The organism is Clostridium aquiflavi, assembly GCF_031344075.1.
Classification (GTDB): domain Bacteria; phylum Bacillota; class Clostridia; order Clostridiales; family Clostridiaceae; genus Clostridium; species Clostridium aquiflavi.
On the sequence record NZ_JAVJAN010000007.1, the window covers coordinates 57,672 to 98,056 of the forward strand.

General features: G+C 27.3%; 33 protein-coding genes and 2 pseudogenes (1 of these 35 only partly in view). 11 read left to right on the forward strand and 24 right to left on the reverse strand.

Going from position 1 to position 40,385, the window contains the following annotated elements; all coding sequences use genetic code 11:
- The 8 genes from RGC78_RS03645 to murG all read right to left on the reverse strand — a co-directional run.
- On the reverse strand, window positions 1-533 hold the 5' end (the start) of the coding sequence (locus RGC78_RS03645; protein ID WP_252212688.1) for a flagellar assembly protein A. It extends 1,432 nt beyond the left edge of the window; only the first 533 of its 1,965 coding nucleotides appear in the window; the start codon lies at window positions 531-533; the stop codon falls past the left edge of the window.
- Between the two features lie 79 nt (window positions 534-612).
- A complete protein-coding gene (locus tag RGC78_RS03650; RefSeq protein WP_252212689.1) occupies window positions 613-1,416 on the reverse strand; it encodes an aminotransferase class IV in 804 nt (267 codons plus the stop codon).
- 26 nt (window positions 1,417-1,442) lie between these two features.
- On the reverse strand, window positions 1,443-2,081 hold the full coding sequence (locus RGC78_RS03655; RefSeq protein WP_252212738.1) for an HAD-IB family hydrolase: 639 nt from the start codon (window positions 2,079-2,081) through the stop codon (window positions 1,443-1,445).
- 223 nt (window positions 2,082-2,304) lie between these two features.
- Entirely contained in the window at window positions 2,305-3,498 is a 1,194-nt protein-coding gene (locus RGC78_RS03660) for a pyridoxal phosphate-dependent aminotransferase (protein ID WP_252212690.1), read from the reverse strand.
- Window positions 3,499-3,792: 294 nt separating this feature from the next.
- Window positions 3,793-4,152 (reverse strand): DUF1292 domain-containing protein, encoded by a 360-nt coding sequence (locus RGC78_RS03665; RefSeq protein WP_252212691.1) that lies wholly within the window; start codon window positions 4,150-4,152, stop codon window positions 3,793-3,795.
- A 232-nt stretch (window positions 4,153-4,384) separates the two neighbouring features.
- Window positions 4,385-7,888: a pyruvate:ferredoxin (flavodoxin) oxidoreductase gene (gene nifJ / locus RGC78_RS03670; RefSeq protein ID WP_252212692.1), complete on the reverse strand. Its 3,504-nt coding sequence runs from the start codon at window positions 7,886-7,888 to the stop codon at window positions 4,385-4,387.
- 103 nt (window positions 7,889-7,991) lie between these two features.
- A complete protein-coding gene (locus RGC78_RS03675; RefSeq protein ID WP_252212693.1) occupies window positions 7,992-8,417 on the reverse strand; it encodes a flavodoxin domain-containing protein in 426 nt (141 codons plus the stop codon).
- 181 nt (window positions 8,418-8,598) lie between these two features.
- The gene (murG, locus tag RGC78_RS03680; protein WP_252212694.1) at window positions 8,599-9,672 is read right to left on the reverse strand and encodes an undecaprenyldiphospho-muramoylpentapeptide beta-N-acetylglucosaminyltransferase; all 1,074 of its coding nucleotides are present in this window, start codon (window positions 9,670-9,672) and stop codon (window positions 8,599-8,601) included.
- Window positions 9,673-10,084: 412 nt separating this feature from the next.
- On the opposite strand from murG, the gene RGC78_RS03685 reads away from it, so the two are divergent.
- The 3 genes from RGC78_RS03685 to RGC78_RS03695 all read left to right on the forward strand — a co-directional run bounded on the left by RGC78_RS03685 (window position 10,085) and on the right by RGC78_RS03695 (window position 12,467).
- Window positions 10,085-10,282 carry an alpha/beta-type small acid-soluble spore protein gene (locus RGC78_RS03685; RefSeq protein WP_252212695.1) on the forward strand — a complete coding sequence of 66 codons (198 nt, stop codon included), beginning with the start codon at window positions 10,085-10,087 and terminating at the stop codon, window positions 10,280-10,282.
- Between the two features lie 671 nt (window positions 10,283-10,953).
- A complete protein-coding gene (locus RGC78_RS03690; RefSeq protein ID WP_252212696.1) occupies window positions 10,954-12,249 on the forward strand; it encodes an acetyl-CoA hydrolase/transferase family protein in 1,296 nt (431 codons plus the stop codon).
- Window positions 12,250-12,278: 29 nt separating this feature from the next.
- A complete protein-coding gene (locus RGC78_RS03695; RefSeq protein WP_252212697.1) occupies window positions 12,279-12,467 on the forward strand; it encodes a hypothetical protein in 189 nt (62 codons plus the stop codon).
- A 124-nt stretch (window positions 12,468-12,591) separates the two neighbouring features.
- On the opposite strand, the gene recJ is transcribed toward RGC78_RS03695, so the two are convergent.
- The 10 genes from recJ to RGC78_RS03745 all read right to left on the reverse strand — a co-directional run bounded on the left by recJ (window position 12,592) and on the right by RGC78_RS03745 (window position 27,968).
- Window positions 12,592-14,358: a single-stranded-DNA-specific exonuclease RecJ gene (recJ, locus tag RGC78_RS03700; RefSeq protein ID WP_252212698.1), complete on the reverse strand. Its 1,767-nt coding sequence runs from the start codon at window positions 14,356-14,358 to the stop codon at window positions 12,592-12,594.
- 125 nt (window positions 14,359-14,483) lie between these two features.
- The gene (locus RGC78_RS03705; protein ID WP_252212699.1) at window positions 14,484-15,020 is read right to left on the reverse strand and encodes a DJ-1 family glyoxalase III; all 537 of its coding nucleotides are present in this window, start codon (window positions 15,018-15,020) and stop codon (window positions 14,484-14,486) included.
- Window positions 15,021-15,038: 18 nt separating this feature from the next.
- Window positions 15,039-17,948 (reverse strand): DNA topoisomerase IV subunit A, encoded by a 2,910-nt coding sequence (locus RGC78_RS03710; RefSeq protein WP_252212700.1) that lies wholly within the window; start codon window positions 17,946-17,948, stop codon window positions 15,039-15,041.
- Window positions 17,949-17,968: 20 nt separating this feature from the next.
- Window positions 17,969-19,918, reverse strand: coding sequence for a DNA gyrase/topoisomerase IV subunit B (locus tag RGC78_RS03715; RefSeq protein WP_252212701.1), 1,950 nt, complete (start codon window positions 19,916-19,918; stop codon window positions 17,969-17,971).
- A 338-nt stretch (window positions 19,919-20,256) separates the two neighbouring features.
- Window positions 20,257-21,687 (reverse strand): glycosyltransferase family 2 protein, encoded by a 1,431-nt coding sequence (locus RGC78_RS03720; RefSeq protein ID WP_252212702.1) that lies wholly within the window; start codon window positions 21,685-21,687, stop codon window positions 20,257-20,259.
- A gap of 579 nt (window positions 21,688-22,266) precedes the next feature.
- Entirely contained in the window at window positions 22,267-23,619 is a 1,353-nt protein-coding gene (gdhA, locus tag RGC78_RS03725) for an NADP-specific glutamate dehydrogenase (protein ID WP_252212703.1), read from the reverse strand.
- A gap of 173 nt (window positions 23,620-23,792) precedes the next feature.
- Window positions 23,793-24,404 carry a DUF2238 domain-containing protein gene (locus RGC78_RS03730; RefSeq protein WP_252212704.1) on the reverse strand — a complete coding sequence of 204 codons (612 nt, stop codon included), beginning with the start codon at window positions 24,402-24,404 and terminating at the stop codon, window positions 23,793-23,795.
- An 86-nt stretch (window positions 24,405-24,490) separates the two neighbouring features.
- The gene (locus RGC78_RS03735; protein WP_252212705.1) at window positions 24,491-25,456 is read right to left on the reverse strand and encodes a rhomboid family intramembrane serine protease; all 966 of its coding nucleotides are present in this window, start codon (window positions 25,454-25,456) and stop codon (window positions 24,491-24,493) included.
- 283 nt (window positions 25,457-25,739) lie between these two features.
- Window positions 25,740-27,524: an oligoendopeptidase F gene (gene pepF / locus RGC78_RS03740; protein ID WP_309556069.1), complete on the reverse strand. Its 1,785-nt coding sequence runs from the start codon at window positions 27,522-27,524 to the stop codon at window positions 25,740-25,742.
- Between the two features lie 45 nt (window positions 27,525-27,569).
- Complete coding sequence (locus RGC78_RS03745; RefSeq protein ID WP_252212707.1) at window positions 27,570-27,968, reverse strand: DUF6762 family protein; 399 nt, start codon at window positions 27,966-27,968, stop codon at window positions 27,570-27,572.
- A 414-nt stretch (window positions 27,969-28,382) separates the two neighbouring features.
- Between RGC78_RS03745 and RGC78_RS03750 the strand changes: the two genes are divergently transcribed.
- From RGC78_RS03750 to RGC78_RS03760, 3 genes are all read left to right on the forward strand, one after another.
- Window positions 28,383-28,805 carry a hypothetical protein gene (locus RGC78_RS03750; RefSeq protein ID WP_252212708.1) on the forward strand — a complete coding sequence of 141 codons (423 nt, stop codon included), beginning with the start codon at window positions 28,383-28,385 and terminating at the stop codon, window positions 28,803-28,805.
- 97 nt (window positions 28,806-28,902) lie between these two features.
- Complete coding sequence (locus tag RGC78_RS03755; RefSeq protein WP_252212709.1) at window positions 28,903-29,577, forward strand: metal ABC transporter ATP-binding protein; 675 nt, start codon at window positions 28,903-28,905, stop codon at window positions 29,575-29,577.
- A gap of 32 nt (window positions 29,578-29,609) precedes the next feature.
- Entirely contained in the window at window positions 29,610-30,404 is a 795-nt protein-coding gene (locus RGC78_RS03760; protein ID WP_309556070.1) for a metal ABC transporter permease, read from the forward strand.
- Window positions 30,405-30,652: 248 nt separating this feature from the next.
- Here RGC78_RS03760 and RGC78_RS03765 read toward each other — a convergent pair whose 3' ends face one another.
- On the reverse strand, window positions 30,653-31,066 hold the full coding sequence (locus RGC78_RS03765; RefSeq protein WP_252212711.1) for a Fur family transcriptional regulator: 414 nt from the start codon (window positions 31,064-31,066) through the stop codon (window positions 30,653-30,655).
- 62 nt (window positions 31,067-31,128) lie between these two features.
- On the reverse strand, window positions 31,129-31,680 hold the full coding sequence (locus RGC78_RS03770; protein ID WP_252224721.1) for a manganese efflux pump MntP: 552 nt from the start codon (window positions 31,678-31,680) through the stop codon (window positions 31,129-31,131).
- 218 nt (window positions 31,681-31,898) lie between these two features.
- Between RGC78_RS03770 and RGC78_RS03775 the strand changes: the two genes are divergently transcribed.
- Window positions 31,899-33,116, forward strand: coding sequence for a 6-phosphofructokinase (locus RGC78_RS03775; RefSeq protein WP_252224718.1), 1,218 nt, complete (start codon window positions 31,899-31,901; stop codon window positions 33,114-33,116).
- Window positions 33,117-33,245: 129 nt separating this feature from the next.
- Here RGC78_RS03775 and RGC78_RS03780 read toward each other — a convergent pair whose 3' ends face one another.
- Window positions 33,246-34,553: an aminotransferase class V-fold PLP-dependent enzyme gene (locus RGC78_RS03780; protein WP_309556072.1), complete on the reverse strand. Its 1,308-nt coding sequence runs from the start codon at window positions 34,551-34,553 to the stop codon at window positions 33,246-33,248.
- 169 nt (window positions 34,554-34,722) lie between these two features.
- Here RGC78_RS03780 and RGC78_RS03785 point away from each other — a divergent pair, with 169 nt between their 5' ends.
- Both RGC78_RS03785 and RGC78_RS03790 read left to right on the forward strand, forming a co-directional pair.
- Entirely contained in the window at window positions 34,723-35,247 is a 525-nt protein-coding gene (locus RGC78_RS03785) for a hypothetical protein (RefSeq protein ID WP_252212715.1), read from the forward strand.
- Window positions 35,248-35,257: 10 nt separating this feature from the next.
- Window positions 35,258-35,878 carry a DUF4397 domain-containing protein gene (locus RGC78_RS03790; RefSeq protein WP_252212716.1) on the forward strand — a complete coding sequence of 207 codons (621 nt, stop codon included), beginning with the start codon at window positions 35,258-35,260 and terminating at the stop codon, window positions 35,876-35,878.
- Window positions 35,879-36,001: 123 nt separating this feature from the next.
- Here RGC78_RS03790 and RGC78_RS03795 read toward each other — a convergent pair whose 3' ends face one another.
- The gene (locus tag RGC78_RS03795) at window positions 36,002-36,616 is read right to left on the reverse strand and encodes a TetR/AcrR family transcriptional regulator (protein WP_012423768.1); all 615 of its coding nucleotides are present in this window, start codon (window positions 36,614-36,616) and stop codon (window positions 36,002-36,004) included.
- A gap of 107 nt (window positions 36,617-36,723) precedes the next feature.
- Here RGC78_RS03795 and abc-f point away from each other — a divergent pair, with 107 nt between their 5' ends.
- Entirely contained in the window at window positions 36,724-38,649 is a 1,926-nt protein-coding gene (gene abc-f, locus RGC78_RS03800; RefSeq protein WP_012422994.1) for a ribosomal protection-like ABC-F family protein, read from the forward strand.
- A 239-nt stretch (window positions 38,650-38,888) separates the two neighbouring features.
- Here abc-f and dut read toward each other — a convergent pair whose 3' ends face one another.
- The gene (gene dut / locus RGC78_RS03805) at window positions 38,889-39,329 is read right to left on the reverse strand and encodes a dUTP diphosphatase (RefSeq protein WP_012425169.1); all 441 of its coding nucleotides are present in this window, start codon (window positions 39,327-39,329) and stop codon (window positions 38,889-38,891) included.
- Window positions 39,330-39,557: 228 nt separating this feature from the next.
- Between dut and RGC78_RS16185 the strand changes: the two are divergent.
- Window positions 39,558-39,779 (forward strand): annotated as a pseudogene (locus RGC78_RS16185) (transposase); the annotation flags it as partial.
- Window positions 39,780-39,851: 72 nt separating this feature from the next.
- Here RGC78_RS16185 and RGC78_RS03815 read toward each other — a convergent pair.
- A pseudogene (locus RGC78_RS03815) lies at window positions 39,852-40,300 on the reverse strand (IS3 family transposase); the annotation flags it as partial.
- Window positions 40,301-40,385 lie beyond the last annotated feature (85 nt).

Genomic DNA, 40,385 nt, shown 5'->3' on the forward strand with positions numbered 1-40,385 from the left:
AATTTAAGATCTCTACAACATGATTTATCGACTAACTCAAAGGAATATTCAGGAAAATAATTTATTGTTATATATGCTTCCATTTTCTCTTCTGAAGTAGTTATATCTATTTTTCTACTACTTTCTTTTGTCACATATTTAACTTCTATATTATCTAAAGCAGTAACTGCTGTTTTTGATGTACATTCTTCTCCATTTATTAAAAGTTTAATTCCATTACATGGATGTATCATTACAGTTTCATTAGATTCATAGTCTAAGTTTTCAATTATTATTTCCCCATTTTCTACTTTTATCCCTTTATGAGTTTCATTTTCTTTATTACTCAATTTTTCATCTACTGTTAAGTCATTAATTTTATTAATTTTATTAATTTCATTAACTTTAGAAACTTCTATTTTTACTTTTTTCTTAAAAAAAATATTTTTTTGAGCAATAATAGTATATTCTAAGCACTCTTTTGGTACTTTTAATTCATTTGATGCTTTTTCAAGACATCCTTCTAATGTTGTAGCTGAAAATATTAAACTCATAAAATTCAACCCCTATAAAAAATAATCTTTTTTTTAGTATATCATATAGGAAAATAATTTTATATATAATACACTGTAATTAATTACTTTTAATGTAACTAATAATCTTATTATTATAATATTTAATCAGCTTGTTAATAATTTCATTATTTTTTATCTTTATTGAATCAACTTGATTTATTGGCAATATTTTTGGAGATGTTCCTGATATAAACATACCATCTAACTTTTTTATATCAGAGTATTTATAACTCACCTCTTCTACCTTTATGCCATTTTCAATAGCTATATCTATTATTTCTCCTCTAGTTACTCCAGGTAACACTGCTTTAACTGGTGATGTTAATAAAACATCATCCTTTATCATAAATATATTTGATTTACTGCCTTCAGTTATATATCCATTTCTGTCGACTAATATAGCCTCATACGCATTACTTTCTTTTATTTTAATATTTACTTTTTCTCTAAAGCTTAAATTAACTATTTTTGCATTTGGATTATCTCTTTCACCAAAATATAAAATAGTTTTTACTCCATTTTGATACATTTTTTCATTTGGATATGAATGATTAATAAAGAATATTCTCATTACTTTTTCATTTACATTATAGGTGATTTTTACATTCCCCTCTAATTTCTCATTTTCTCTAACTAAATTTTCTATATCTTTTCTTATTTTAAAATTTTCTAAACAACAATCAACATTTATAAGTTTAAATGAGTTCTCCATTCTCAATAAATGATTTTCTAAAAATAATGGCTTTCCATGGATTATTCTTAGAACTTCATATATCACTTTTCCTGATGTTTCAATATCTTTTAAACTATTTATTCCTTTTATCTTAGAGTTTTCAACAAAAAATTTATTAATTGCTTCCATACTACATGCCCCTTCTATACCGGAAATTATTTCCACCTTAATATTTCTATATCATGATTTTTCTTATAATTAATCAGATATGGCTTTCCAACCAAATCTAAAAGTGGTTTATCTGATAATGAATCTGAAAACATATATGACTCTTTAAAATCCACATCTATTTTTTCTTCTTTAAGTACCTCTTTTAATCTTCTTACCTTTTCTTCACCTTTACAGTTAAATCCATCCATTTGCCTTAAGAACTTTCCATCACTAAATTTAAATTTAGTTCCTATTACTCTATCCACTTCTTTAACACTATAAAATTTATTTATATAAAATTCAGGTGATGCTGATATTAAATATATATCATACCCTTCAGATTTAAGTTTTTTCATCATATCCATAGCATCACTATATAAAAGATTGCTTAGTTTTTCTGTATAAAAACTTTCAACAACTTTATCTAATTCATCTTCACTTATTCCATCTATAAACTTTAAGAACTTCTCTTTCACCATTTTTTCATCATAAAATTTCAATAAATACATTATTCCACAGTATAGTGCTCTTGGTAAAAATCTAATAGCCTTTATATCTTTCTTTATATAATACTTAAAAAACTCCATAAGTGTTTCTTTTTTTGTAATTGTATAATCTATATCAAAAATTGCAATTTTTTTCATATCCAAATTCTTTCTCCTTAATTATAATTGCTATAAAACACGCTTTGTTAGTTTAAAGTTAAGAGCTAAGAGTTGATAGTTCTCACCTCTTAATTCCACCCCTCTATAATCTTAGATTTTATCACCCCTTTAGCCTAGAAAGATTCTATATAATAATTTTCTTCAAAAAAACCCCATGTTTTCAACAAGAGGTTTTTTTAAATATTACTATATTAAAATCTATCTACTTTATTTTACTTAAGAATATAGATAATCTATCTATCCCCTTTTCTATTATATCCATTGATGTTGCATATGATAGTCTTATATAATTTTCTAATCCAAATCCACTACCTGGTATAACAGCCACTTTTTCTTCTTCTAAAAGTACCTTTGAAAATTCAACTGAATTAATTATATTATGCCCTTTAAAAGTGGTATTTAAATATTTTTCTATATTAACCATTATATAAAATGCACCATTCGGTCTTAAAATTGAAAGCTCATCTATTTTGCTTAATTTATCTAGCATAAAGTTTCTTCTACTCTCAAACTCCTTCACCATCTTATCTACTTCTTCTTCAGAACCAGTAAGAGCTTCTATTGAAGCATATTGAGTTATAGAGTTAACATTTGATGTCATATGACTTTGAATACTAGTCATAAGTTTAGTTATTTTTTCATCAGCAGCAACATATCCTAGTCTCCAACCTGTCATAGCATATGTTTTTGATACTCCATTTATAACTATTGTTCTTTTATATGAATCTTCATTTAAACTTGCTATACTTATATGTTCTTCATTATCATATATTAATTTTTCATATATTTCATCTGAAATTATAAATAAATCATGTCTTTTAGCAAAATCCGCAATTTCTTTAAGTTCTTCTTCATGATAAATAGTTCCTGTTGGATTATTAGGACTATTTAATAATATTGCTTTTGTCTTACTAGTAACACATTTTTCTAAATCTTCTATTGTATATTTATAATTGTTTTCTTTTATAGTCTCTACAAAAACGGGGACTCCATCTGCTAATTTAACAAGTTCAGGATAGCTTACCCAATAAGGTACAGGAATAAGCACTTCGTCTCCAGGATTTAAAATTGCCATAAATACATTAGCTAAACATTGTTTTGCACCTGTAGATATAGTTATTTGACTTGGTTTATATTCTAAATTATTATCTTTCTTAAACTTTTCACAAATAACTTCTTTTAATTCTAATATTCCACCTGCTGGAGTATACTTTGTTTTACCTTCCTCCATAGCTTTTATAGCAGCATTGATAATATTTTGTGGTGTATTGAAATCAGGTTCTCCTGCTCCAAAACTAACCACATCTACGCCCTCATTTTTTAATGCCTTTGCTTTTGCTGTAATTTCCAAAGTAATTGATGGACTAATATTTTCTGCTTTTTTAGATAGTTCCATTTTTCTTTCCCCCATTTATTACATATTATGCATTAGTATTAATATTATATACAATAAAATATAACATTAATACTTTGAGTTGTAAATTAAAAAAATCGTCAAAGCGACTTTAGATTCGTCGGTTCTTTTAGCCATACACCCTTTCTAAACGCAGTGCATGTAATATTAATTCTCTAAATAATAAAATAGACTTTAGTAATGTTACTAAAGTCTATAAAAATATTATAGGAACATATAAGAAAATAATAGATCAAATATACACGTATACTGAGGTATTATTTTTTTAAATGTGACTTATTCTTCTGATCCTACTGATTCTTGATAATAAGCTGATACTCTGTCGAATTCTTCTTCGTCAGGAACTACAAGTTCTTCTCCATCAACTCTAAAAAGATACATTGAACCATCTTCAGCATTTTCAGCTAATACGTATTCTTTTCCTTCAACTTCGAATGCATCAACGATTGGACATGAAACTACATTTCCGTTATCGTCTTCTAAATCTACAACGAAAGATTCTTCTTCTCCACATCCGCATCCACAGCCTTCATGATCATGGTCTCCACATCCACAACCTTCATGATCATGATCGTGTCCACCGCATCCACAAGTGTCGTGTTCTCCACATCCACATTTTTCTAAATCTTTATCCATAATTTAATTATCCTCCTTGCTAACAACTGTTGCTTTCTTCCATACTAATTCTACCCTTAAATGACTAAAATTAAAACCCCAAATAAAAATTATTTATTTTTTAGCTATTTTTTATTATTAAGCACAATTTAAACTTGTACCTGTAAAATTTTACACCCCAGGGGTAAACACAAAAAAAGGATGACCACTTCTTATGGTCACCCTTTTTTATTAAAACTTACTAAACATAATTCTATTGTTCAGCTAATTTCTTGTATCCTTCTAATCTTTCCATTGCATCAGTGTAAGTCTTTTCAAATAATGCTTCTGCAGCTTCTGGGAATGCTTTAGCAAGTGAAGCGTATCTTACTTCACCCATTAAGAATTCTTTAAAGTCAGCAGTTGGAGCTTTAGAATCTAATGTGAATGGGTTCTTAGTTCCCTTTAATTCTGGGTTGAATCTGTACATTGCCCAGTATCCACATTCAGTTGCTCTCTTAGCTTCTAATTGGCTGTTACTCATACCAAGCTTAATTCCATGGTTTATACATGGAGCGTAAGCTATGATTAATGATGGTCCCTTGTAAGCTTCTGCTTCTGCAATAGCTTTAAGAACTTGATTTCTATCAGCTCCCATATTGATTTGAGCTACATATACGTAACCGTAAGTCATAGCCATCATTCCAAGGTCTTTCTTCTTAGTTCTCTTACCTGCAGCAGCAAATTTAGCTATTGCAGCTGTTGGTGTAGATTTAGAAGATTGTCCACCTGTGTTTGAGTAAACTTCTGTATCAAATACAAATACATTTACATCTTCTCCTGAAGCAAGTACGTGGTCAACTCCACCGTATCCGATGTCGTAAGCCCAACCGTCTCCTCCGAAGATCCATTGAGATCTCTTAACGAAGTAGTCTTTTTCAGCTAAAATTTCTTTAGCAGCTTCTGTACCAGATTTTTCTAAAGCAGCAACTAATTTAGTAGCTCTATCTCTAGTTCCAGCACCTTCGTTCATGTTATCTAACCAATCTTGTAATTCAGCTTTAGCTGGATCATTGGCAGCTATAGCAGCTTCTGCTCTTTCTTGGATTCTTTCTCTTATAGCTCTAACTCCTAAGAACATACCTAATCCATATTCAGCATTATCTTCGAATAATGAGTTAGCCCAAGCTGGACCATGTCCTTCTTTATTCTTAGTATATGGAGTTGAAGGTGCAGATCCACCCCAGATTGATGAACATCCAGTTGCATTAGCGATCATCATTCTATCTCCAAATAATTGAGTTATAAGCTTAGCGTATGGAGTTTCTCCACAACCAGCACAAGCTCCTGAGAATTCAAGTAATGGTTGCTCAAATTGGCTACCCTTTACTGTATTTTTGTTCATTGGGTTCTTTTTAGCTGATACTTCATCTACTAAGTAATCCCAAACTTCGATTTGATTGTGTTGGCTTTCTTGTGGTTTCATAACTAATGCTTTTCCTGGAGCAGGACAAATTTGAGCACAGTTTCCACAACCAGAACAATCTAGTGGTGCAACACCCATAGTGTAGAATAATTTTTCTTCACTCTTAAGAGCTTTAGCATCAACTATTGTTGCATCAGCAGGTGCAGCATTCTTTTCTGCTTCATTTAATAATATTGGTCTTATAGAAGCATGTGGACATACTAATGAACATTGGTTACATTGAATACATTTTTCAGCATCCCATACAGGAACATTAACTGCAATTCCTCTCTTTTCGAATGCTGCAGTACCAGCTTCAAATGTACCATCTTCCATTCCAACGAAAGCAGAAACTGGAAGAGAATCTCCTTCTTGTCTGTTCATTGGAACAACTATATTCTTAACGAATTCTGAAGCATTCTTAAGTGGAGCTACTTCTTCGTCTTTAACAGTCTTCCAAGCTTCTGGAATCTTGATTTCAACGATAGATTCAACACCCTTATCGATTGCTGCGTTGTTCATATTAACAACTTTTTCACCCTTCTTACCATAAGAAGTTACAACTGAGTCTTTTAAGTATTTAACAGCATCTTCAACTGGGATAATGTTAGCTAACTTGAAGAAAGCTGATTGCATTATCATGTTGATTCTTCCGCCAAGACCTATTTCTTGAGCTATAGCAACAGCATTTAAAGTATAGAACTTAATATTGTTGTTTGCCATAAATCTCTTATATGCAGCAGGTAACTTTTCTTCTAATTCTTCTGGAGTCCAGATAGTATTTAATAAGAAAGTTGCTCCTGGTTTTAATCCTTCTAATACGTTATATTTATGAACGTATGATTGATTAGAACAAGATACAAAATCTGCTTTGTTGATTAAGTATGGAGACTTAATTGCCTTCTTACCAAATCTTAAGTGAGATACTGTAATTCCGCCTGATTTCTTTGAATCATAGAAGAAGTATCCTTGAGCATACATGTCTGTATGGTCTCCAATGATCTTTATAGCACTCTTGTTTGCTCCAACAGTACCATCTGATCCTAATCCCCAGAACTTACAAGCTGTAGTTCCTTCTGGAGTAGCATCTATATCTTCAGTTACTTCTAATGAAGTATTTGTAATATCATCAACGATTCCTATAGTGAATCCATTCTTTGGTTCAGCTTTTGCTAAGTTATCATAAACAGCAGCAATATGAGCTGGATTTGGATCTTTTGATCCTAAACCAAATCTTCCGCCAATTATAACAGGAGCATTTTCTTTTCCGTAGAATGCATTTCTAATGTCTAAGTATAATGGTTCTCCATCAGCACCTGGTTCTTTAGTCTTATCTAAAACAGCGATTTTCTTAACAGTGCTTGGAATAGCAGCTATTAATTTTTCAACTGAGAATGGTCTGTAAAGTCTTACTTTAACAAGACCAACTTTTTGTCCATGTGCATTTAAGTAATCTACAGTTTCTTCAGCTACATCTGTTACTGAACCCATTGCTATAACTACTCTGTCTGCATCTTTAGCACCATAGTAGTCGAAACAATGATATTCTCTACCAGTTATTTTAGTGATTTCAGCCATATAGCTTTCAACCATATCTGGTAACTCATTGTAGAATTTATTTACTGATTCTCTTTCTTGGAAGTAAATATCAGCATTTTGAGCTGTACCTCTAGTTACAGGATGATCTGGATTTAAAGCTCTTGCTCTGAAAGCTTTAACAGAATCCATGTCAACTAATTTAGCTAACTCATCATATTCTAATACTTCGATTTTTTGAATTTCGTGAGAAGTTCTAAAACCATCAAAGAAGTTTAAGAATGGAATTCTAGATTTTATAGCAGTTAAATGTGCTACTGCTGATAAATCCATAACTTCTTGAACTGATCCTTCAGCAAGCATTGCAAATCCAGTTTGTCTTGCTGCCATAACGTCTTGGTGATCTCCAAATATGTTTAATGAAGATGTAGCTAGAGCTCTAGCTGAAACGTGGAATACTCCTGGTAACATTTCACCTGATATCTTGTACATATTTGGTATCATTAATAATAAACCTTGTGAAGCTGTGTAAGTAGTTGTTAATGCTCCAGCTTGTAAAGAACCGTGAACTGCTCCAGCAGCACCTGCTTCTGATTGCATTTCCATTACTTTAACAGTTTGTCCAAATATATTCTTTCTTCCTTGTGCAACCCATTCATCAACATGTTCTGCCATTGGTGATGATGGTGTTATTGGATATATTGCAGTTACTTCTGTGAACGCATAAGATACGTGAGCTGCTGCAGTATTACCATCCATAGTTTTCATTTTTCTCATCGCGTGACCCCTTCTTTCTATTATTAAAAAAATGTTAAATTAAAAATTTAACAATGTATTATATTATAAAAGTAAGTCTTGATGACTTACTTAATAAACACTATTATTTAGCAAGTTTTTTACCTAGCAATTGTGCATTTTCTAAATTTTCTTTTGTTGGGAATTCTTTTACAACCAATTCTCCAATGCAATTAAATCCATATGATTTCATTGTATTAGACCATAATTTAATAAACATATCATTTGTCCATCCATGACTCCCAAACAAAATACATTTTTTATTATCAATAGATAAACCCTTTAAACTATCAATAAATGGTTGCATTTCCTGTTCTTCTATATTATCTTGGTCCATTGCAGGACTTCCAAATGCTACAGAATCTGCTTCTAAAACATCATTAATAGTCGCATCAGCAACATGTTTTAAAGTTACCTTTGCTCCAGATTCCTCAGCGCTATCCGCAATCATATTCGCAAGTATTTCTACACTACCACCACAACTCCAGTAAATGATTGACACTTTTTTCATAAATAGCACCATTCCTTCCAACACACAATAAATAGTCATTATTATAGTACATTATAATTGTACTATAAATTAACTTACACACTTTATTATATATCACATAATTTTTTTTGCAAGTTTTGATTATCTAAAGTTGATTAATTATCCAATTTATTCATTAAAATATTTACATCTATGAATATTTTTATCCTTTAATACTTTTTAATATCACTTCTATAATTAAATCAATACTATTTTTTCCATTCATATTATTCATTGCATTAATTATAGTTTTTTTATTAGATTTTAATTCTAGAATCTTATTACATAATGTATCATTTATAAGTTCTTCTTCATTTAACACTAAAGCATATCCCTCTTTTTTAAATGAATTTGCATTTAAGATTTGATCACCTCTGCTAGCTTTTTTAGAAAGCGGTACTAAAAGCATTGGTTTTCTTAACGCTAAAAATTCAAATATTGAATTTGCTCCAGCTCTAGATATTATATAATCAGCTGTATTCATTAAATGTGGTAATTCTTCTGATACGTATTCAAATTGTTTATAACCAGATTTATTTAGAAAATTATTATCTAAATTCCCATTTCCACAAATATGAATAATATTAAAATCCCTCAACAATAAATCTAAATTGCCTCTTATTTGATCATTGATTATTTTAGATCCTAAACTTCCACCCATTATTAAAAGCACTTCTTTTTCTTGTTTAAATCCACAAATCTTTAGACCTTCTTCTCTACTTCCATGTAAGATTTCATTTCTTATAGGACTTCCTGTAAGTACTCCTTTATTATCTTTTATAAATTTAAGACTTTCTCTAAAAGTTACACATAGTTTGCTGCAAAAAGGTGCACTTAATTTATTAGCAAGACCTGGAGTCATGTCAGATTCATGTGCTACAACTGGTATTTTTCTTAAATGTGCAGCTATAACAACTGGAACAGCTACAAAGCCACCTTTTGAAAATACTACATCTGGCTTTTCCTTCTTTAATATTTTGTTTGCATCTTTAATTCCTTTTAACACTTTAAAAGGATCAGTAAAGTTTTTTAAATCAAAATATCGTCTTAACTTTCCTGATGATATCTGAAAATATGGAATATTATTATTTTTAATTATTTCTTTTTCTATCCCATTTTTACTTCCAATATATTTAACTTCAAATCCATTTTCTTTAAGTGCTGGTACTAAAGCTAAATTAGGTGTTACATGCCCCGCAGTACCTCCACCTGTCATTATTACTTTATATTTATACACCAAAACTCATCCTTTCATTATTACTAAGAACAAAAGTAGCTAAGCCACAATTTGTTTGTTGAAGTTCTTTCTAATCTATATTACATGATCTTTTTAAAATCACATTATTCTATATAATACTTTTTAATTATAATAATTCTACTTATACATTATAACTATTAATTCCTATTAGTCACCATAAAAATACACTTATTGTTTATAATTCATCAGAAATATTTTAAATTAATTCTTTTAAATAGCCTATGTTTTAGCAGAGTGCTGATATATTCATTTAAAATAGAGCCTTTAAATAAAATATTTCATCTTCTATCTTTTTATTTATATGTACTAATCAAATCCTTATTTACCGTAATTTATATATTATAAAATCGGATTTTTTACACAAGCTATAGACATAAAGGAGGTGATAAATATGAATAATAACAGCGGATATAATAATCCTATAGTTCCAGAAGCTAAAGGGAAGTTAGCACAATTCAAAAATGAAGTTGCTAATGAAATGGGTGTACCATTTAAAGAATATAATGGAGACCTAAGTTCAAAACAATGCGGAAGCGTTGGTGGAGAAATGGTTAAAAGAATGGTAAAACAATATGAAAATAATCTATAACTATTTAACACTCCTATAAAAAAGTGTCTAGACCACATTTGTTAGTTGAAAATTGAAAGTTGAGAGTTCAGAGTTTCGTTTGAAATCTAAAAATTTTCTAAAAATATATATTTTAGAATTTTATCAAAGATTTTTTCTTTTACTCTCTACTCCTAGCTTTCAATTATCAACTAATTTCTATGTCATTTTTATTTATCTCAATTTTTTAAAGTTTAAAAATTATATATTTTCTTTTGTGCCTTTCATTATGGAGTTTTATAAAGATTAGTATTCCTATTAGAAACCATAAAATTTCATAAACATATCTAAATATTAAATAAATTCTGAAAATATTCTGAAAATAGTATTGTTTTTTATTTAACAATGTAGTATATTATACCTATAAAGTTAAATAAAAACTTTAATTGCTGTTTATAGGTTTATATTTTTATATTATCAATATAAAAACTGTATTATTTATGACAATATAAGCATATAAATAACACATATTAATCAATATCATATATTTACTAGAAAATTAGTTATTATTAAATTTATATTATATAGTATTCAACAATATAATATAAGAATATTATATAAGATATTGATAACTTTTACACTACAAAAGCAAACGTTTTTTTATAAATTTATTTGTTAATAAAATAACATTCATTAGCTAGGAGGATACTTTTATGAATTATTCAGAACAATTAAAAAACAAAACTATAACTGTAGAAAAAGCTTTATCACTTGTAAAATCAAACGATGAAATAGTTACTTCATTAGGACCTTGTGAAGCAACATTGTTCATGTCAAAGCTTCATGAAATAAGAGACAGAGTAGAAAATGTAAGTGTAGTTAGTATGCTTAGTGCTTTAGATTATAAATATCATACAGACCCAAGTATGGCTGGACACTTTGTAAATGAATCTACATTTTTTGCTGGACCAGCTAGAAAAGCTCATTCAACAGGTTTAGTTTCATATATACCAACTCATCTTAGATATGCTGGTATCAATAGACTTGATTATAAAACACCTAATATATTCGTTGGTGCTGTTACACCAATGGACAAGCATGGTTTCTTCTCATTATCACTTTCTACTGTATATGAAAGAGATTCTTTAGAAAAAGCAGATGTAGTTATATTCGAAGTAAACAAAAATTTACCTAGAATATTTGGAGATACTTCAGTTCATATAAGCCAAGTAGATTACTTATATGAAAGTAATGAAAAAATACCAGAATTATCTCCTAAGGAACCTTCTGAAAAGGATTTTATAATAGGTCAATATATCGCAGACTTAGTAGATGACGGTGCTACTATTCAACTTGGAATTGGCGGAATTCCAAATGCTGTTGCTAAATCATTAATGACAAAGAAAGACTTAGGAATACACACTGAAATGATTACTGAAGGTGTAGTTGATTTATTTGAAGCTGGAGTTGTTAATAATAGTAAGAAAACTCTTCATAAAAATAAAATCATAGGTGCTTTCGCATTCGGTTCTCAAAGATTATATGACTTTTTAGATGATAATCCTTGTATTGAAATGAAGAGATGCTCTTATGTAAATAATCCTTATACTTTAGCTAAAAACAATAAGATGACATCTATAAACACATCTCTTTCTGTAGATTTAACTGGTCAATGTGCTTCTGAAAGCTTAGGCTTTAAACAATACAGTGGAACTGGTGGACAAACTGACACAGGAATTGGTGCACAAATGAGTCCTGGTGGAAAATCTATAATCGCTCTATACTCTACTGCTAAGAATGGTACTATTTCTAGTATTGTACCTAGTCATTATATGGGTGCAGCTATTACATATTCTAGAAATGATGTTCAATATGTTGTTACTGAATATGGAGTTGCTAACCTTCGTGGAAAAAGCATTAGAGAAAGAGTTGATAGCTTAATCGCTATAGCTCACCCTGACTTTAGACAAGAACTTAAGAAGGAAGCTGTTAAGAATAGAATTTGGTAGAATAAAATTTGGTAAAGGAAGTGCTAATTATGGATGATAAAAGTAAATTAAAGGAAATCCTAAGCAAATTGGATTCTATTAACGACAAAGTTAATAATATTCAATATCAAATTTTCCAAACAAGTGAATATTCTGATAATGGTAGCTATATAGATTTTTTATATGACACTTATACAGAGTCACTTATAGAAAATGTTTGTCAGGTAATAGGTGATTAGTTTTATTATAAAGATGGATAAGTAGGAATGTATTTTTCTACTTATCCATTTTCAATTGTAAAATAGCTGTGTTTTAAATATTGCTAATCTTAAAACTACTCACTTATATTTTTATAATAAAAATTTATCTATAATTTTGTATAACTATTTGAATGTTTATATTTCCATTGTATTCATTTATGCTTGGATAAAATATTAGATCTAAATTTATTGAATTAAATTCCCCATCATATAATTTTTGCAGTTCTTCATAATTATATTTCTTAGTTATATATTCTTCAAACTCTTCAATATCCCCAAAGTAAATTGATTCTATTGCTCTTCCATTGGAAGTTTTCAATTTTATTTTTAATACGTTTTTATTTTGTCCAAGTACCATAGCTTTTACCGCATTGATATTTTTTGCTCCAAACAATGGTTTAGAATTTCCCTTTCCAAAAGGCTCTAAAATCTCCAAATCATTTATCATATCATAATTAATATTTTCTAATCTCAAAGGTACATCAATTGTTACTTTAGGAATAAGTTCTTCTTCTGTTAATTTAGTATTTCTATTAAGTCCTTTTCTAAGTAAGTCTATATTACTTTCTTCTAAAGACAGCCCAGCAGCCATTGGATGCCCCCCAAACTTATTTAATAAGTCCTTACATTTTAACAATTCTTCAAACATATTATATTCTTCTATTGATCTTCCAGAACCTTTTACATCATCTTCCGCTTTTGTAAGAATTATTGTAGGAACATTATATCTTTCTCTTATTCTTCCTGCTATTATTCCTGCTAAACTTTCATGAACTTCAGGAATATATATAACAAATACCTTATCATCTTTCATAGTACTGCCTTCTATAATTTCTACAGCCCTTTCCACACCATCGCTAGTCATGCTTTTTCTTTCATCATTTAATTCAACTAACTCTTTTGCTAAACTCAAAGCTTCCTCTTCATTTTCACATAATAATAATCGTAATCCCTTTTTAGCTGAATCTAATCTTCCTGATGCATTTATACATGGTCCTATAACAAAACCCAAATGATAAGTTGAAATTTCCTTACCATCCATCTTAGTTTCTTTCATTAAATATTTTAATCCTAAATTGGTAGTATTGTTTATCATCTTTAATCCATTTTTAACAAATATCCTATTTTCATCAATTAAATCTACAACATCACACACAGTTGCTATGGCAACAAATTCTATTAGCTTATAAAGTTCTTCCTTAGAAATATTAATTTTTTCATATAAAACTTCAATTAGTTTAAATGCCACACCAGCACCACATATTTTATCAAATTTATATCCACACTCAATTTGTTTAGGATTAATTATTGAATCTGCTTCTGATGATATAAAAGTTCTATCTCCTTTTTCATCTTCAACGAAAGGAATGTCATGATGATCTGTTACTATCACTGTCATACCTAACTTTTTAGCATATTTTATCTGTTCTATTGCAGAAATCCCATTATCGCATGTTAATAAAGTATCTACTTCATCATTCTTAGCTTCAAGTATTATTTTTTTATTTATACCATAACCATCTTTTATTCTGTCAGGTATTTCATAATCAACATTGGCACCACATTTTTTAAGCGCTGTATATAATATATAAACACTTATTACTCCATCAACATCATAATCACCAATTATTCTAATTTTCTCTTTAGAATCTATTTTTTCTTTTAATATTTTAGTAGCCTTTTCTATATCCTTCATCTTATATGGATCGTGAAAGTTACTATAAATAGGATTTATATAATTTTTTATCGTATCCTCTTCTACAATATTTCTATTTATCATTAATCGAGTTATTAATTCACTAATACCATATTTTTTAGATATATTCTTATAATCGGCTTTAATATTTTTTACAAACCATCTTTCTTTCATTTTATCCCCTCACCTTTTACAAATAATAACAAACAATCCACAACTTCACTTAAACTTCATGTTAAAAAGTGGATAAAATCGTGGATTGTTTATATTTTGCTATATTTTAGTAGAGTGTTGATATATTATTTATATAACATAGACTTAGCTAATTCTTCTACTTTATCGTATCCCAGCTTTTCTATTAACTTATAAGCAAATTCTATAGCTGTTGCTGGACCTCTACTCGTTATTATATTACCATCAACAACAACATTATCTTCTTTGTAGTTGCAATTTATAAGTTCATCTTCAAATCCAGGATATGAAGTTATATTTCTTTCATTTGTTAATCCTGCTTTTCCAAGTACTATAGGAGCTGCACAGATAGCACCTATTATTTTACCTTGTTTATCATGCTTGTTAACAAACTCTATAACTCTTTCATCATCTTTTAAGTTTTTTGCTCCAGGCATCCCACCCGGAAGTGCTACTAGATCATATTCCATATCAGACTTAAAGATCTTATCTGCTTTTATTGTAACTCCATGAGAAGAAGTTACACATTCTTTATTCATCGAAACTAAATCACAAACTATATCCGCTCTTCTTATAATATCAGATATAGTTAATGCCTCAACCTCTTCGAAACCTTCTGCTAATAATACACATGCCTTTTTCATAAAATTCTCCTCCTACTATTATACAATCATAATATCTTTCAATTCATCATCAATCATTAACATAACATTCGTTCCTCTTCCAGCACGATTTTGAAGCTTTATATCTTCAACAGTTATATTTAATTTCTCATTTGCCTTTGAAGTAAGTGAAATTTCTTGTGATCTAGGTGATATTATAACCATATTTCCATTAACCTCTAAGTATTTAGAAACATATGCTCCAAATATAACCTCATCTTCTTCTCTTAAACTAATGCCAGTAACTCCAGATGCAACCTTTCCCATAGAATTAACATTCTCAACTGGGAATCTTATTGCCATACCCTTCTTAGTTATCATTATTAAATTTCCTAAAGTTATATTATTTATATCTACAGATATAACCTCATCATCTTCTGTCTTAAGTTTATAGAAAAACTGCTTTTGAGTATTTACTTTAAACTCATTTAATAAAGTTTTCTTTACTAATCCCTTTTTACTAAAAGAATAAAGTGCTAAATTATTATCGTAAGAAGAAATTGAACTTATTCTTATTATCTTTTCTTTCTTTTCTAATTCTCCAGTAAATACTTCTAATTTAATATCTTCATTCATTATATTTTTCAATAAGAATCCAGGTATTTTATACATATACCCCTTATTACTAAATAGCAATAAGGTTTTTAATGAATTTATTTTTGCTCTATTCGAATCTACTTTTGATGTCTTATAAGACTTAAGTATATTTTTATCGTTAATCCCTATGTTAAATTCAAAATATTCTTCTTCTTTACTTTCATTCACTTCAATAATTTCATCATCTACAGATAAATTAAATAATTGAATAGGTAAAATATTTCTTGGTACATTTTCAAGTTCTGGTACTTCTATTGTAAACTCTAAATCTAATTTAGTTTTTATATTTAAATAATCATTATTTTCTTCTCTATCTCTTAATTTAACATTCAGTAATGCATCCTGATCTCTTAATTTTAATGCTTGAAGCTTTCCATAAGATGTTTCAAATTTATCTAGTGAACTTTCTTTTATTCCACCACTTTTAGTTATAAATCTAAAAATTTTATTTGGATTAAAGTTATCTACTGATATAACTTCAACTATTTTTTCATTTTCTAAATTTAGAGATTTTATTATAGTATCAAGTCTTTCACCTTTTTCTTTCCATTTTAATTCTGGAATATTTATTCCTTTAGCTTGATACATAAACCCCTTATCCGTAAAGATAAGAAGACTATCTCTAGTATTTGAACTTATTAGATATTCTAACTTATCCCCTTCTCTATATTCTATATCCTCAGGATTAGAATTGGATCTAATATAATTTTTAACTGGTATTCTTTTTATAAATCCATCTTTAGATAAAGTTATCATAACCTCTTCAACTATTATAAGTTCTTCAATATCTATTTTACTCTTGGCATCATCTTCTATAATTTGAGTTTTTCTTTCGTCCCCATATTTATCACTTATTTCTTTTAATTCAAATTTTATAACTTTTAATAATTCTTTTTCATTTGATAATATCTTTTCAAGTCTTTTTATTATTTTTTCAAGTTCTTTGTATTCTTTTTCAAAAACTTTTATTTCAAGACCTGTTAATCTATATAGCATTAATTCTAATATAGCTTGAGCTTGTTCTGCTGTAAAAGCAAATTTTTCAATTAAATTATTAGATGCATCTTTTTTAGATTTTGAGCTTCTTATAGTTGCAATAACTTCATCTAGTACATCTATAGCTTTAATAAATCCTTCCACTATATGGAATCTCTTTTGTGCTACCTCAAGCTCTTTTTCACTTCTTCTTGTTACTATTTCTTTTTGATGATTTACATAATGCCTTATCATATCTTTAAGGCTCATGGTTTCAGGCTTTCCATCAGCTAAAGCAACCATATTAAAACTTATATTACATTGAAGTTCTGTCTTTTTAAATAAGTATTTTAATATCTTATTTGCACTATCCTCATCAGCAGATTTCTTTAATTCTATTACTGCTCGTATACCATTTCTATCAGACTCATCTCTAATGTCAGATATAAGCTCTAATGCCTTTGAGTGCCTTCTATCTCCTGTCATCTCAGAAATAGTTTGAAGTAATTTTGCTTTATTCCTTCTATAAGGGAACTCTGTAATAGCTATTCCAATTCTACCACTGTCTAGCTTTTCGATATTAGTTTTCGCTCTATACGCTACTTTACCAACACCACTTTCATAGGCTGATCTAAGTGAATTTTTTCCTATTAATATTCCACCGGTTGGCAAATCTGGTCCTTTAATATGTTCCATTAATTCTTTAATATCTATTTCATTATTATCTATATATGCTAATACTCCATCTGTTACTTCTTTTAAGTTATGTGGAGGAATGTTAGTTGCAAGACCTACTGCAATTCCAAATGATCCATTAACTAAAAGGTTAGGATATCTACTTGGTAATACCTTAGGTTCAAATTCACTATCTGAATAGTTTGGAACCATGTCAACAGTATCCTTATCTATATCTCTCAACATTTCCATGGAAATAGGTGCAAGTCTAGCTTCTGTATAACGCATGGCTGCCGCACTATCTCCATCAATTGATCCCCAGTTTCCATGACCATCTATTAGTGGAGCTCTTGTTGAAAAATTCTGTGCCAAAATAGTCATAGCATCATACACTGATGAATCTCCATGTGGATGAAATTTACCTAATATATCTCCTACTATTCTTGCCGACTTATAATAAGGTCTATCTGGAAAAGCCTTTAGAAGATATGCTCCATAAAGTATTCTTCTGTGCACTGGTTTTAGTCCATCTCTTACATCTGGAAGTGCTCTTTCTTTGGCTACTTCAATAGCATAAGGCAAATAATTTTCAGGCATAGCTTCCTCTAATGGTACTTTAATTATATTATTATCTCTTGGTATACTTTGAACTTTTTTTGCCATAATATTTCTCCATTCTTAACTTAATTGAATTCTCCGTATTTATACATATAATTTTTTCTCGGCTCTACTACATCGCCCATAAGTAGAGATATCATTTTTTCTGCTTTTGCTGCATCCTCTATTGTAACTTGTATAAGAGTTCTTGTTTCTGGATTTAAAGTAGTTTCCCATAATTGTTCTGGATTCATTTCTCCAAGTCCTTTATATCTTTGAATCAATGCACCTTTCCCAATTTCTTTTTTAGCCTTTTCTAGCTCTTCATCACTATATGCATACTTTACAGTCTCAGAACCTTTATTAACCTTGTATACTTTGTATAAAGGTGGTTGTGCTAAATATAGATGCCCATTTGCAATTAACGATCTCATATATCTATAAATATAAGTCATCCATAATGTTCTTATGTGATATCCGTCTACATCAGCATCACTCATTATTATAACTTTATCATATTTCATATCATCTTGTTTATAATTTTCTAATGTCCCTGTTCCAATTGCCGCATTAAATATTCTTAACTCTTCTGAAGCTAAAACATTCTCAAGCTTTTGTTTTTCAGTGTTCATTATTTTACCTTTAGATGGCATTATAGTTTGGAATCTTCTATCTCTTGCTTGTTTTGCAGAACCTCCTGCTGAGTCTCCCTCAACAACTATAAATTCATTAACACTTTTATCTTTTAATGTACACACTGCAATTTTACCTGCTAAAGGTGCTGTTCCAACTCCAACCTTTTTCTTTTCAGCATCATTTATCTTTTTAATTTTTTCTCTTCTCTTTGCAGATTCTAATGCATTACTAATTAAAGTTGTTGCTAACTCCTTATTATCTTCTATCCATTCTAATAATTTAGTATATACTAAATCATTCATCATAGTATACGCTTCATTATTTCCTAGTTTAGTTTTGGTTTGTCCTTCAAAAATCGGATTGGTAATTTTAATTCTAAGTATTGCAGTCATACCTTCTCTTAAATCATTACCTTCAAACTCTTTATCCTTTTCTTTTATTAAGTTAAGCCTCTTAGCACCCTCTTTAAAAGCTCTCGTCATACCAGTCTTAAATCCAGTTTCATGAGTTCCAGCTTCAGTAGTTGGTATATTATTCACATAACTTGCTATATACTCTGTTGATGAATCTGTGAATTGTATACAGATTTCACCTTGCACTTGAAGATTATTTACTGTTCTTTCTCCCTCGAAAATAATAGGATTGTCATGAATAACTGTTTTGCTTTCATTTAAGTAATTAATAAAATCTAAAAGACCATTTTCTGAGTAATATTCTTTTTGAATCTCCTCATCTTTTCTTCTATCTATAAGTTCTAATCTTATTCCTTTGTTTTGGAATGCTAGCTCTTGCAATCTACTATCTATAACATCAAATTTAAAATCTGTAGAAGAAAATACCTCTGAATCAGGTTTAAAAGTGACTTTCGTTCCTGTTTTATCAGTCTTTCCAATTACCTGTAACTTACTCACAGGTGTACCTGGCATAGATCTTTTTAACTCCTTATCAAAAGCATATTCAAATCTTTGTCTATAAATATTACTGTTTTGATACACTTCTACTTCAACCCATTTTGATAAAGCATTCACTACAGCTGCTCCAACTCCATGAAGTCCTCCAGAAGTTTTATAATTTTTATTATCAAACTTACCTCCAGTATGAAGTTCTGTAAATACCATTTCAACACCTGATTTTTTCTTTAAAGGATGTATTCCTGTTGGTATTCCTCTACCATTATCATAAATTGTAGCACTTTTATCTTCATTTAAAATAATAGTTACCTTATCTCCATATCCATTTGTAATCTCATCTATAGCATTGTCTAATATTTCCCATATACAATGATGTAATCCCTTAGTTCCTGTAGACCCTATATACATACCAGGTCTAATTCTTACTGGTTCCAACTTCTCTAAAGATGTTAAATCAGTAACATCATAATTATTATTTTTTAATTCCATAAGGCCCTCCTAAAACTATACTTAAATCTATTATATTTTTAAGTAAGTACTAATATTTTAACTCTCACTATTCTATATTATATTTCCACTGTTTACTATAGCTATTATTTATAGTAAATTTACTTTTAGTACAGACATGCGAACTTATGTACTATTATACTATAAAAATATACTTTATTTTACATCTCATGTCAAAAAATAAAATATTTAATTTTAATTTACCATATTCCATATATCCCATACGCGAAAGAAGAGTGCTTTATTTAGTTATGTAATAAAAATTTTAAGCTTTATTACACCTTTTAAGCACTCTTTAAATCTAATTCTATATAACAAATTTAAACATCACATATTTCAATATTTCTAATGTGTTTAGTATGATTCCACTCTTTATTATTTTTATTCCATATTCCTTGAATAGTAATAGGAACCCAAGTTATAGTATATAATCCATATAATAAGAATCTGAAAAATAATACTAAATTACTCTTTCCTAATAATAAGAAGACTGCTAATAAGAATAATACATTAAATCCCAAAGTAATTCCTAATGCTACACCATAATTTTTTGTTGCATCTAATCCATAATTTTTTACTATATCTAAAATGTAAGGAATAAAAAATATGTTAGTTGAATACAACGCTGTCATTACAAAGAAACCCCTAGATATCTTTCTTTCAACTGCCAATATTAATGGAGTAATTATAAATTGTATTAAAGCAAATACCTTAATTCCTATACCAACCCACACATTTCCTTGGAATACTTGACTCAAAACAAATATATCATGTCCTGATGTATCTAATTGTATTATTGTTAAAATTGCTGATGCAGCTAGCATCAAAGTAATGAATGGTTGTAATACATATAATGCACAATCAAATATATACCATTTTCTTTCTTTAATTGACTTTTTAGTTAACTTCCAAAAATATCTTGATGCTACATCTGTAAATCCCTGCATCCATCTTTTTCTTTGAGTCCATGATTGAGATAATTTTAGTGGTTTCTCATCATAAATTATAGCATCATGAGCCCATCCTACTTTTTCTCCATTTAGCACAAGCTTACATGTAAATTCTAAGTCCTCAGTCAAGCAAGTTGCTCCCCAACCTAATTCTTTTAAAGTTTCAGTTTCTATTGCAAAACCTGTTCCACCTATTTGATTAGAAAATCCTACATTTTCTCTAGCTAATTGGAACATCCTATTTTGAGTCCAAAAAGCTATTGAATATGAAGTTGCTATCCATGAATCTTCAGGATTTTTACTATCAATATAGCCTTGTACAACTTTATATCCATCATTCATTTTAGAATTAATTTCTTGTAAAAAATCCTTATGAACTAGATTGTCAGCATCAAATATAGCTACTGCATCATATTGTTTTTTCATTTTAGATAAATTATCAAACATCCATTCTAAAGCATAACCTTTGCCACGTTTATCTTTATTAAATCTTTCACAGACATTAACACCATATTTTTTTGATATTTTAGCAGTATTGTCAGTACAATTATCTGCTATAACAAAAACATCATACATATCTTTGGGATAATTAAGATTTAACATACTTTCAATTAATTTACCAATAACTACTTCTTCATTATGTGCTGCAATTAATAACGCAAATTTCTTATTAGGAGTATAATTTTTCTTTTCCTTTTTCCTAATAAGACCAAAAAAACCTAACACCATATAATATAAAGTTAATATAATTACAAATATTTGAAATATCGTTGTTGTTATGGTAAAAATATTTTTTCCCATTACATTCACTCCTAATGTTAAATGAAGCTAATTCTTCACTTATTATTTTATCTACACATTTTAATTACACCTTTATTTAATATATTTCAATATAAATAAAAAATCAAGTATGTTTTTCTTAAGATAAAATTAAGATTGTTTTATTTGCGTTTTTTGTAATCATTTACCATGAGTTTTCTTAGTTTCTTTATCATTTATTTAATAATGCTTATTTCTTTTTGGTAAATTAATAAATATTATAAATCATACTTTAATTCTATATCTTTATAATTTGCATATATTCGAATATTTATTAATGTAATTTTTGTAATTAAAAAATCCTTTTTATCTTAATTTTATTTTTTCAAAAACCTAAAATTAAAATAAATTTTTTCTATAAAAATAACAAGTCCATTTACCAGTCTATTTTTCATCATGCTACGTCGTCAGATTGACCTAATAGGAACGCTATGAGTTCAATTCATCTTCTTGCCTGATGAAAAATATCAATTGCAACTTTGGACTTGTTACTTATTTCCATTTACCTAAAGTTAATTTTTATAAATTTATAAATGTTTTATTGATATAAAAGTAAAAAAATTATATAATTCCCTGACTTATCATAGCTTCTGCTACTTTCATAAATCCAGCTATGTTAGCTCCAGCTACAATATTTCCTGAATTACCATATTCTCCTGCTGCATTTTTAGAGTTGTTATATATATTTTTCATTATATCTTTAAGTTTTTCATCTACTTCTTCAAATGTCCATGATAATCTCAAACTATTTTGTGACATTTCAAGAGCCGAACAAGCAACGCCTCCAGCATTAGCCGCTTTTGCTGGTCCAAATAACACATTATTATTTTGGAATATATCTATTGCATCTAAAGTTGATGGCATATTAGCACCCTCTGCTACTGCTTGAACTCCATTATTCACTAATATTTTTGCACTTTCCGAGTCAATTTCTCCTTGAGTTGCACAAGGTAATGCTATATCACATTTAATTTTCCAAATACCATTGCATCCATCTTCATACTTAGCACTTGGTACATAAATTAAATAATCCTTTATTCTGCCTCTCTTTACTTCTTTAATTTCTTTTATAACTTTTAAATCTATTCCATTTTCATCATATATATATCCATTAGAATCACTTAAAGCTACAACTGTTGCACCTAATTCTTGTGCCTTTTGAGTAGCATAAATAGCTACATTTCCGGATCCAGAAATAACTACTCTTTTACCTTCAAATGTCATATTATTATCTTTTAACATTTCATTTGTAAAGTATACTAAACCATATCCAGTAGCTTCTGTTCTAGCTAAGCTACCTCCAAAAGTTAATCCTTTTCCAGTTAAAACCCCTTGTTCACTAGCATTTCTTAATTTTTTATAGTAACCATAAAGATATCCAATTTCTCTTCCACCTACACCAATGTCTCCTGCTGGAACATCTATATTAGGTCCAATGTGTTTGTATAATTCAGCCATAAAACTTTGACAGAACCTCATTATTTCATTATTTGATTTTCCTTTTGGATCAAAATCTGAACCACCTTTTCCCCCACCAATTGGTAATCCAGTTAAAGAATTTTTAAATATTTGTTCAAAACCCAAGAATTTTATTATACTTAAATTTACTGATGGATGAAATCTTAATCCACCCTTATATGGTCCTATGGCATTATTAAATTGTACCCTAAATCCTCTATTTACCTTTACTTCCCCATTATCATTTACCCAAGGTACTCTAAAGATGATTTGTCTATCTGGCTCAACTATTCTCTCAAGTAAAGCTGCATCTATAAATTCTGGATGCTTTGCAAATACTGGTACTAAAGAATTTAATACTTCAGTAACCGCATCTATAAATTCTGTTTCTTCCTTATTAACCTCTTTAACCCTTTTTAATACCCCATCAACATATTCCATTGCTTTTGCTTCCATTAAACTCATCTCCTTAAAATTTTACAATCAATTATTTTAGTTTAAATGATTTTGTTTATATAATACACCTTGAGGTATTATTTTGCTATAATATTATTAAAATAATATAAAAATTCACATTATATCATATAAAGTCGCTATTTATTATTAATTTACCAATTATAATTTCAGGATTATTTTATAATTTCACTAATTAATCTTTTAAAAAATCGTATATTTTTGCCTTTAATGCAACTATATTCCATAGGTGACATTGTTAGAGATCCCAATGTTCCTATTATTATATCTAGCATAGTATCAATCAAACTATTATTTTGAGAATTTAAACCAAATAATCTATCCGTAGAAAACTCCCATATCTCCCAAACGCCAGCCATTGCTATTGAAAAACTTAATATAAAAATTAGTGAAAATAGTGGATTTAATTTATCACTAACTTTATGTGTATAATTCACATATATAGAAAATCCTATAACACTAATTATGATTCCAGATACAAAATGAAGTATTTTATCATAACAATATATATATGTATATATATCAAATACATTGCCTACATACATTGCCATAATTATGAAAGTTAAAATTAACAAGTAAATCATTTTACAATGTTTAATAAAAGTAACAGAAAAAACAAACTTTGCAATAAAAATAGTAATAATAAGTAATACAATTCTAAAGACATTATCACCTGACTGAAATAATATATTAAATAGTAAGTGAATTACTAATATTGCACTCACTATTATTGTTATTATTTCATCATATGTTAATTTTCTTCTCAAAATTTATTCCTCCTCAATTTATATATCTTCTTAAACTATACTTTTTAAAACAATATTAACTGTAATTTGTTTTAAAATTAAAGCCTCTATATTTTTCTAATCATTAAAATGCGAGTAATAATTGCACCACCAATAAAACCTCCTATATGCCCTAAATTATCTATACCCTTAATGGTGAATCCAGACATTAAAGTTAAAATTATTATTCCTACTAAATTTAATATATACCCCTTTTTTAATCTATGTCTTTCTTTTATACTAAATACTAGTATTGCTCCAAGTAAGCCAAATATAGCTCCAGATGCTCCTACCGATACTGAATTTTCATTCAATAATATGCTTAATAAACTTGAAGTTATAGCTGATGTAAAATATATACATAAATATTTGTTAACACCAAAAATTCTTTCTACTTGTGGTCCTAAAATATATAATGCATACATATTAGATAACAGATGAGTTATACCTCCATGTAAAAATGCACAAGTTATTAATCTCCAAATCTCACCTTGATATATTAAATAATTATATTTAGCTCCAAAATCTATTAATACATTTATATCTATGTATAATATGCTTTTAGATTCAAATACTGTTAATAAGAATATAATCACATTTATTGCAATTAAAATTAAAGTGCTCTTCTTATTTCTTGAAAATTTATTTAACTTAAATTCAGAGCTTTTATTTATATTAATAATTATATTTTTCAAAGGTTCACATGATTTATCACATAAAACTATGTTATTATTTTTTTTATTTATAACTAATTTATTTATATTTTCCTGTTTACTTCCTAAATATTCTCCATTTGAAAATACCACTATATTTAAAGCAAAATTTTTTCCTAATGTTTTTAAATATGTTACAGCTTCATCTACGTTTATGTCTTCATGTTCTTCACTTGTAACTAGTACACAATAGCTACCATATGGTAATTCCTTTATTGCAATATAATTTAATTTATCATAAAACTTACTATAATATTCTTTAATATAAAAATTATCATTTTTTATTAAGAAATTAAATAATTTTTGTTCTAAATATTTCATTCTTAAGTCCATCCCTTTTTATTATCTATTTATATTTTTCAGGCTATATTTTATAAAAGTGTTGATATATACATAAGTAAATTGGACAGAGTAATTAGACTTTACCTATTGTATATATCAACACATATTAAAATAACCATCTTTTAAAACATATATTCCTATGATTTTTTATCACATAAGTAATACAAATGCTGCCTTAAAAATTAAGACAGCATTATATAATATATTTTTATTAGCTATGTTTTAGATATATCAACACATTGCTTAAACATATCCTTATTCTTTAAAAATCAATCATATCTAATAATTCATTAAATCTTTTTATCGTTGCTTCTAAAGGTTCATCAGTAGTCATATCAACACCTGCATTTCTTAGTATATCTATTGGATAATCACTTCCTCCAGATTTTAAGAAGCCTTTATATTTTTCAACCGCATTTTCCTTTTTCTCTAAAATAGCTTTAGAAAATGCTGAAGCTGCTGCATAACCTGTAGCATATTGATAAACATAAAAATCTGAATAGAAATGAGGTATTCTTGACCATTCAATATCTATTTCTTTATCTACAACCATATCTGGTCCAAAATATTTTACATTTAATTCATGCCATTTAGTATTGTAATCTTCAGAAGTTAAAGGTATTCCTTTTTCTAAAGTCTCATGGGTATATAATTCAAACTCTGCAAACATTAACTGTCTAAATACTGTAGTTCTTATTTGCTCTAATTCTTGATTTATCAAATAAAGCTTTTTATTTTCATCTTTTTCTTTATCTATTAAATAATGAATAAGTATTGATTCATTTGTAGTAGATGCAACTTCTGCACAGAATAAAGTATATCCTGCATAATAGTATGGTTGTTCTTTTCTTGAATAATATGAATGAATTGAATGGCCCATTTCATGTGCTAATGTAGATACATCACCAAGTTCATTATTATAATTTAATAATACATAAGGCATTGTATCATATCCACCCCATGAATATGCTCCACCTTTTTTACCTTTATTTTCATATATATCTATCCAACCATCCTCTATACCACTCTTAAATATACTTAAATATTCATCACCTAATGGCTTTAGTGCATCCAATACTATATCTACACCATCATTAAACTCTATCTTTTCTTTTGGAGTTTCAATAACTGGAACATATAAGTCATACATATGAATTTCATCTAAGCCTAAAAGTTTCTTTTTCACTTTTACATATCTGTGAAGAGAATCTAAATTATCATTTATAACTTTTACAGCATTTTTATATACTTCTAAAGGTATATTGTTAGGTTTAAGTGACGCTTCTAAGGCACAATTATATTTTCTTATTTTGCTGCTAAAATTAAAGTTTTTAATTGAGCAAGTTAAAGAAGTGGCTAATGTATTTTGAAGTTTCTCATATTCACCAAATAACTGTTCAAATGCTCTTTTTCTAAGTTCCCTATTTTTACTTCTTATAAAAGAAGAATAATTGCCCTCTGTTAATTCTATATCTTTTCCATCTTCATTTTTTATTTTTCCAAATGTCATATCTGCATTAGTTAAAATATTATGGATAGCTGATGGTGCATCTAAGCAATCAGAAGCTTGTGCTAAAAGCTCCTCCATTTCTTTTGACAATACATGTGGTTTTTCTTTTAATATGTCTTCAAATAAAAATTTATATGGTTTTAATTCATCTAATCTTTCTATTTCTTTTTCTATAAAACCATCTTCTAAACTCAATATTTCTGGAACAAAATAAGCTGTATAACTTGCAAACTCAGCCATATATATATCAATTTTGCTCATTAAACTTTGATATGTTGCATTTGAAGTATCTTCATCAGACTTTAAATGAGCATATATATATAACTTTTCTGCTTTTCTTGATATTTTTTCACTTAACTTTAAATACTCTAATATACTTTCTCCACAATTTAATTTACCTGAAAAATCCTTTAAGCTATGAGCTTCATTTTTTAAATCATTAAATTCTTTTTCCCACTCATCAATATTTTCATATATTTTTTCTACTTTCCATTTAAATTTGGATTCAATTTCTTCTCTCTTTTTCAATTCTTCCATTAATTTACCTCCTATTTAAATTACAATAGTAAATACTTTGAGATTTTAAATATATTCTTCTTTCTTATCTTTGATATTTTCCCATACATTATTCATTTCTTCTTGTATTAATGTTATGCATTCGTGTATTTTTTCTTTAATAAAATCAAAATCATCTTCATATTTAAATTTTATAACATATGTTGGATCATATTCATCTAAATCCTCTTCTATTTCATATCCTTTTTCAGTGAATCTTTCTGTATTAAATAAATCATATATAGCTGAATATTCCCATTCTTCTACATTTTTATTAGTATCAAAATACATATGTACGATTCCATCTAATACATAAAACTTTTTAACAAATAATCCACCTTCACTTACTTCAAAACTTCCTAACTCTTTCTTTATAAATCCTGTTTCACTATCTTTCTCTATTAAAACTAAACTTGAAAATTCCATAATTCAGCACCATCCTTTTAAATATTTATTCATTTATAATAAGGCACATGAAAATAAATAATAAGTTCAAAGTTGCAATGAATATTTTTCATCAAGCAAGAAGATGAATTGACCTCCTAGCGTGCCTATTAGGTCAATTTGACGACGCAGCACGATGAAAAATAGGCTGGCAAATGGACTTGTTATTTTTTTGATTGTGCCTAAATACATTATAAGTATATTTTATCTTAATAAGCAATAGAATTGCTTTTATTTATTATATTTTTCCATTTTATGTATAAAAAACATTTAAATATTTGTAAATATATGGTAATATTTTCTTACAACATTTTATATTATGTTAACCTTTAGTTTTGTATTATTAGAATTTTTTTTAATTTCCAAAACATATTAAAAACATTACAGGAGGTGTTTATGGAGAGGCAGGAGTTTTATAGTAGAAATATAAAAAAAAATAATACAATTGATTTAAATCGATATAAGAAACAAAAGGTAAAGAAAAAACAAAAAAGAACTATTTTAAAACGTTATATCTGCACATTTTTAATTTTAATTACTTTAGTTCTTTCTTCTTTTATTATTACAAAAGAAATATATATTCAAAAAAGATGTGCTGATTTAGCTTATTCTGTTGAACATTATTTTACTAACGGCTTTGATAAAAAGGATAAGCTTCTTAGAGTTCAAGAAATGTCATTAATTTATTCTGATGGAGAAAATGCTCTTGTAGAAGCTTCCGGATTATCAAAAGAAGAACCTCATAAAAAAACAATTTTAAAAGGAAATTTTAAAAAAGATAAAAGTAATTTTTGGGTACTTGATGAAGTATATAATTAGTAATAGTTGCAAACAATTTGCAACTAAGTATATAATATATTTAGGCGTTATATAATATAATGTCTAAATATATTATTTTTAAGGAGTTGATTACTTTTTGATAAAAATAAAAGATTTATCATTTTCATATACAAACAAATCTGAACTTTTATTAGAGAATATTACACTTGATATACCTGGTGGTGTTTACTTATCAATACTAGGTGAAAATGGTAGTTGTAAAAGTACATTTATAAAATTGGTACTTGGATTATTAAAACCAACATCAGGTTCAATAACTTTAGATTTTAATAAAATTTCTTATGTACCTCAAAGATTAGATAATTTTAATTCTCAATTTCCTATAACAGTAAAAGAACTGTTAACAATGCATGCAAAAACCATGGGAATTAAAAAAACTACTGAAATAGATGACGTATTAAATAAAGTTAATATGAAAAACTTCAAAAATTCATTAATTGGAAATTTATCTGGAGGGCAACAACAAAGAATATTTATTGCAAAAGCCCTTATAGGGAATCCTGATTTAATAATATTAGATGAACCATCAACTGGAGTTGATGAAAAAAGTCAGAATGAAATCTATCCTTTATTAAAAAGTTTAAATGAAGATTTAAACAAAACAATTATATCTGTTGAACATAATACAGATGTTGCACTTAAGTATTCTACTCATATTTTAAAAGTTAATAGTGGTATTCTTACTTTATATACTAAAAAAGAATTTATTAATTATCTTGAATGTGAACATCATAAGTCTTGCGCAATGTAAATATTTTATTAATTTTAGAAAGGTAATTATATATGTTTGAATTAAGTTTTATGCAAAATGCCTTTATGGCTGGAATTATAGTAGCAATACTTTGTCCATTTATTGGTCTATTTATTGTTCTTAGAAGAAATTCTATGATCGGAGATACATTATCACACTCATCCTTTGCTGGAGTAGCTATTGGCCTCGTAATAGGAACAAATCCAATAATTACTGCTTTTTTATTTACATCACTTTGTGCAATAATAATAGAATTTCTAAGAGATTATTATAAAAAATATTCTGAATTAGTTATGTCTATTGTATTGACCTTAAGTTTAGGTATTGCAATTATATTAGTAAGTAGCGGTAAAGCTGTTGCTAAAGTAGATTCTTTTTTATTTGGTAGTATATTAACTGTAACAAGAGCAGATATTTTGTTAATTGCATTAATTGGTACTGTTTGTATAATACTTTTACTTATAATTTATAATAAATTAATATATGTAACATTTGATGAAAGCGGTGCTAAAACTGTTGGAATAAATGTTAAACTTATAAATTACATATTTACATTATTAGTTGGTGCAACTATATCTCTTTCTATTCAAATAATGGGAATTTTAGTTGTTTCATCAATAATGGTAGTTCCTGTAGCAACTGCTATGCAATTAAAAAAGGGGTTTAATAAAACACTAATTTTTTCTATAATCTTTGGGTTAATAGATGTTATATTAGGTCTAGTTTTATCATATTATCTTAATAGCGCTCCTGGAGGAACAATTGCTTTAACTTCAGTAATAATGCTAATATTAACTTTAATTTTTACTTCTAACAAAAATCATTAAAACATAGGTAATAAAAAATGCTACATAAACATTTATTTTAAAAATAAATTCTTATGTAGCATTTTTTATTTAGTTCTGTTTTATTAGTATTATCAATAATTTAATATTCTTAAAGCAAAATCCTATCCTTTATCCCACATAGATATCATCTATAATTTTAATAATGGAAAAACGCTTTTAAAATAACGATTTTTTTAATTCTCAATACTTTATAAACTCAATTTGAAGTTAAGAACTCTATCTATACTTTACTTATTTTTTTTGCACTCTTGACATACACCTTTAAGAATAAGGTTATGTTCTGTTAATGTAAAACCAGTTTTGTTTTCTACAAGTTCTTGTATTTGAATCATAGGACATGGAATCTCAACTTCTTTATGACAAATATCACATTTTAAAAAATGCATATGAGTCTTTTTCTTTAATTTATAAGAAAATACTCCATCTTCAAGAACAATTTTATCAATTATATCTTTTTCTTCAAATAACTCTAATGTTCTATAAATAGTACTTAAATTAATATTTATATTATCACATCTACATATTTGATATATTTTTTCTGCACTCAAACTATTATTAGAAATTCTTAATATTTCTAATATCTCAATTCTTCCTTTGGTTACTTTTATATTCTTATTTTTTAAAAACTCTTTTAAATCCATTAGTCTATCCCCTAATAAACATTCTTAAGTTTATTATAACACATGATTATTAAAGAACTATACTAAAAGAATACCATTTTTAATCCAAATAATATTAATATAACTCCTGCTAAAAAATCAGCATATTTACTTATAAAACTAATCTTTCTTATATATTTACATAAAAACAATCCACTTAAACATATTATCAATGTTATAAGCCCTATAAGCAAAGAATCTAATATAAGAAGTAAACTATTGTTTAAATTATGAAGAGTAGTAAATCCAACAACTAACGCATCTATGCTTACAGATACTCCTAGTATTATACAAGTACTACTCTTCTCTAATACATCATTTTTCTCATTATTCAATCCATCAAACATCATAAGTATACCTATAATAAAAAGTATTATACCACCTGCCAAAGAAGATATATTTACAATATAGAGATCAAATAAATATCCTATAGTACCTCCAACATAAGTAAACAAAAACTGAAAAAAAGCAAATGACAGTATAAATTTTATTTTATTTCTGTAAGTAAGTATAGAATTTAATCCTATACTCAGTGTTACGCCAAACGCATCCATAGCTAATATAATTCCTATTAATATAACTTCGCTTAAACCCATAATAATCACTTTCCTTATATCTATTAAAATTACTATCTATAATAATAATTATTATTATGAAACTGAAAATATATGCAAAAATAATTAATTAATTTAATATTTATCAAAAAAACTATTTATTTAATGTACTTTTTGTTGTATATTATTAAATAGAGTATTACTAATAAGTAAATAGTATATCACATTTATACTATTATGTTTTAAAAAGGAGCGTTTTTATGTCTAATTGTATTATTGCACAATCTGGTGGTCCAACTTCTGTTATTAATTCTAGTGTAGTAGGATTAATACACGCTAACAAGTCACTTAAAGTTTTTGATAAGGTCTATGGTGGCTTAAATGGTATTGAAGGAATTTTAAATAAAAATATAATTGATCTTACCTTAATTAATGAAGATGAATTACAAACTTTTAGATATACACCATCTTCTGGGTTAGGATCTTGTAGATATAAATTACAAAATCCCGATAATTCTTGTGATGAATATGAAAATTTAATAAAAATATTAAAAGAATATGATATAACTTCATTTTTTTATGTAGGTGGAAATGATTCAATGGATACAATTGCCAAACTTTCTGCTTATTCTAAAAAAAATAATATTGATATAAAATTTATAGGAATTCCTAAAACCATTGATAATGATTTAATGTTTACAGATCATACACCTGGTTTTGGTAGCGCAGCAAAGTTCATTACAACATCAGTATTAGAAACTTATCTAGATTCTTCAGTTTATATAAATAATGGTATATTTATATTAGAGACTATGGGACGAGACACAGGTTGGCTAGCAGCTTCAGCTTGCATAGCAAAAATAGATAACAAACCTGTTGCTGATTTCATTTATCTTCCTGAAGCTGTTTTTGATAAATACCAATTTATAAATGATGTTAGAGAAAGATTTAAAAAACAAAATAAAGTTTATATTGTTGTATCAGAAGGTATTAAAGATGAAACTGGTAAATTTATATCTGAATTCCAATGTGTTTCTAATGATAATTTTGGACATGCCCAATTAGGTGGTGTTAGTAAGTATCTAAGAAGTTTACTTCTTGATGCTGGTATAACTAAAAGAGTAAAGGCTTTAGAACTAGGAATTTTACAACGTTGTGCTATGCACTTTGCATCTGATTCTGATTTAAATGAAGCTTATAATGTTGGTTATGTAGCTTTACAAAGTGCAGCAAATAATGAAAGTGGTAAAATGGTTGCTATAAAACGTGAAGATTCTAAAGACTATAAATCATCTTATTTCTTAGTAGACGCTGATAAAGTAGCTAATAATGTTAGGTACTTTCCTTCTGAATGGATTAATGAGGATGGAAACTTTTTAAAAGAAGAAGCTTGTGAGTATTTTTCACCATTAGTAAAGAATATTCCTAATTTAAAACTAGAAAATAACTTACCACAATATAAAGTTTTTAATGTCTAATTATGTTTAACTGAGTAAAAGAGTTATTAAACTCAAACTAATAACTCTCTTACTATAAAAATCTAATATAACCAAGATTTCATATTATCTAAATAATGAACTTTTAGAATATATCTAAAAGTTCATTATTTATAAAGTTAAATTTCCTCTTGCAATATCTTCTACTGTATTTAAAAAGAAATCTATTTCCTTTTCTGTATTATATACTGCAAAACTTACTCTAATCATTCCTGGCATTCTTTTTGTTTCGTCATTTAAAAAAGAACTTGCTTCTTCTTCGCTTATTCCCATAAGCCTTCTACAATAAGGATGTGCACAAAACCATCCATGCCTTACTGCTATTCCACGCTTCTTAGCTAATATTTCAGCTACTTCTTTGTCATAAAATTCATTTATATTAAAAACAGCTATTCCAAGCCTATCATAAATATTAAAAGTATCACCGTAATTAATTATTTGTGGAATGCTTTCAAGGCCTTGCAACATTCTTTTTAAAAGAACTTTCTCATGTTCTTCAATAAATTGATATCCTATATCCCTTAATTCTCTTAATGAATTTATTAAAGACATTACTCCTAAAAAATTTGGAGTCCCTGCTTCATTTTTTTCTGGTGGCTTAAGATAAGTTACTTCATTATCTAAAACCAGCTCCACTGTTCCTCCACCTGAATAGTCTGGAAGAGAATTTATAAAATCTTCTTTTAAACCTATTATTACACCTATTCCAAATGGAGAATATATTTTATGAGAAGAAAATACTAAAAAGTCTATATCCTCTTCTTTTGAATTTCCGCTAATACTAATTTTTTTATGAGCTACAAGTTGAGCTGCATCTACTATTAATTTAGCACCATATTGATGAACTATTTTGGCTATTTCATGAATATTGTTTATATATCCAGTTACATTAGATGCACCAGTTAGGGATACATATTTTATTTTTCCAAGATTACTTTTTAACTTTTCTTCTAACTCTTCAATTTTTAATCTTCCTTCTTTATTAACTTCTATATAATCAACTTTTCCTCTATTTCTCCAAGGCAAATCATTTGAATGATGCTCCATTCTTGATATAAGAACAATTTCATCATCTTTTTTAATTAATGTTTTAGCAAGTTTATTTAAAGCTTCTGTTGTATTATTAACATAGATTACAACATATTTATCTCTATTTTTTATATTAAAAAAATCCATTAAAAATTTTTTTGATTCATAATATAACTCAGTAGTTATTTCCGCTTTTTGACCTGTACCTCTGCCTATAGATGCGTAAGTTTTACTGAGTTTTTTCATATATGAAAAATTAGATTTAAAAGTAGGTGTAGTTGCTGCATTATCAAAATTTATTGAATTTATGCCATGACCTCTATAATCATAAACTTTTTCATCTATTCCAAGAAATAAATCTCTAACGTTCTCCTCATTTTTTATCCTCATATACATCTCCTCCAATATATCCTATTCAAATGTAGCTTTTATTGTGTCACCAAGGAATGTAGTTAATTTAAGTAATATATATGTATATAAATTCATATTATAAAGTGTAACAAATAGTCTTTTATAGTCATATAGTTATTAAGATAATATATGGAGGTATTGTAAAAAAATGAAACCTGATAAAAAATATATGAATATTAAATGTAATAATGACTTTGATTACAATTTTATGCCACTACAAAACATTTTTAATTTTCGCTGTAATCATTCATCATTAACACCCCTTTTTAAGGTTAATAATTCTCTCTTCGATAATGAACCTGATCATAATTTTAGAGGTGATATTAATTCTTCAGACTTATTTCCAGATGAAACTGTTGAATCTGAGCTATACTGTTATGTTAATGAATTAAATGAAAATTGTCACACAAAAAATCATGCTATAAAAGAAGAAAATCCCTCTGAATTGACTCCTGATAAAATATTAAGAGGTTTTGATTTAGATTTAAATGAAAATGAAGATTTAGAGCGTGCTAAGCCCGATAATGATGTAAATAGAATTTATTTAAGAATTGAAAAAAATAATCCTAATATATTGAATACACTTTTACGTTATGGTATTCCTTATCCAATGGCTAGGATGATTATTAAAAGAATAATAACATTGTCACTACAATATTGTGAAAAAAGGTAGGTGAAATTATATGTTTTTATTTAGAAATTCCTTACCTGATATAGAATCTAATGTAAGGTTTATACATGCTATTCCTGAATCTTTAAGTGTTGATATTTATGCAAATGATAAACCACTATATTCTAATATCTCATTTGGAGAAGTTTCAAATTATATAAATATAGCTCCCGGTAAATATGATATTAAATTATATAAGGCCTATACTTATGACACTCCCCTTATATCTAAAACTATAGAAATATTACCACTCTCGTATTCAACTATAAATATAACTTATGAAAATAAAGAAGTAGCATTTTTTAAATTAGATGATGGTGAATTTGAAGCTAATCCGTTACTATCATATGTAAGATTTATTAATCTTTCACCAAACTTATCTGGTATTTCTTTATCATTACCAGATGGACCACTTTTATTCGATGAAATTCCTTACTTAGAGACAACAGATTACTATCCTGTATCTCCTGGAATATATAATTTTGTTGTATCAGATAAAAATAATTTTAGTAAATTTATAAGTAATATTAATTTAGAAAAAAATATGTTCATAACAATTTATATAGTTGGAATTTTTAATGACACGCCTAGAATAGGATATATCCTCACTAAAGATGCTTATAGACAAAAGTAATTTTATAAATAATACCTATCTTAATATATTTAATCTATATTTTAAGATAGGTATTTTAAATTTAGGTTCTGTTTTAGCAAAGTTTTAATATATGCATAAGCAAAGCTAAATGGAGCTTAACTTTTAAACCTTTATCATAGCTAAAATTTTCTTAAATAAAATAGGCTTGATAGTATCTATATCAGTAGGTTCTTTAAATATTATCGTTGTAAAGCATACACTTCCTACCAATTCTATTATCATAAACAAAGTCATTTCAGCTTCTTCTTTTGACATACCAGAGTTAACTAGATTTTTTATAAAATTATCTACTACCTTATTTACATTATAATATTCCTCTGGCTTTAATATATTTTTCCTATAAAGTCCCCAAGAAATGTTTTTATTTATAATTTTAAGAAGTAACTTATTGTGTTTTAAATTTTCTATTATGTAATTTATAAAAAATAAAACTCTTTCTGAAAAATCCTCTATTTCTTCATTAGTGGTTTCATTCATAGCCTCTTTTAATAACTTGTTGCTCTTTTTTAATATAAGTTTATTTAAAAGATCATGTTTATCATTAAAATATAAATAAAATGTACCTTTTGCTATTCCAGCTTTATTTACAATATCACTTATAGAAGTCTTCTCAATTCCTTGTGTTAAAAACAGTTCATATGCTGAATCAAATAACTGTTTTTCCTTTAATTGTTTCTTTACACTAACCTTATCAATCTTTTCGTCATATAAGTTCATTTATAATTCCTCCAAAGATTATTCCTTAAATTGATATACCTATTATAAAATAGTATAATTATATAATATACATTTAATTATAACAATAAAACATTGGAGGATAAATAATGATTGTCTTAAGTTGTAAAGATATAAGTAAAAGTTATGGAATAGATGATATTTTAAAGGAAGTAACTTTTTCTGTTAATGATGGAGATAAGGTTGGTATAATTGGATCAAATGGAGAAGGTAAATCTACTCTATTCAAAATACTTTCTAAAGAAATCCTTCAAGATACAGGTGATATTTATATAGATAAAAATAAATCTATAGGCTATTTATCTCAACATTTAAACTTAAATTCTGAATTTACTCTTTATGATGAAATGTTGACAGTATTTAATGAGCTTATACAACTAGAAAATAAAATTTCTAATTTACAAATAAAAATGGGTGAACCTTATGATGAGAAAAATGCTGCTTATCATGAAAAGATAATAAAAGACTATACTACTGCTCAAGATTTATATGAAAACAGAGGTGGATATACATATAAGGGTGAAATATCTCGTATAGTTAAGGGTTTAGGATTTAATGAAAATGATTTTAATAAAGTTATTTCAACACTTAGTGGTGGACAGAAGACTAGAGTAGCTTTATGTAAGCTATTGCTTTTAAAACCTGATATATTACTACTAGATGAACCTACTAATCATTTAGATTTGGATGCAATTGAATGGCTTGAAGAATACTTAAAAAGCTATAAAGGAACAGTTCTTATAATCTCACATGATAGATATTTCTTAGATTCTGTTACTAATATAACCTTTCAAGTTATAAATGGTCATGTTAATTGCTATAATGCATCATATACTAAATATTTAGAATTAAAAGAAAAAGATTATGAAAGTAAATTAAAAGCTTATAATATTCAACAAGCTGAAATTAAAAGACAGGAAGCTATTATAGAAAAATTCAGATCATTTAATAGGGAAAAAAGTATTAAAGCTGCTGAAAGCAGAGAAAAAGCCCTTGATAGAATTGACCTATTGCATGCTCCTGATGTTGAAAAATCTGCTTCTAAAATAAAATTTGAGACATCTGTAAAAAGTGGATTTGACGTATTACATATTGAAAACTTATCTAAATCTTATGGTGAGAAAAAATTATTTTCTAATCTTTCAGTTGATCTAAAACGTGGAGAAAAAATTGCTTTAATCGGTGAAAATGGTAGAGGTAAAACAACTTTATTTAATATAATAATGGATAAAGTTAAAAGTGATGGTGGCATTAAAGTTCTAGGTACAAATGTTAATGTTGGATATTACGATCAAGAACAATCAAATCTTAATCTTGATAAAACAATAATAGATGAAGTTTGGGATGATTTTCCTGAACTAACTACCACACAAATTAGAAATGTTCTTGCTTCTTTTTTATTTACTGGAGATGATGTTTTTAAAAAAATTGATAAACTAAGTGGTGGAGAAAAGTGTAGAATTAATTTATTAAAACTTATTTTATCAAAAGCTAATTTATTATTATTAGATGAACCTACTAATCACTTAGACATCCCATCTAGAGAAGCTCTAGAAGATGCTATTCTAAGTTATGACGGTTCTTTACTAGTAATATCTCATGATAGATATTTTTTAAATAAAGTTATAAATAGAATCTTAGAATTAACTGAAAATGGAGTTGTAAATTATTTAGGTAATTATAGCTATTATACAGAAAAGAAAAAAAATCCTTTGAGATTTGAAAATTATGATGAACAGGATTCATCAAAAACAAAGACTCAATTAAATACAGAAAAAAAGAAAAAAAAGGCTTTAGATAAAGAGGTCAAGGCCCTTCAAAATAAAATAAAATATCTTGAAGATACTATAAATAAAAATGAAGAAGAGTTATTAATGCTTCAAGAAGATTTATGTAAAGAAGAAATTTATTCTAATCCATCTGAAAGTGAAAGAGTTAATAAAGAAATTAAAGCTAAAGAAAGCTTAATTGAAGAACTTTATGCACAATGGGAAGAATTAAATGAATCAAACTAAAAGACCATATTTTTAATATATATTCATAGATGTCATTGAACTTAACTTTTAAATCTATTAAACAAAAATTAAAATTACATTTTAATAGTTTAATTTTGTAATAATTTGACTCTATGAATACTTTTCCGTAAGGTTAATAAAAATCAAACCTCCTTTGAAACAATTTATTCTATGAATTATTTCAAAGAAGGTTTTTTATTCTAATAGACCTAAAAATAATTATTTATAGAAGACATTATTTATTTTAATCCTGAAGATCCAAATCCATTTGCTTTTCTTTCAGAATCACTTAGTTCATTGGCTTCTTCTATTTGAACATTAATTATAGGCTTTATAACCATTTGAGCTATTTTCATACCTTCTTCTATTTTAAAGCATTCCCTACTATGATTGATTAGAATAACACCAATCTCACCTCTATACCCTTCATCTATTGTTCCTGGTGAATTTAAAGTAGTAATTCCATGTTTTAATGCTAAACCACTTCTTGGTCTAATTTGAGCTTCTGTATTTTTAGGAAGCTCTATTTGTATTCCTGTATGGATTAAAGCTCTTTCACCTGCTTCTAACAATAATTCTTCTACTGAATATAAATCTAACCCAGCATCTCCTTCATGTGCATAATTAGGTACTACTGCTTTTTCATTAATTTTCTTTATTTTTAATATGTATTTTTCCATATAATCACCTACTTAAAATATTTCGTATAGCATATAAGATATTTAGATTTTGTTTACTTATATGATTATAAAATATTATTATATAAATAGCAAAAGGGGCTATTGCAAAACTAACATAGTTAGTTTTGTAGCGGCTCATTTTTTATGGAAATAAAAAAATGTGAATTCCGAAGAACTCACATTCGTTGTATAATTAACTTATGCTAATAAACAAATCATACATTAAAAATGTATAATAAATTTAATGATAATTTTCAACTTATATTGCCATTAAATTTAGAAAACTTAATACCAGAAGATGATTCTGTACGCTTGCTAAGACATGTATTGGAGGGATTAAATTACACAAAGTTGTATAAGGCATACTCTCCCTTTGGAAGAAAACCGGCAGTGAAACCTAAAATCATGTTCAAAATATTATCTTATGCTTATTCTCAAAATATATATTCATGGTCTTATGTCAATATCTTGGACACAAAAAGTTAAACTTTTTTATGCTGCACTTCTAGCTAATAATTCACATTAATTTTGGGTCATGTAATTAATAGAAGAGTGTAGCCTTTTTCTGTTGTACCATCCTTCAATATATTTAAAAATAGCTCTATTAGCTTCTTCGAAGGTACGATATGAATTTCTGTATATTTCTTCTTTTTTTATAGATGAATGGAAAGATTCTATACAAGCATTGTCATAAGGACAACCTTTTTACTAAATGATTGTGTAATATTAAACTTTTTACATAACTCTTTTAAATCATTACTAGTGTATTGAGATCCTAAATCGCTATGAAATATTAGTTGCTTATCTTTATCAGGGGATTGGCTAGAATAAGCATTTTTCAAGGCTTTAACAACTAAATCATTAGTCATTCTTTTACCGAAGGCGTAGCTAATTATTTTTTTAGACTGTAAGTCCAGAACTGAAGCTAAATAGCACCAACTATCTTTGATAGTATGAATATACGGAATATCTCCTCAATGTCATTTAGATAAGGATTTATCCTTGTCTAAGTCATCTAAGGATATTGAAAATATTCTTAGATGACTTTTTGTTTTA

Excerpts from the sequence above, each read along its gene's own strand:
- RGC78_RS03660 (WP_252212690.1), bottom strand. The coding sequence starts at position 3,498 with ATGGAACTATCTAAAAAAGCAGAAAATATTAGTCCATCAATTACTTTG.
- dut (WP_012425169.1), bottom strand. The coding sequence starts at position 39,329 with ATGGAAAAATACATATTAAAAATAAAGAAAATTAATGAAAAAGCAGTA.
- recJ (WP_252212698.1), bottom strand. The coding sequence starts at position 14,358 with ATGAAAGAAAGATGGTTTGTAAAAAATATTAAAGCCGATTATAAGAAT.
- RGC78_RS03695 (WP_252212697.1), top strand. The coding sequence starts at position 12,279 with ATGGATGATAAAAGTAAATTAAAGGAAATCCTAAGCAAATTGGATTCT.
- pepF (WP_309556069.1), bottom strand. The coding sequence starts at position 27,524 with ATGGAAGAATTGAAAAAGAGAGAAGAAATTGAATCCAAATTTAAATGG.
- RGC78_RS03790 (WP_252212716.1), top strand. The coding sequence starts at position 35,258 with ATGTTTTTATTTAGAAATTCCTTACCTGATATAGAATCTAATGTAAGG.
- RGC78_RS03765 (WP_252212711.1), bottom strand. The coding sequence starts at position 31,066 with ATGGATTTAAAAGAGTTTTTAAAAAATAAGAATATAAAAGTAACCAAA.
- RGC78_RS03715 (WP_252212701.1), bottom strand. The coding sequence starts at position 19,918 with ATGGAATTAAAAAATAATAATTATGATGTTACTGATTTAACATCTTTA.
- RGC78_RS03690 (WP_252212696.1), top strand. The coding sequence starts at position 10,954 with ATGAATTATTCAGAACAATTAAAAAACAAAACTATAACTGTAGAAAAA.
- RGC78_RS03675 (WP_252212693.1), bottom strand. The coding sequence starts at position 8,417 with ATGAAAAAAGTGTCAATCATTTACTGGAGTTGTGGTGGTAGTGTAGAA.
- RGC78_RS03775 (WP_252224718.1), top strand. The coding sequence starts at position 31,899 with ATGTCTAATTGTATTATTGCACAATCTGGTGGTCCAACTTCTGTTATT.
- abc-f (WP_012422994.1), top strand. The coding sequence starts at position 36,724 with ATGATTGTCTTAAGTTGTAAAGATATAAGTAAAAGTTATGGAATAGAT.
- RGC78_RS03795 (WP_012423768.1), bottom strand. The coding sequence starts at position 36,616 with ATGAACTTATATGACGAAAAGATTGATAAGGTTAGTGTAAAGAAACAA.
- nifJ (WP_252212692.1), bottom strand. The coding sequence starts at position 7,888 with ATGAGAAAAATGAAAACTATGGATGGTAATACTGCAGCAGCTCACGTA.
- RGC78_RS03785 (WP_252212715.1), top strand. The coding sequence starts at position 34,723 with ATGAAACCTGATAAAAAATATATGAATATTAAATGTAATAATGACTTT.
- RGC78_RS03650 (WP_252212689.1), bottom strand. The coding sequence starts at position 1,416 with ATGGAAGCAATTAATAAATTTTTTGTTGAAAACTCTAAGATAAAAGGA.
- RGC78_RS03735 (WP_252212705.1), bottom strand. The coding sequence starts at position 25,456 with ATGAAATATTTAGAACAAAAATTATTTAATTTCTTAATAAAAAATGAT.
- RGC78_RS03780 (WP_309556072.1), bottom strand. The coding sequence starts at position 34,553 with ATGAGGATAAAAAATGAGGAGAACGTTAGAGATTTATTTCTTGGAATA.
- RGC78_RS03705 (WP_252212699.1), bottom strand. The coding sequence starts at position 15,020 with ATGAAAAAGGCATGTGTATTATTAGCAGAAGGTTTCGAAGAGGTTGAG.
- RGC78_RS03685 (WP_252212695.1), top strand. The coding sequence starts at position 10,085 with ATGAATAATAACAGCGGATATAATAATCCTATAGTTCCAGAAGCTAAA.
- RGC78_RS03665 (WP_252212691.1), bottom strand. The coding sequence starts at position 4,152 with ATGGATAAAGATTTAGAAAAATGTGGATGTGGAGAACACGACACTTGT.
- RGC78_RS03770 (WP_252224721.1), bottom strand. The coding sequence starts at position 31,680 with ATGGGTTTAAGCGAAGTTATATTAATAGGAATTATATTAGCTATGGAT.
- RGC78_RS03760 (WP_309556070.1), top strand. The coding sequence starts at position 29,610 with ATGTTTGAATTAAGTTTTATGCAAAATGCCTTTATGGCTGGAATTATA.
- RGC78_RS03710 (WP_252212700.1), bottom strand. The coding sequence starts at position 17,948 with ATGGCAAAAAAAGTTCAAAGTATACCAAGAGATAATAATATAATTAAA.
- RGC78_RS03745 (WP_252212707.1), bottom strand. The coding sequence starts at position 27,968 with ATGGAATTTTCAAGTTTAGTTTTAATAGAGAAAGATAGTGAAACAGGA.
- RGC78_RS03750 (WP_252212708.1), top strand. The coding sequence starts at position 28,383 with ATGGAGAGGCAGGAGTTTTATAGTAGAAATATAAAAAAAAATAATACA.
- RGC78_RS03655 (WP_252212738.1), bottom strand. The coding sequence starts at position 2,081 with ATGAAAAAAATTGCAATTTTTGATATAGATTATACAATTACAAAAAAA.
- RGC78_RS03720 (WP_252212702.1), bottom strand. The coding sequence starts at position 21,687 with ATGGGAAAAAATATTTTTACCATAACAACAACGATATTTCAAATATTT.
- gdhA (WP_252212703.1), bottom strand. The coding sequence starts at position 23,619 with ATGGAAGCAAAAGCAATGGAATATGTTGATGGGGTATTAAAAAGGGTT.